This is a genomic window from Acetobacter malorum (genome assembly GCF_002153605.1).
Taxonomy (GTDB): Bacteria; Pseudomonadota; Alphaproteobacteria; order Acetobacterales; family Acetobacteraceae; genus Acetobacter; species Acetobacter malorum_A.
This window is the reverse complement of the sequence record NZ_JOPG01000010.1, coordinates 115,343-173,013: the sequence shown is the minus strand read 5'-3', so window position 1 is coordinate 173,013 and position 57,671 is coordinate 115,343. Positions and strand designations below refer to the sequence as shown.

Sequence of the window (57,671 nt, the reverse complement as noted above, 5' to 3'; positions counted from 1 at the left end):
CAGACCAGCAGACCTAAAGCCAGAACAACGCCTGCGCCTTTCAGGAAAAGTCCGGAAATAACTGCAAAGACCAGGCCGCACAGAATGGCACGTGCAAAAGGGATAAATGTTTCTGTGTAGGACTGCCCGACACGGTCGGTATCGGACACAAAGCGGGAGAGCAGGTCACCGCCTCGTTTGTCCGTCAGTCCGGCAGGAGCCTGTGGGGCGAGTTTTGTATAAACCCAAACCCGCAGGCGGCCTGTCAGGCGCAGGCTGGCATCATGCGTGACCAGCCGTTCCAGATACCGTGTGACAATGCGCAGCGTTGCAAAGAAACGCACCCCTGTTGCGGGCAGCATCATGTTGAACGCCTGCTGTGCAGCAAGCCCGGCTGCCCCGGCGCACGCCGCCCCAGCCAGCAGCCAGCCGGACAGAAACAGCAGCCCGAAGTTGGCAAGGGCTGCCACACAGGCCAATGCCAGACCGAGGACAACAGGCCAGCGCAGAGTGCGCGAGAAAAACCCTGAGACAGTAAGAGGAGTCATGCGCAGGCCCTCTGTGATGCGGAGAAGAGTTCTCCATGTCCGTCACTGATATGCAGGCACTGGTCAGCCAGCGCGACCATGTCAGCATGGTGTGTAGCGACAAGCACAATCCGGTTTGTGGCACAGCGCCGAATGGCGCGGGCAACACGCAGAGCACTGGCCGGGTCCAGATCTGACGTTGGCTCATCCAGACACAGGATATCCGGATTGCGGAGCAGGGCCCGGGCCAGCGCCAGCCGTTTAATCTGGCCACCGGAAAGGCATGCGCCTCTCTCCCCAACAGAAGTCGCAAAACCCTGCGGCAACGCCTCGATAAATTCCAGCGCATCGGCTTGCTGAGCGGCGGCATGCAGTTCTGCATCGGTTGCGTTGGATTTGGCCAGCCGCAGGGTCTCGGCAATGCTGCCCATCGTCATAACCGGGCGTTGCGGCACCCATGCCGTGCGGCTTTGCCAGACCTCAACAGAGGTGTTTGTGGTGTCGAATGCGGTGATATGGCCGGAAGACGGCTGTAAAAAGCCCAGTATCAGGCGCAGGAAAGTGGTTTTTCCAACGCCACTTTCTCCTGTGATAACGGTCAGTGTCCCGCGAGACAGCGTGCAGGAGAGGTCCTGCAAGGCTGGCACTTTTCCGGGATAGCCTGCGGTCAGGTCGGAACAGACAAGATGCGCCAGTGGGAGGGTGTGTGCGTGAGGCACTTGCACAGACGGGCCTTCCGGTTGCGTCATGTCTGGCAGGGCGAACAGGTCAGCAAGCCGGGCTGCCGCAGCCGTTGCATTCTGGCGGGCGTGATAGCTGGCGGAAAAAGCTCGCAGCGGCATGAAATATTCTGGTGCCAGCAGCAGGACCAGAAAAGCGGACCGGAAATCAACTGTGCCAGACAGCAGCCGTGCCCCAAAAACGACCGCCACCAGTGCAATGGACAGGCTGGAGAAAAATTCCAGAACAGCAGAGGTCAGGAAAGCCACTTTCATGACGGATAGTGTGCTTGCGCGATGTGCGTCCGTAGCAGCCGCCATGCGGGTGATGCTGGCCTCTGTCTGGCCCAGCAGGCGCAGCGTGCTGAGGCCACGCAGAGAGTCCAGAAAGCTGGAGCCCAGCACAACCAGCTGCATCCATTGCCGGTCCATAATGCTCTGGGCGCTATAGCCGACCAGCGCCATGAAAACCGGAATGAGCGGGCCGGTGCAGGCCAGAATGACAAAACTCCAGCCATCCAGATGAAACACCATGGCCAGAATGAGCAGCGGCAGCACGACCATCATGGCGGCACGCGGAATGTACTGGGCAAAATAGGGTTCCAGCGCATCCACACCTTCCGTCAGGGAGGTGAGAATGCGCCCTGACGGAAGGGTCGTGCTGCCAACAGGCCCGGCACGGAAGAGATGCCGCAGGGCATCGCGCCGCACACGGGCGGCAATGCGCAGCCCGGCTTCTGTGCCCGCCATATCGGCAAGCCATTGCAGACACAGGCTTCCACCGAGGCAGGCGAGCAGCAGTAGGATGGTGTGCTGTTCTGCGGCGAAGGGTTTCCCTTTGAACGTCAGATCATCAATCACGCCGGCCAGCAGAGTGAGGTGCAACACAAACAGCACAGCCGCCATGCCACCCAGCGTGACGCTGCCAGCCAGCCAGCCTCTGGCCCGCCGGGCCATGCCAGCAGTCTGCCAGTCGTTTTGTGGTTGCGTGGAGTGCATGAAGATTTGCCTGCCTGCGAAGATCAGTCACAAAGGAATATACTTTCATAATTAACGAAAGCAAGATTAAGATATGTATGAAAGTATATGCCGTCAAGGAGAGCGTGTCGTGCGTGGTACGCGGGGCGGATAAAAATTTCTTTGATAAGTTCGGGAGTTCTCAGCGCTGGTTGGCGCCGGGCATAAAAAAGGGGCCTGTAAAAGCCCCTGCGTACTCCTCGCTTAGAGGAGTATATTTAATCTATATCGTTAAGTGTCTGGGGTTATCGGCCGGACAGGCATTGCCAGATCATGTACGTCGCGACGCAGAAAATCACGCAGGCGAAAAAGATGGTCAGCGCGCCCTTGGACTGCGCCATGGAGCGGGCTACGCGGGTGCCCACCAGGCTACCAATGGCCCCGCCCAGAATGAACAACCCGGCCAGAGACCAGTCCACATAGCCTGAGGCCATATAGCTGGCGGCCGTGCTGAACCCAAAAGCCGAGACCGCGACCAGTGACGTGCCAACCGCATTCAGGATCGGCATGCCGGTGGAGGCAATCAGGCCCGGCACAATCAGAAAGCCGCCACCAATGCCAAAAAAGCCGGAAAGCAGGCCGGTACCCGCGCCATAGCTGGCGACTTTGACGGCATTGCCGCGGTTGCAGCTGGCACCTGGGCAGCCCTCGTTCTTGCGGCCACGGAGCATGAGAATACCGACGCCAATCATGAGAATGGCAAAGCAGAGCAGGAGCTTTTTGCCATCTACGGCCTTACCAAGGCTTGCGCCAAGAAAAGCCCCCAGCACGCCGCAGGAGGCAAAAATGGCGGCGCATCGCCATTTGACCGTGTGGGCGCGGGCATGCTGCGCGAGCCCCACCAGAGCGTTGATGGCTACGGCCAGTGCACTGGTGCCAATCGCGACATGCGGGTTGGAAACGCCGACCAGATAAACCATCAGCGGCACCGCCAGAATGGAGCCGCCCCCGCCAATAAGCCCGAGGGTAAAGCCGACCAGTGAGCCGGAAAAAATTTCCAGCCCGGTCTGTAAAAGAGGATCTGACATTTTACGCTTTGTGCCTCAGGTCAAAAAAAACGGGGTGCCACGGTCTGTGTGGGTGGAGTTAGAGCTTGTTGACGGGGATTTTGATGTAGCTGACGCCGTTTTCTTCCGGTTCCGGCATATGGCCGCCACGCATGTTGATCTGCACGGACGGCATAATGAGGTTGGGGAGAGATAACGTGGAGTCGCGCTTGGTGCGCATAGTCACAAAGTCCTCTTCCGCTACGCCGTCATGCACATGGACGTTATGGGCGCGCTCGGCTCCGACTGTTGTTTCCCATGCAAATTCCGTGCGGCCCGGTGCTTTGTAGTCATGGCACAGGAACAGACGCGTCTGCTCCGGCAGGGTCAGCAGGCGGCGGATGGAGTGGAACAGCATCCGGGCATCCCCACCGGGGAAGTCTGCGCGGGCGGTGCCGTAATCGGGCATGAACAGCGTATCGCCAATAAAAGCGGCATCGCCAATCACAAACGCCATGTCAGCCGGGGTGTGGCCGGGCACATGCAGGGCGGTGGCTTTCAGGTTGCCGATCTGAAACTGGTCACCATCATGGAACAGGTGGTCAAACTGGGAGCCATCTCGTGCGAAGCGCGTCCCGGCATTGAAGATTTTGCCAAAAACCTCCTGCACCCGGATAATATCAGCCCCAATGCCCAGTTTCCCGCCAATCTGTTCCTGCAGCCAGGGGGCGGCAGAAAGATGGTCGGCATGGGCATGGGTTTCCAGCTGCCATTCAACCTTCAGCCCCTCTGCGCGCACATAGTCCACAATTTTCTGTGCGGAGTCGTAGCGCGTACGGCCGGATGCTGCGTCATAATCCAGAACGCTGTCCACCACGGCAGCGGCCTTTGTTTCCGGGTCATGCACAACATGGCTGGCCGTAAAGGTCGCTTCATCAAAGAAGGTTTTAACAACTGGCTTCTGGGCCGGGCTGCGTTCAGCATTCAGGATCTGGGCTGTCGCTGCGGCAATAGGGGCATCCGTCATGAGGTGCGTCCTTGTTAGTTTATAAATTAATTTAAAAGTGTATCTTCATTTTCATTAAATACGAAACCATCTTGCGTCAAGGATAGTAACCCGCGTAAGTAACGCAGCATGAGCGATCCTACGTTTGAAGCATGTCCCCTCTTTCAGGCTCCGCCACCCCTCAAGATTGGCGATAGGGCCCCGGATTTCGTGGCGAGGACCACGCAGGGCGACCTGACTTTAAGCAATCTGCGCGGGCATTGGGTGATTCTGTTCTCCCACCCGGCGGACTTCACGCCTGTCTGCACAAGTGAGTTCATTGCCTTTGCCAAGGCTGAGCCGCAGTTTCGGGCCATGAATTGTGCGCTGGTGGGGCTATCTATTGATAGTCTGCCGTCTCATCTGGCGTGGGTGGATGCCATCCGGGCGCAGTTTGGCGTGGTGATCCCGTTTCCGGTGGTGGAAGATCCGTCCATGGCTATTGGCCGCGCCTACGGCATGCTGGATAGCACAGCTCAGAGTAGTGCCACGGTGCGGGCTGTTTATGTGATTGACCCGGAAGGCATTGTGCGGGCCATTACATGGTACCCCATGACAGTGGGACGCTCCGTGATGGAATTGATGCGCCTGCTGGCGGCTTTGCAGCGCGTGGCGGAAGGCGACGTGCTGACCCCTGAAGGCTGGATGCCGGGGGATGATGTGGTGAGCCCCGCCGCCCAGACGCAGGATGCCGTAGCCGAGGCCGGACCGGCCTGGTTTATGGCCTTGCAGCAGGACGCAAAGGCATGAGTTCCCTCTCGTTCGACATGGCCAGACAGCTGGTGGAACGATTGAAGCTGTTTGCCCAGCCCCAGCGTCTGATGCTTCTGGATGCCTTGCTTGATGGTGCTCTGGCGGTGAGTGAGCTGGAGAGCACAACCGGCATTGGTCAGCCCACCCTGAGCCAGCAGCTTGGCACATTGCGGCGTGCCGGGATTATTGTGCCGCGCCGGGAATCCCGCACCATTTACTACAGTCTTGCCAGTGATGAGGAAGTGTTGCGCGCACGGGCTTTGATCGGCCTGCTGCGGGAGGACCGCATGGCGCTGCCGCTCTTGCAGGAAGTTTCCGAGCGCCGGGCCGCGCCACCGGCACGGGCCAAAACGCAGGAAGAAGGCGGGGCGCAGTTTGCGTTCATCCGCCCCGGTGTGTCTGCCTCCTCATCCTGATGTTTTTGGGGCTGCCATTCGGAATAGTGGCCCGGTCAGAACTGTAGAAATCACCGCCAGCACCATCAGGGATGCAAAGGCGAATTCTGAAATCATCCCCTGCTCGTGCAGAATGGTAGCGGCCACAATTTCCATCAGGCCTTTACACTGCAAAAGCGCACCGATGCTCAGCCGTTGCCTGCCGTTAAGCCCCGCAGCGGGCGGGAACAGAGAGACGGCACCGATTTTGGTGACGACTGAAAGCACTACCAGCATCAGGGATGCGATGACGGACGGCCATGTCAGTGCATCGCCATTAATATGCAGCCCGCTATGGCCGAAGAACATGGGGGCGAGCCAGATCAGCGCGAACGTGCCGACTTCTTCCACCGGCAGGCGGCGTACCCAGCTGGGAGGCATGATCGCTCCGGCAAAATATGCGCCGATCAGCTCATGCAGACCAAGCTGCATGCTGGCCCAGGAACCCGCCGCCAGATAAACCGGCACGGCCAGCCAGATAACCCATAGCGGTGGATGCTTTAAATTACGGGTGGCCCAGCTTCCGGCCAGTGCCAGTCCAACCAGCAGCGCGATGGCGACGAGTTCCAGCCCGGTCCAGCCTTTCAGGCTGGCGGAGCCTCGGGCGGCAAATTGCAGGGCAGCGAGGCCCACCCACAAGGCGGCATCATCCACGACAGCCAGTTTAAGGGCCAGATGCCCGATGGGGCGGTGAGCGGGAGAAAGCTCGCGCACCACGCCAATCAGCACAGGCAGAGCGCTGACGGCCATGCACAGCCCGACTGACATTGCCCCGATGAGCGGGGTTGTGTGCGGTGGCGTCCAGCCGCGCAGGGGCAGAAAGAAATAATAAACCAGCACAGAGCCAATCAGGAAAGGCCCCGCCAGTGCCACCAGTGCCCCGGCCAGCAAGCGGCCCAGAGACGGGGAGGGCAAGGGGTCATTCAGATCCTTTTCGGGCGTCTGCCACATTTCCAGCCCGGCGGTGAAGGCGAGAATCAGCACCGCCACCCAGCCGATGGAATTCCCGTAAAAGGAAGGAATGCCCAGTTCCTGCACGGGAGCATGGGTAACCGCGAAAAGAATACCGACAAGAATGGGGATGACGGCAATAGGAATAGCTTTGTTAATCAGGCGCCAGAATCCCCATGGCACCAGAACAAATATAAGCACGTCAGCAACAAGCGCTAAGATTTTCGGCATGCGTTGATCCTGCCTTTCTTTTTAGTTATTCACTTTATTATATGAGAAGAGGCGGAAAGTGAAACAATATTGAAAAAAGTTAATAAATCCAGATGAAGTTCTATAATTTCTGATATTACAGACGCTTATTCTGGTTTGGTATTTTCGGATATCGTTCCGGTACGCGGTTGTGCTGTATTTTATGGTTTGTATGCACGGAGTGTATTAAAAAAGACGTTATAATTTTAAAAAATATCTGACAGATTTTGCCGGGCGCTTACGGTCAGCCACCGGTTTGAACCGTAGCCATTTGGCTGCTATCGTCAGTCTGACATCAGTATTACCGAACGGTTTTTCTGTTTTTTTGAGAAATGATGCGCAGGGTTGACCTATTGTGCCAGATAAAGATTCTGAAAAGACCAGTACAGCACCAGAGCTTCTTTTGACTTGTGACGCTCCTCTTTTGCTGGAAGAGGACAAGCCAACCAGATTAGGAAAACTGAAAACCCGCGTAAAAGCTGTTGGTCAGAAGGTCGGGGCTGTTCGCCAGACTGTGGTCAACAAATATAAGCCTAAGGCAGCCTCATCCAAAGCATTCCTGAAAAAATACAAACCTTATCTTGATAAAGCGGTGCTGATGGTTGCTGTGGCGGCGGCCAGTGAAGTCCTGAATGACCGCGAGAAAATGGAAGCCGTTTATCGCTGGGTGCTGAAACTGGTGCCATCCTCCATTCGGCTTTTTCTGCCAGAAAAACTGCTCTTTAATGCCATCTGGTTTGTCAAAGATGATCTGATTAAGAAATTCTACGACTATAGAGAAAGACTGGCATCTTCGGGCGAGAGTAAAGAAGAAATACAACGCCTGACGGATGAGGTCGATCACTCCATTAAAGAAATGGATCAGGCTGAGACTGATGACCTGCCATCAGGCGGGGTGTCGACGGAACACTGAGCATGGGGTGCGCTACGGTTCAGTAAATTTCGCAATTTCGGGAAACATACCCGGAAAACAGGCTGTTGGTGTCCGCGACGGGATTCGAACCCATGGCCCCAGGATTCATCCCACTTCGGTTTTCACCGCCCCCCGGCTTTGCTCCCTTTAAAAGGGGCCGGGTGTTCGTGGTCTGGACTGTCCCTTTGCCTTAAGCCGTTTCCGGCCCGTAGGCACCGCCCGTCCAGTCTCTACACCTTCCGGCTCTGTTGCCAGAGCGCGGCTTGGCTCGGGATCGGCACGGCAAAAGCTTGCCAGAGCGTTCCCCGAATTTGAGCGGATACACCATGGGGTTTCCCGTCATGGCGCCCAATTACCTTAGGAATCCTGTGCTCTATCCTGCTGAGCTACGCGGACACACTCTGCTGTCTATACTGAAAGCCCCCTGCCGGAGCAAGGGGAAGGGGCTTAGCGGCGGGATGCCATAACGGCCCGCGCCGCCAGTCCGGCCACATAGCGTTTGCAAAGCAAAGCATCTGGCGCGCCGGTCTGTTTGCAGGAGAGTTCAAGCGCCTGCGTTTCCTGCACGGCTTTGGTCAGGGCTGGCAGCGGCCAGAGTTCCACGGCCCGGTTAAAGCTGTTGGCACGCTTGAAGAAAACCGGCGGACGCAGGCCTTTAATGGCATCGCTGCGGCTGGCCCCATCCGCCATGGCGGCCCGCACACGCCGCAGGCGGTGCAGGTGGGAGAGAAAGGTGCGTGCAATGGCAATGGGGCTGATGCCTTCCGCCAGTGCGCGCTCAATGGCCAGATCCGCCTCGGTGCGGCGGCCTTCCGTTGCGGCAAAGGCGGCATCTTCTACGGAGACGCTACCCGCATCGCCAATGCAGGCATGCACATCGTCCAGCGAAAGCGTGCCGGTATCGCCCGCATACAGGGCCAGTTTTTCCACTTCGCTACGGGCCGCACCTCGGTCGGCCCCGAGCCGGCCCGTCAGCCAGTGCAGGGCGTCCTGATCGATCCGCACATTGTGGCTGGCCAGCATCTGGGTGATGGTGGCTTCCAGCGTGCGGCCTTCCTCTGGGTAGCAGCCAACGCTGGCGCAGTCCGGGCGTTTTTCCAGAAGAGCGCGAAGCTTGGAGCGAGAGGGCAGGCCCGGGGCTTCCAGCACCACCAGCGTATCGGTGTTCTGCTCCAGCACATGGGTCACGGCTTTGAGCAGCCCATCCCCGGCATCGCGCACGCGCACAGCACGGCGGCCACCCATCAGGGAAAAGGCTGTGGCTTCTTCTTCCAGCCTCTCGTGCGTTTCCTTGTCCAGCACAGCGACGCGGAACGGATCATCGACTGACCCGGCAACCTGTTTAACGGCATCCTGCGCCCGCTCACGGATCAGCCCGGTATCCTCGCCATGGAGCAGGATGACCCGCCATGCGCCGGGGTCCCGGGTGACGCGAGGCAGGCTGCGGGCATCAATCTTCATGGGGCTGTGTCCTGCCCGTGGCCGTTAGAGGCCGCCGGTCGGGCTGGGAGCGCCACGGCCTGTGGCCATATCCGGAATGGCGTCATCCCCTTCCTGCTCCATAGGCGCATCTTTTTCAGAATTCGGGATGGCGTTGGGCATGGGGTAGAACGCTTTGGGGCCCTGTATGCGCTTCTGTGCCGGCGTAGCCTGCGTACGGAACCACGTTGCCACTTGCTGGGTGACCTGATCCGCCAGCGTTTTTGCCACGCGGCCTGTCGCCGTCTCGTTGTTCAGAGTCTGAGCAAAATACTGTTCGTATGTCGCGGTATAGCCATCCAGCGCCGTGGCATCGCCCTGCGCCAGAACCTTGGGATACTGTTCCACAGTGTACAGCGTCCAGTGTGCATGGCCATTCATACGCACACGGCCCGAGGTGTTGTCCGAGTGAATATCAAGAGATTCGGAACTGATGGAGGGCTGGACGACCAGCGTGTAGCCGTCCGGATCTTCCGGCCCGTCACCTGCCATATTCTGTTGCAGGGCAAGACGCACCTGCTGGCCTACCCGTTCAGGGATATTGGCAACGTAGACGCGTTTGAGTTCCGCATTGATCTGCGGCGCGTCTTCACGCTCACCGTAAAGCGGCTGAAAGCCGCACCCGCCCAGCGCAAGAGGAGCCCCCAGCAGCAGAACTGCCAGAGAGCCATTCAGGAGAGTCTGCGTGAAGCGGGGTCTGGACATCAGCCTGCCGTTACAAAGTTGACGATACGGTTGGGCACGTGGATGCGTTTGACAATCCGCTTGCCTTCCAGCAGCCGCGCCACATTGGGCTCAGCCTCTGCGCGGGAAATGACTGTCGCACTGTCTTCATCCGGTGCGGCATCAATCTTGCCACGTAGTTTCCCCATAATCTGCACTGCCAGCGTAACCTGCGTTGCGGCCAGCAGGCTGGGGTCAGCTTCCGGCCAGGGCAGGTCTACTACCATGGTCTTGCCCGGCTCCAGCAGCGCGAACATTTCCTCCGCCAGATGCGGCATCATGGGGGCGCAAAGCTGGCAGAGGGCGCGGGCGGTTTCACGCCGGGCAAAGGCCATGCCGGGCAGGTCCGGCGTTTTTTCCGCATCGGCCAGAGCGGAGGTCAGCTCATGGATACGGGCCACAGCCACGTTGATGGTGAAGGTTTCCAGCGCTTCCGTCACCGCGGCAATGGTGCGGTGGGTGGCGCGGCGCAGCGCATCGGCCTGCGGGGCAATGTCTGCCGGACAAGCGTCCTGCGGGGGCACAGTCTCGGCCACTGTGCGCACAAGGCGGAACAGACGCTGCGCAAAGCGGGCCGCACCGGAAACACCGGCCTCTGTCCATTCCATGTCACGTTCCGGCGGGCTGTCAGACAGCACGAACCAGCGGGCCGTGTCGGAACCAAAGCGTTCGATAATGGCTTCGGGTGAGACCGTATTCCGCTTGGACTTGGACATTTTTTCCACGCGGCCAACAGTCACGGTTTCTCCGGTGTCACGCTTGACGGCGCCTTCCGGGCGGAGGTCCACTTCTTCCGGATACAGCCAGTTTCCGGCGGTGTCCTTGTAGCTTTCGTGGCTGACCATGCCCTGCGTGAACAGGCCGGCAAACGGTTCGCTCAGATCCAGATGGCCGGTCTTGCGCATGGCACGGGTAAAGAAGCGCGCATAGAGCAGGTGCAGAATGGCGTGCTCAATCCCGCCAATATACTGGTCGACGGCCAGCCAGCCATCAGCTGCCGCACGCACGGTCGGGGTGTCGGCATGCGGAGCCGTGAAGCGCGCAAAATACCAAGAGCTATCAACAAACGTATCAAACGTGTCGGTCTCACGCACCGCAGGCTTGCCGCATTTGGGGCAGTTCACGTGTTTCCATGTGGGGTGGTGGTCCAGCGGGTTGCCCGGTTTGTCGAACGTGACGTCTTCCGGCAGTTTAACCGGCAGTTGTGCGTCTGGCACAGCCACGGGGCCGCAATGGTCACAATGGATCACCGGGATAGGGCAGCCCCAGTAACGCTGGCGGGAAACACCCCAGTCCCGCAGACGCCAGTTGACGACGCCTTTGCCCACGCCCAGCTCTTCCAGACGGGTGATGGCTTCTTTACGGGCGTCCTCGGTGGTCAGACCATCCAGAAAACCGGAATTGATCATTGTGCCATCGCCGGTAAAGGCGTTTTTGGTGATGGCAAAGTCGGCCTGATCCTTGCCCTGCGGCAGGACAACCAGGGTGACCGGCAGGTTATATTTGTGCGCGAAGTCCAGATCGCGCTGGTCTCCGGAGGGGCAGCCGAACAGAGCGCCGGTGCCGTAATCCATCAGCACGAAATTGGCGATCCAGATTGGAAAGCTTTTATCCATGAACGGATGGTTGACGCGCAGGCCCGTATCAAAGCCGCGCTTTTCAGCCGTTTCCACAGCCTCGACCGAAGTGCCAAGGCGGCGGCATTCCGCGATGAAGTCAGCAGCCTCCTTGTTGCTCTGGGCAACATACGCGGCCAGCGGATGGTCCGGCGCGATTGCCAGAAAGGACATGCCGAACAGCGTATCCGGGCGCGTGGTAAAGACCTCGACCGCATTCAGATTGCTATCCAGACCCTGCGGCGGCTGATGCAGGGAGAAGGTGATGTGCGCCCCTTCTGAGCGGCCAATCCAGCGTTCCTGCATGACGCGCACGCGGTCCGGCCAGCGGTCCAGCGTTTTCAGGCCGTCCAGCAGGTCTTCCGCAAAATCGGTAATCTTGAGGAACCACTGGGAGAGCTTCTTTTTCTCGATCAGCGCACCGGAGCGCCAGCCGCGGCCGTCTACCACCTGCTCGTTGGCCAGAACAGTCTGGTCAATCGGGTCCCAGTTCACCCAGCTTTCCCGGCGTTCCACCAGCCCAGCCTGAAGGAAGTCCAGAAACAGTTTCTGCTGCTTGCCGTAATAGTCGGGCAGGCAGGTGGCGATTTCGCGGTCCCAGTTGAGGGAGAAACCAAGGCGCTGCAAGGTGGTGCGCATGGCGGCAATGTTTTTCAGCGTCCAGTCCTGCGGGTGCACGCCACGTTCCCGCGCTGCGTTTTCCGCCGGCAGGCCGAACGCATCCCACCCCATGGGGTGCAGGACAGCATAGCCACGGGCGCGTTTGTAACGCGCAACCACATCCCCCAGCGCATAGTTGCGCACATGGCCCATATGGAGCTGGCCGGACGGGTAGGGGAACATTTCCAGCACGTAGTATTTGGGCTTATCGGCCGGAGGAACATCCGGCACGGTGAACACACCGGCATCATCCCACGCCTTCTGCCACCGGGGCTCAACGCTCTGAAAATCGAAAGACGCCCCTGTGGAGGGCTGCGCCGGGGCGGTGGACGTGTTGGCAGGCTGTGTCATGGAACTCGCGCGCGTGAATTTTCAAATCAGGAAAAAACCGGCCCGCAAAGGGGCCGGAGACGGCAAAAAGCCGGGACGTCAGTCGTCCCGGTTGCCGTTATCGGCGCGCAGCTTACGTGCGCGGGAGAGAATGCGGGCCGCAATATCAGACGCCGTATTGGCGGCGGGCGGCGTGTCCACCCATTCCGTGCCCTGCTGGACCTGGCGGAAGACCGTCAGACGCAGCGCATCAGAGCGCAGGCGGCGGTCGAGGATGAACGCCGTCATTTTAAAGCGTTCACCGTGGGCTGCCGGCGGGGTGTACCAGTCTGTCAGGATAATGCCGCCTTCTGCATCCGCCGTGGCGACGGGCATGAAGGAGAGCGTATCCAGCGTGGCGCGCCAGAGATAGGCGTTTACGCCGCCTTTCAGCACATCTTCACCCCCGGATGCGCCCCGGTCTTCATGCAGAAGATGGTTGCGCGGGGCGGTCAGATCACTACTGGTGCGCGGGCCGCTGGAGCAGGCCGGCAGGACCAGAAGGCCGGAAAGGGCAACGCCAGCCAGCCAGAAAGCAGGCCGTGAGCCGCTGGAGGCAGAACCGGAAGCGGAAGGGCAGGGCATGGGACGACGTGGCATAATGTCGATACGGCTCCTTCGGCGGTGGGGCGCCGATGTTCCCCGGCCTGCCTGATGCGCAGGGTCAGGTCCGGTTCATGGTCGAATGGGTCTTGGTTCTCTTCATATCCTGTCGGGGCAATCCCGCCAAGCGTCTGCTTACGCTCTCTGCGGACAAGGGGCGGAGGGGGACTGCGTCGTCCTGCAGGAAGCCTCCCTTTTTTAAAGCGTCCGGCATACTCATTTGCCTGCTTATACTGCCCGGGAGCAGAGGCCGCTGCCAGCGCCGGGAGCAGAATGGCGGTGCGATTCGGGCTGAAAATCAGGAGAAATTATTGTTCTACAACCAGAATACAGGACAGTCCCTGCTGGCGAAGTTGCGAGCAGATGGGGCCTGTCTGTGTTGCTGAGAGGCCAGCCAGCCGTGTCCGCCAGATCTGGCGCCCATTCGTGGTGGGGATCAGTTCAATCCGGTTGACGGCACTCGCTAACCCGCCAGAAGAGTGTCTGGCCAGAGCGGCCGCCTGAAGAGCCCGTTCCTGCGTGGAAAATGCGCCAATCTGAATCATGGCATTTCCCCCCGTATCCTGTTGCCACACCGTAGTAGCCGCCGGGGCGGTATAGGATGCGGGTGTGACCACAGGGGTTGTTAAGGCCTGACCAGCGGCAGCAGTCCCGGTAGCGGAGGAGACAACAATATCTCCGTCTGATGTGTAGGGAGCTGGGGGAGCAAGGTCATCAGCAGGAAGCGGGGGAGCCGTTGCCGTTCCGACGGGGCTTACGGCTGGTGTGCTGGCAACCGCCACGGTGGCCGGAGCAGAGGCTGCAACGACGCGATAAGCTGGTGGGCTGGCCGGAACGGCGACCTGCTGAGGTATGGTCGCACTGGGGGCTGTGGCATACGCCATCTCGGTCGTGGTGGCGATGGCCGGAACCGGGTCATTCAGATGCGGGCTGACAGCGGCCAGATAGGTCCGCGCGTAGGAGGGCAGGCTTGTGCCGCGGCTCCGGTGGTTTTCCTCACACTGCGGGCCGCAGTTGTAAGCGGCCACAAAGCCCGGAGAGCCAAAACGGTCATATAGTTCGCGGATGTAGCCGCTGCCCGCCATGATGTTGTCATGCGGGTTGTACGGGTCCGATCCCAGATGGTAGCGTTTGGCCAGTTCTCTGTAGGTATCAGGCTTGATCTGCATCAGGCCGACCGCCCCGTGGATGGAGCGGATGGGCCGGCCATGCATATATTGGTGGCCGCCGGACTCCTGCTGCATGATGGCGCGAATCCATGACTGCGGGATGGAAAACCGTGTGGAGGCTTCCTGAATATAGGGCCCCCACGGGTTGAGCGCCGCACCGGGGGCGCGGTATGTTGAGCGTGTTGGCCCGGCACAGGCAGAGAGTGCTGCCAGCCCACCCAGAAACAGCGAGCAAAGCGTGCGTTTTCTCTTTTGTGCTGTTCCGGGGAGAAGAAAAGTCCGAACCATGCGCGCATGGTGCCTTTCCTGAAAGCCGGATGCAATCACAACCTGAGCAGATCGGGGCATTGCCGTGTGGAGAAGCACTCAGGGCTGAGTGCGTCAGGCAATCCGGCGCGTGGGTTGCCCATGGTTTTGGCCATCCGCGGACTGGCGGATGCCGGTCGTAATATCGTGCATCAGGTCCGGGTTGGTGCGCCGGATCTGGCCTGCCCGCAAGATGCTGGCAGCATCATTGCTGGGGGTGGTTGCCCATTCTTCCAGAAATTGGAGGTCTGAAAGGCTTTCGCGCCCATGGCGGCGCAGGGCGAGGCGGGCGGCGGTGGTACGAACTGTTGGAGCATGCTCCGTCTTCTTCAGCATAGTCTGGGTCCTGTTAGTCGTCTGAAACATGCGGCTGGCTGTTTTTCTCAGCGTGACCGCAAAGTTCGGACACAGCACCTTTTGCAGAAAGGGGACGTGCCGAAAGGGCCCTGATGGACCTGTTGTGGAGGCTCTAACGCACCAACACTATGTCATTTTAAAGGAAGCATCTGAAAATAAGATTAACAGGCGTGTCATAAGGTTTTGATTTTGGAAGACAGAGCAAAAAAAATCCCCACAAAAGTGGGGATTTTCCTAGGCTCTGGTTCGTGTGTTCGGGGCCGTTTATTTGGCCGCAACATCATCCGGCAGCGTGTAGGCAATAATATAGTCACCTACATCCGGAGAGTGGCTCATGCCACCGGCTGAGATCACTACATATTCCTTACCCGTTTTGGGGGAGCGGAAAATGAGGGGAGCGGCAACAGCGCCAACCGGCAGACGCTCACGCCAGACTTCCTTACCTGTGCCGGAATCCAGCGCACGCAGATAATAGTCCTGTGTGCCAGCAAAGAAGACCAGACCGGATGCTGTGGAAGTCGGGCCACCCAGAGTAGGCATACCCATAGGAACCGGCAGGTGGGTTTTGATTCCCATCGGGCCGAGATCCTGTGTTGTGCCCATGGGCACCTGCCACAGCAGTTTCTTGGTATGCAGATCAATGGCGCTCATGGTGCCGAAGGGCGGCGTGTTGCAGGGCACCTGCAGCGGAGACTGAAGAATATCAATGCGCACACCAGCATAAGAACCAGCTACCTGCGGGCGCATGGTGCCCATAAAGCCCGGTACTTCGTCCGTTGCGACCTTATACTTCTTGGCTTCTTCAAGGTTCACCAGGGACATACGCAGGGGCATGCGCATGTCATTTACAAACATGACGCCACGGGCTTCATCAATAGAGATGCCCCCCCAGTTCATGCCACCCAGCAGGCTGGGCCATTCGATATAGGGTTTTTCACCCGGCGGCGTGAACGGACCTTCATAAACCGAATCCTTGAACATGATGCGGCAATAAAGCTGGTCAAACGTGCTGACGCCCCACATGGAGCTTTCCGTCAGCGGGTCAGCCCCAATGGTGGGCATGCCAACAGAGAACGGCTGAGTGGGGGAGAGGTGTTCGCCCTGTGCTGCGGGCGAGGTGGCAACGCGGCGTTCCTGAACTTCCGTCACCGGCGTGCCGGTGCGGCGGTCAAGAACAAAGATATGTCCGGTCTTGGTTGTCTGGATCAGCGCCGGGACTTTTTCACCCTGAGCGTTGGTCACATCATACAGAACCGGCTGAGACGGCAGGTCATAATCCCAGACGTCGTGATGAACTGTCTGGAAGACCCACTTTGTTTTGCCGGTAGAGGCATCCACCGCCACAACAGCAGCGCCAAATTTTTCTTTGGCAACCGTCCGGTCTCCACCCCAGTAGTCAGGCGGTCCATTGCCGGTGGGCAGATAGACGAGATTCAGCTCTTTATCATAGGTCGGGACGGTCCAGACGTTGGGGGTTTCCAGCGTGTAGGTCTGATCTTCCGCAGGAGCGCCGGTGTTTTCCGGATCACCAACATTCCAGGCCCAGACCAGAGCCCCGGTCCTTACATCGTAAGCCCGGACAACGCCGGAGGGTTCACCGTGAACAATATCACGCACCCAGCCGCCAATAACCGCAACATGACCCATAACAACAGGGATGGAGGTGGGGTGATAGCGTTTGCCACCAGCAGCCGGCCCCATCTGTTTTTTCAGGTCTACAACACCGTTTTCACCAAACCCGGAGCACTCCGCACCCGTATGGGCATCCAGTGCAATAAAGCGGGCATCCACGGTGGAAACCAGAATACGCTGATGGCACATCGGCGCAGCCTCATCCGCGGCTTTGTCTTCAGCGGTCAGGCTCGCATCTTTTGTGGCATCGTAATAGCCAACGCCACGGCAGGTAACATGCTCAGCCGAATGCGCTTTGGGGTCGAATTTCCAGATTTCTTTCCCGGTATCCGCTTCCAGAGCCGTAATCAGGTTTTCCGGTGTGCAGGAATACAGGACATTGCCAATCTGCTGCGGCGTGTTTTCATCAACCCCGGCACCCGGACCATGGGTTCTTCTGCCCGTATGATAAACCCAGGCGACTTTCAGCTTGCTGACATTGTCTGGTGTGATCTGGGTGTATGGTGCGTAACGCGTACCCTGAGCATTGCGCCCAAAGAATTCCCAATCCTCCGGTGCGTCAGACTTACCAGCCAGAGCAACCTGCGGATTGGCTGACGCTGCATTTGGGTTGCTGATCTGCCCGTGGGGGAAGAAGGCTTCTACGAGTGTCACCAGCAAACAGCCGACAAGACCAAGGCCACCAAAAACACTGCCTCGCCGGAGGGATGAGGGCGTAGCCGGGAACGTCGCAACGGCCCACAGATTGAGGGCGAAGAGAATGGCTGGCACAACCAGACGCGGCAATAGGGCCCAGTAGCCAATTTCCGGTGTGTCACACAGTGCCCAGATAAAGGTGGCGGCGAAAACAACCGCAGACACGATCAGGGTAGAAGGGTGCTTCAGAAAAACCAGAATGGCCAGAGCACAATACGCGATCCCGGCCAGCAGGTAATACGCTGAGCCGCCGAGCATCAGAAGCTTTACGCCACCGTAAGCAAGCGCCAGCCCGGCAGCAAGGCTGATGACAGAAAAGATGGCACGATAAATGCCACCTAGCGGAGAATGGTGATCTACGGGTTGACCGTCACCCATGCTATCACTCCAGTATTGAAATCGTCCTGACAGCAGGGTGCCGGGCCGAGGTTACGACTAAATCCAGATACACTGGCTTCTGATAAGAGATTTTTCCCCGCAAGGTGTCTTTTGAGGGAAAGAGTCTGTCATCATTGCTTCCAGAGGAGCGGAAAATGCTCTGTGTCCAATATGTCTGGTTCTGTCAAGAAGGTGTTTGGATAAAATCTCTATAAAAACGGTGAATTTTCATAAAACTTACTAAGGTTGAGGGGCGTCGCTCTTCTAAAGAGAGCTTTGATACCAAAAGGCAGGTTCTGTTCCTGCGTCATACGACAGGCTGAGCCGGAGCGTTTCTGGCGTCTCTCCCCGTAATAAAGGCGCTCTTGTGCCCTTCATTCGAGGTAACGTTCCGGTGAGAGGTCACGCTTTTTAGCAGAATGGTCATCTGGAAACAGGTGCGGATCTTGTTTTGTAAAAAGAAATGCAACTCCTTGATAAGGTTAAATTTTTCTATGAAATATCAGCAAGCCAGAATGTTAATTCTTAAGGGTATCTATATAGAAAAAATATGGAAGATCCATCTTTCATATATTGGACATTGGGTGCTTTTCAGCGCCTTAAAGAGTTCATGCACAGCAACACTAAAACGCGATGGTTTCAAGGCGTCTTACTCTATCGTTCTTGATGCGTCTCTTTGGTTAGGTAAGGAAGAGTCTGGAGTAACAGTACGATATTCTTGTTTATAATATCTAACGTTTTCTGTTTTTCCTTTAGGATTTCTGGAGACTGGCCAGCCGCTTCTTGCTGTGTGTTCTACAGTAAAATCTCAAAAAACACCGTAAAAATTACAAAATTACTTTATATTTATTTTCTATGCTTATAACATGTAACGGTTTTGTGTTTTTTATACTGTTCTTTTTTTAAAGACCTCTGAACAAAACATGCTATCGCATTTTGTCCTTTTCCGGGTGGGAGAGGATATTCCTGGCGGAAGGCGGACCCTGATGTGTCAGAGTCCGTTTTAAAAATTGTTGGATTTTGAAATGCGTGATCTGAATTGGAGAGTTCTGTTGAAAAGCGTCTCTCTTGTTGGGTCAGAACTCCAGCTTTCCACGCTTTAACCGGGCACTTTCTGGCCAGAGTGCTGAAACTTATCCATGGTCAGATGATGTATCGCAAATTCTGCAACAGATTCCCTGTGTTCAAACCGTCTTTTGCTTTGAAGGGGGGTACGCTTGCAGGAAGCCTGTTGCTCACTCTCTCTTCCGGTGTCGCTCATGCCCAGGACGCCAATGTCTTATCGTCTCCGACCAAAAAAACCGTTTATGTCGATGTCCTTTCCGGAACACCGTCTCAGGATGACCCATCCCAACCGGATGCCCGTGTGCTTGTGCGACCAAAAAACTCTCCGCTCCCGGCAAGTGGTGTGCCCGTGGCACCCTGGCCCGGTCTGGCGACAATGGATGTTCCCAGTGTTGATGAATATCAAAGCGCCAGGACCTTCCATAAACTGGAGCTGGATGATCTGACGGGAAAAGAAGGACCGTCCTGGCTTCTTCCCTCAGAAGTGGATGCCCAGCGCCGCACGGATATGGATGACCCCTATTATGTTCCCACCGCCGGGAGCGGCCATCTTGTTCCTCTGATTATGCCATTTAGAGAAAGGCTACAGAAAAAAGGCTTTGTTTTCTCCTTTACGTATAAGGGAGAAGCCATGGCCAATATCCACGGCGGTATGCAGCGCGGCATGGATTATGTGCATGAGCTGACCTTGCAGATGAACTTTGATCTGGGAAAGCTGGCCGGCTGGAACGGGTGGTCTATCCATACTCTGCTTATGAACCGTGCCGGACGGGAGGTGTCTCATGATCGGGTTGGGGATTATTATGTAAACCTCATGGAAGTTTATGGACTTTCCGGGCATGTCGTGGCCCATCTGGTCGATTTCTATGCGGAGAAAAAGTTTCTTCAGAACCGCATGGATATCACGTTCGGCCGTATGTCTCTGACGCATGTTTTTGCAACATCGCCGCTTATTTGTTCTTTTATGGTAACCTGCTCGGCACCTGTGGCTTTGAAGGTTGATCCGGGATTTGCCGTTTACCCAAAAGCCACATGGGGTAGCCGTGTGCGCTTTCGCCCCACGCGGGATACCATGGTGCAACTGGGGGCGTATCAGGTCAGCCCGCTTGCTGATAACCCCAGCGGGTGGGCGTGGGGGAGTGAAAACACCACGGGCCTGATGTTGCCAATAGAGTTCACATGGCAACCCTTCCTGACGCGAAACCGCCTGCCAGGACATTATGTTTTTGGGTATGCGCATGATACGTCGCGCTATCCGGACGTTCTGGGAACGTCTCCGGCCAACAAGGTGGTGGCTGCGGGCCGCCTGCATAGTGCCCCAATGGATATGTTCTGGTTTGAAGGTGACCAGATGATTTACCGAAAAGGCGGCCGCAATCAGATGGCCGGCGGGTACCTCATGGCGGGGTATATTCATAACACGCCGCATGTCTCCTCTATCTCTGATGAAGCCTATGGAGGACTGTCCTTCAATGGTGTCATTCCGGGTCGTCTGACGGACAGGCTGGGAATTTTATATTCCTGGTACCACGTCAGTCACCGCAAGGAGCTTGGGCAAATATATGCGCGGGATGCCGGTCTTTCTCTGGGCGCTCAGGTTCTGGCACCGCAGACGGACTCTCACGTTATTGAAGCCTATTACGCAATCGATGCCGTTCCCGGTGTTCTGGTTCAACCCGAATTTCAATATATGATACGTCCGGGTGAAACCTCTCGCAGGCCAGATGCCGCGCTGGTAGGGTTAAAAGTGATTGCTAATCTGTGAGGCGCTTTTCTTAGCGCCCGCTTTTTTTCTGCACGATATGCGCGCCCAGAGATTCCAGCGCCTCCTTCAAGGGGCTGTCTTCCATATCCGGCAGATGGCATGGGCGGGTGGCGGCTTTAGGCGTGCGGCGAGCGGTAATGCGTTGTCCGGCTGCCGGGTCCTGCACAAAACGCAGACGCGCCACCAGAGCCTGTCCGCACCATGTATTGATGCGCGCAATCAGGGCATCGCTCAGATGCTGGAGCTCCATGGCGACCGGCCCGGCGCACGCAATACTCAGGGTGCCGGCAGACAATTTGCGGGGCGTGGTGACGGCGGCATGCGCCGGGCCGACAATATCAGCCCAGTCCGTAAAAAGCTGCACGCCTGCCGGGGAGCGTTTCTTGAAAGCCGGTGCTGTAACATTGGGCAGCAGGGCGGCCAGACTGCGGGCCGTCATCGCCCGGCGCGGCGGCGGGGGCGGCGTTTGCGCTTTTTGGGTCGTGGCAGTTTTGCGCCCTGTTGTCTTGCCGGAGGCACTCTCCTTCGTCATAACACTCTCCGTGAAAAAGCCATCCGCCCGATCCCTGCTCGACTGGTATGACAGACATCGCCGCACTCTGCCATGGCGTGCCGAGGTCGATCAGCATGCTGACCCATATCATGTCTGGCTGAGCGAGATCATGCTTCAGCAGACAACGGTCAAGGCTGTTGGTCCATATTATCATCGTTTTCTGGAAAAATTCCCCACCGTGCAGGCTTTGGCGGCGGCGGACCGCGATGATGTGCTCTCCGCATGGGCTGGGCTGGGCTATTACTCCCGCGCCAGAAACCTGCATGCCTGCGCGCAACAGGTTGTGGCACTGGGGGGCTTTCCACAGGATGTGGCTGGTCTGCGCGCTCTGCCGGGTGTGGGGGCGTATACAGCAGCGGCAGTGGCAGCCATTGCGTTTGGCGTGCCGGTGGTGCCGGTGGATGGCAATGTGGAGCGTATCACGTCCCGTCTGTTTGCGGTGGAAGAGCCGCTACCGGCGGCCCGCAAAACGCTGGCGAAGCTGGCTGAGGGGTTGAACGGGTGCCCGGAAGCACAGGCGCGTCCTTCCGATTTTGCGCAGGCGTTGTTTGATCTGGGCGCGTCCCTGTGTTCGCCGCGGTCTCCGGCCTGCGGTCTGTGCCCCTGGCGGGAGAACTGTGCCGCGCAAAAAGCCGGCATTGCTGCCACCCTGCCGCGCAAGGCCCCCAAGGTGGCGCGGCCTGTGCGTTATGGCGCGCATTTTCTGGCGGTGGATGCGGCGGAGCAGGTGCTGTTGCGGAAAAGGCCGGAAACCGGGCTACTGGCAGCCATGACGGAACTTCCCGGCACGGACTGGCGTTTGGAGCCCTGGTCAGAGGCCGGGGCGTTGGAGCAGGCTCCCTGCAAGGCCTCCTGGCAGGCCTGTGGTGTGGTGCGGCATGTGTTTACGCATTTCACGCTTGAGGTCACAGTTTACGCTGCACGGGTGCAGCATTTTTCCAATCAGGCTGTGCAGTCGGGTTTTCTGGCGCCAGTTGGCAGCGTGGCCGGGCTTTCCTTACCCTCCGTCATGCTCAAATGCATAAAACTGGGGCTTAAAGCTCTGTAAGAGGTTTCATGGTCTTCCACCACATTCCCCCCCGTAAACAGCCCAACGGTAAAGCGCGGCATGAAGGTCGTCCGGGTATTCTGCTGCTCAATCTGGGCACCCCGGATGATACGGGGTATCGGGCCGTGCGGCGGTATCTGTCCGAATTCCTTTCGGACAGACGGGTGATTGAAGGCTCCCCGGTGCTCTGGCAGCCCATCCTGCAAGGCGTGGTGCTGACGGTCCGCCCCGGCAAGAGCGGCAAAGCCTATGAGCGCATCTGGGACAAAGAGAAAAATGAAAGCCCCCTGCGTGGTTACACGCGCGGGCAGGCCGAGGGGCTGCACGCCCGGTTTGCGGCTGACAACGTGCCGGTCGCCTGGGCCATGCGCTATGGCTCGCCGTCCGTTGAGGCCGGGGTGCGTGAACTGCTGGAACATGGGTGTGACCGTATTCTGGCCGTGCCGCTCTATCCGCAATACAGCGCTACCACGACCGCGACCGCGAATGATCAGTTGTTCCGTTTTCTGATGACGCTCCGTAATCAGCCCGCTCTTCGCACGCTGCCGGCGTTCCCGGATGATCCGACTTATATTGAGGCTTTGGCAAGTTCCGTTCGTAAGACAATGGCCACACTGGATACGCCGCCGCAAATGCTGGTGGCCTCGTTCCACGGTCTGCCTCAGGAGTATGTGGACAAGGGGGATTCCTACCTTGCGGACTGTCAGCGGACCGTAAAAGCTCTGCGTGAGGCATTGGGGATGGATGAGGCTACGCTGCCGCTTACCTTCCAGTCCCGCTTTGGCCCCACCAAATGGCTAGAGCCTTACACGGCGCCGTTTATTGCAGGCCTGCCGGAAAAAGACGTGAAGCGCATTGCTGTTATCACGCCCGGCTTCATGACGGATTGTATTGAAACGCTGGATGAAATTGGCAACGAGGTCTGTGAAGACTTCATCAAGGCAGGTGGGGAGGAATTCACCCTCATCCCCTGCCTGAATGATAGTGTAGAAGCCATTGACGTGCTGGAACAGCTCACCCGGCAGGAACTGGCAGGCTGGCTGTAAGAGGCAGCGTTATCCTGCTGTCTGCCGTGGTGGCTTGATCACGGGTCGGTCTGTTTTAACAGGATACAGGCACGGATCACTGGCCGCACAACGCCAGCATTCGGGTTTGCGGGCTTTGCACACGTAGCGGCCCTGCAAGATCAGCCAGTGGTGGGAATCGCGGATCATCTCTTTGGGGATGCGCCGTTCAAGAGCGGCTTCCACCGCTTCCACTGTTTTGCCGCGCCCCAGTCCCGTGCGGTTGGCCAGCCGGAAGACATGGGTATCCACCGGCACCGTAGGCTGATGGAAGGCGACATTCAGCACCACATTGGCGGTCTTACGACCCACCCCGGCCAGTGCTTCCAGCTCTTCCCGCGTGCCGGGCACTTCGCCTTTGTGGCGTTCCAGAAGCTGGCGGGAAAGCTCCACCACATTTTTCGCCTTGTTACGCCACAGGCCGATGGTGCGGATCAGTTCCCCCACGCCGTCTTCTCCCAGCGCCACCATGGCCGCCGGATTGGGGGCTGCGGCAAACAGAGCCGGGGTTACACGGTTGACGGAGGCATCCGTTGCCTGTGCGGAGAGCACGACGGCAATCAGCAGCGTGAACGGTGTGCTGTAATGCAGTTCCGTTTCCGCATCCGGCCAGGCGCGCTCAAGGTCCGTAAGAAACTGCACAATTTCCGGCTTCGTCATGTCACGGGGAGCCGTCGTCTTGCTGTCTGCTGCGGTGGAGGGGGCAGGCTTTGCGGCCTTTGCCGTCTTGCGTCCGGCAGCGGAGGATTTTGGGGGCTGACCCTCTGCCTTGGCAGGGGTGCGTGTCTGTCTGGCCATGGCAAACTCTACCGCGTGCGGGGCGTTGGCGTCTATCTCCGGTTAGCCGGAATCGAGCCGCGGTAAGAGTCAGACTGTTTGCTAAAAATGAGGCCGCACGATACAGACACAGAACCAGACCTCAGCCGAGGTTCGCTGTTTTCTCCCTTTTTTCGGATTGTTCTGATGAGTACCTCCTCTTCCGATACGGGTCGTGCCGTACGGGGGCCAAACCTGTTTGTCGATGTTCTGAAGTTTGTCATGCGACGGTGGATGGAATTCCCCCGCCCGCTGACCGTCACAGTTGCCGGGGTGATGTTTGCCACCCTGCTGGATGTGCTGATGCCGGTTCTGGCAGGGCGTCTGGTGTCCGACGTGGCGCAGCCTGCCGCAGAATCCAGCCTGATCCGGGATGCCTTATGGATGCTCGCCGGTATGGCCGCCTGTGGCGTGGGCAATGTGCTGGGCAAGCGTGCGGCGTATCTGGGCATTACGCATCTGAGCACGCAGGTAATGCAGAAAATTGTCGGGCAGGCCTTTGCGCATGTGCAGCGGCTCTCCACGGACTGGCATGCCAATACCTTTGCGGGTTCCACCGTGCGGCGGCTGACGCGTGGCATGTGGGCCGTGGACATGCTGGATGACACACTGCTGCTGATGCTTATTCCAGAAGCCTGTCTGCTGGTGCTCACCACACTGGTGCTGGCATGGCACTGGCTGCTTATGGGTGTGCTGCTGGGTGTGCTTTCGGCGGTGTTTATCACCTGCTCCTGCCTGCTCACGCTGCGGTATGTGGCACCTTCGGCCCGTGAGGCTAACCAGTGGGATAGCAAGATGGGCGCGGCGTTAGCGGATGCCATCACCTGCAACGCCGTAGTGAAAGCCTTTGGCGCAGAAGAGCGGGAAGAAAGCCGGCTGATGCAGGTTGTGTCTGAATGGAAGAAGCAGACCTGCCACACCTGGACGCGTGGCACCAACAGCGCCAGCATTCAGAACCTGATGGTGACGGCCATGCGCGTCATCCTGTCCGGTGCTGCTGTCTGGCTGTGGCTGGACGGCAAGGCGGGGCCCGGGGATCTGGCCTATGTGCTGACCATGACGTTTCTGGTGCAGGGCTATCTGCGGGACATCGGCCAGCAGGTGTCCGTCGTGCAGCGCTCTGTGAATGAAATGGAAGAGCTGATTGAGCTGTGGCGGACTGAACCGGGTGTGAAAGATCTGCCCGTTGTGCAGCCGTTTACCATTCGGGACGGGGAAATCCGGTTCGAGCATGTGTCCTTCCAGTATCCCGGTCAGACACGGCCTATTTTTACAGACCTCAGTCTGACGATTGCGCCCGGCAGCCGCGTGGGGCTGGTGGGGCCGTCCGGGTCTGGTAAATCGACCTTCACCAAGCTGCTACAGCGGCTTTATCCGCTCAATGGTGGCCGGATTCTGATTGATGGCGTGGATATCGCCACGGTCAGCCAGTCTCGCCTGCGGTCGGAAATTGCCATTGTGCAGCAGGAGCCAACTCTGTTCCATCGCAGTCTGGCGGACAATATTGCCTACGGTCGCCCGGATGCCACACAGGCGGAAATTGAAGAAGCCGCCCGTCTGGCCAATGCGTCCGACTTTATTGCGCGCCTGCCTGATGGGTATCAGACGTTGGTGGGGGAACGGGGTGTTAAGCTCTCTGGCGGTGAGCGCCAGCGTGTGGCCATCGCCCGCGCCTTTTTGGCCGATAACCCCATTCTGGTGCTGGATGAAGCCACGGCCAGCCTTGATTCAGAATCTGAATCTCTGGTGCAGGACGCCATGCAACGCCTGATGGAAGGCCGCACGGTAATTGTCATTGCGCACCGTCTGGCTACGGTGGTCGATCTGGACCGTATTCTGGTGTTTGAGCGCGGGCAGGTGGTGGAAGACGCCCCCCATGCGGAACTGGTGCAGAAGCCGGATGGCCTGTATCGCAGGCTCTATAATCTTCAGTCCCTGTAACAGAAACTTTCCGGGGCAGGGCGCGTTGGCTCCTTGCTTTGGTTTGCCTTGCTGAAGAAGCAGGGAAGGTGCGGCCCAGAGGTGGCACTCTGTTGCAGGATGAGCACACATCGGGAATAATACGACGAAATACGCGCCTCCCCTAATTGCACATCAATAAGAGTGTTATACATAAACACGCAATATATGTGTTTATTAAACATGTGCTTGGGAGCGTTCTGCTGTGCGCAAAGGTTTTTCGTCAGAGACTATTATTCGGGTCCGTTCAGCACAGGGACACGCATCGGTCTGTGGCCGTGGGTTTTCCTCTGCTCTGCTGGCCGCCACCTTGCTGTCCGGCTTTGCCGGAGGGGAGGCGTTTGCGGCGGAGGGAGAGGCATCCGGAAAAACCGTAAAACATGCAGCCGCCCAGTCTGTGCCGCATAAAGCCACGGCGCAGGCCGCTCGCCCAGCTGCGGTGCATCCTGCCGCTGGCCCGGTGACTTCTGGCACAGCCACAACCGCTGCGCCCGCTACGCTGACGCCGCAGCAGGTGCGCACGCTGCGTGGAACCGTTGCGGCGCCCGGACCGGTTGCTGCAGAGGGCGAAGAGTCCGTGATTGTTACCGGCACGCGTGAGACAGGCGGCCGCAAGGCACGCGAGAGTCTTTCTCCCATTGATGTCGTCTCGGCCAAACAGTTGAACCAGACTGGCCAGCCCAACCTGCGGGAAGCACTCGCCCAGCTTCTGCCGTCGCTCACCATGCCGACCGGCGGGTTTGATAGTGGCGCGCTGACGGACTCCATCAGTCTGCGCGGCCTGAACCCGAATGAAACACTGGTGCTGGTGGACGGAAAACGTCGCCACACCACAGCCAATATCTATGCTGACCCCGGCCCGCAGCAGGGGTCTACGGCTGTGGATATCGACATGATTCCCATGGCCGCCATTGACCATGTGGAAGTGCTGCGTGACGGGGCGTCCGCCCAGTATGGGTCAGACGCCGTGGCGGGGGTGGTGAACATCATCCTCAAAAAGCAGGATCACGGGTTCCATGCGGAATCCATCTCCGGCATTACCGCGGCCAAGGATGGCTTCCAGCAGGGCGTGTATCTGGATGGGGGCGCGCAGCTCGGCAGCCGTGGTTTTGTGCATGTGAGCGGCGATTTTTATCATACCGACCACACCTTCCGCAGTGCGCCAGATGCCCGCACCGGCCAGAAAAACAATTACGTGCTGGGCCAGCCGGAACAAACGCGTGAAAGCGTTGCCATTAAAGCCGGGTATGATCTGACGGACAGCATCCAGCTTTACGGTACGGGCACATACGCGCACCGGCATGCGGAATCCTACCAGAATTATCGTCTGGCCAGTTCTCTGGCGAACTATCCCGGTTATGCGGCCATTTATCCGGGTGGCTACTCGCCTCTGGAAACGATCGAAGAAAATGATTTCGAGCTGACGGCCGGTGTCAAAGGAAAACTCGCTGGCTGGAACTGGGATCTTTCTACAGTTTACGGGCGCGATTTTGACAATATCGGTCTGACCAACTCCGCCAACCTGGCTCTTGAGAAAGACACAGGCCGCACGCCGACAAATTTTGACGTGCAGGGCTTTAACAACTCCCAGTGGAGCAACAATTTCGACCTCTCGCGCAAGTTCAGGTTCTCCGGCTGGCCGCATGAGATCAATGTCGCAGGCGGGGCATCCTACCGGTATGAAAGCTATTCCATAGGCACGGGGGATGCAGACTCTTTATATGGCAGCGGGTCCGATGCCATGGCGGGAACCAACCCCGGCAATGCAGGCAACTTCAGCCGTGATGTTGTGGCTGGATATATCGATGTTTCCACACATCTGACACGCCACTGGCAGGTGGATCTTGCTGGCCGCTACGAGCATTATACGGATGTGGGGGATACGGAAACCGGTAAGGTTTCCACCCGCTATGAGGTCTCTCCACGTCTGGCTTTCCGTGCGACCATCTCCAATGGCTTCCATGCGCCGACACTGGCACAGGAACATTATAGTGCGCTGGCCATTTCTCCCACGGCAGCACGTGGCCTGATTGCCGTGAATTCTCCGGGTGCACTGGCTAACGGGGCTTCCCCGCTCAAGCCGGAACGCTCCACGAACGTCAGCGGCGGGATTGTCATGGAGCCGTTCCGCAAACTGCATGTGACAGTCGATGTGTATCAGATCAACCTGCGCGACCAGATCATGCCCGGCGGGCAGGTTTACGGTCAGCAGGCCGCGACGGCGCTCACCATGAACGGCTTTAGCCTGCCAAGTGATGTGAACACATGGAGTGCGTCTTCTCTGTCCACGCATTGGTTTGCCAACGTGGCCAGTACCCGCACACAGGGACTGGACCTGACGGCGACCTACCCGACCCAGCTGGGCACTATTGGGCGTATTGACTGGGATGTGGCGATCAACCTTAACCGCACCCGTCTGTCCCATCAGGGGACAGATGCTCAGGGTAATCCGCTGATGAATGCGCAGAGTATTGCGTATCTCACCACAGCTTATCCGCGCAGCAAGATGATTTTTGGTGGCCGCTTTACCAGCGGAAAGTGGACAGTGGGTGTGCATGAAATCCGGTACGGCCAGACCACATCTCAGCTCACCTATTATGGGGGTGCCGGGAACACCAGCTCTCTGTCCAGCACAAACTTCCTACAGTTCCATAATACGCCGAAATTTATCACCAATCTGGAAGTGACTTACCGCGTGCATCCCAGACTGGCGCTCACGCTGGGCGGCAATAACCTGTTTGACGCTCGTCCCAGCCGCGTGCCGGATAACAACCGCTATCTGGGGGCACCGCAATATTACATGAGCACGTCCCAGCTTGGCATGAATGGCGGCTTTTATTACCTGCGGGGTGATATCAACTTCTGATCCCGTCAGGGGGATTTTTTGAGTGTGCTGCAAGTTTGTTCAGTCGGCTTGCAGCGGATGCTTTCAGCGCGTGAGGCATCCAGATTTCTTATAAAAAATGCCTGTGCATCATGGAGGAAACCCCATTGTGCACAGGCATTTTTTTATGCTGCTTATTGAAGGCTGAAAGTGGATCAGCTCATGCTGGCGAGAGCCTCAAACAGACGGGCGATGGCTTCTGCGCCGGGGTCGGGGATATTGGCCAGCTTGGCGTCCGGCACATAGGAGGCGCGGCCTGCGTTGGCGTGCGTCATGCGTTTGGTGGCATCAGCCCCTTCACGGGCGGCCTGTGCTGCGTCTTTCAGTGCGCCGCCAGCAGCCAGAACTGTAAAAGCCGGGTGCAGGGCATCAATCATGGTGCGGTCTCCCGGTTTGGCTCCGCCATGCTGCTGCATGGTGGTCAGGCCTTCCAGCAGGGCCCCGGCCCATGTGTCCGTGCTGCGACCGGCGGCGGAGAACATGATGGAGAGCAGCACACCACTGGACCCACCGGCATGGCGAGCCAGAATAGCGCCGAACGTGGCAAATAGTTCCTGAGGGTTTGCCAGTGGCAGGCGATCAACCGTTTTCAGAATTTCCTGAGCGCCTTCTGCAAAGGTAGAGCCGGCATCCCCATCGCCAATCTGGGCATCCAGAGCATTCAGGGCTTCCGCATTACTAATCAGTGTTTTGGCAGCGTGCCGGATGAGCGCTTCAATTTTGGGGGATGCAGAGGGCGGGAAACGAAATGTCTCCGGCAGGGCCGGGAGAGGGCGCACGGTGGGGGCTGCAAACGGGGTAGCCCCCGGCCAGGCCCACGGTTCCACCGGTGCGGTCAGGGCGGCAAGAATATCTGCGCTCAGCGGAACGGCTGTGAGCGAGAAGCCGTTCATGTCGAGTGCCGTCATCATGGGAGCCGGGCCGATAATCAGATCTGTATTTTTGGCCAGATCAGTTTTGGCAAAGGCGTTGAGCAGCAACGTCATTTCAATGGGTGGCACGCTGCCCAGCATGTTCAGAAGCAGAGCGTAGCGTTCGTGTTTGCCTGAGGCATTTTTGGCGGGCAGGGCTTTGGCAAGTGTGTCTGCGGCCAGCGCCATCAGCGTGTCCGCCTGTGCCAGCGTAATCTGCTGCGCGCCCGGTTCCCCGTGAATGCCCAAACCCAATTCGGCCTGCTCCGCTGTCAGGCGGGTGGTATGGGCCGGGTCATAGGCATTGCAGTCGGTCAGCGAGAGGCCAATGGAGGACATCTGGGCAGCGGCAGCGCGGGCCCGTTCGGCCACACGCGCCAGAGGTTCACCCTGACTGGCGGCATAGCCAGCAATTTTATGCGCCAGAACGGTGCCTGCCAGACCACGGGCAAAGCGGTTGTCGGGCAGGGCAATATCATCCCCCACCACAACGGTTTCGACCTGATACCCCATGCTGCGGGCCTGCTCAGCGGCCAGCGCAAAATTCAGGCGGTCCCCCGTATAGCTTTTGATAACCAGAAGGCAGCCAGCCTTGCCGGTTACGGCCAGAATACCCGCCAGAATGGCGTCCACGCTGGGGGAGGCGAAGAGCGAGCCGCACACGGCCGCATCCAGCATGCCAGCGCCAACAAACCCGGCATGGGTTGGCTCATGCCCGGCCCCGCCGCCGGAAATAACCGCGACGTGCTCCGGGTTACGCTCTTTTCTCAGCACAACGCGAATATCGGGATACCCATCCAGCCGGCACAGATGTTGCCCCATGGAAGAGCGCAGCAGGCCATCCAGAGAGTCTGTTACGAGAGTTTCGCGTGTGTTGAAAAAACGCTTCATAGAAAACCGGTCCTGCCGTTGTGCCAAAAAACAAGGACTAAAATTCTAATCCTTTGAAAATTTTTTGAAAGGCAAGTGCTGGTGATTTCTCAGGGTTTATGAATTTTTCAAGGCGTGGCGCAAAGTATAGGAGGGAATGCGCCTTTTTAGTGGGCAATATTTTCAGGAATTCTGCATTGGCGCAGGGGGATTTGAACCGAATATGGTCCTGGAGAAGATCAGAACTTCAGGGGGTGATAATGAATTCTATTCATTACTGTCGGGCCTCCCCCTCTGCGTAGGGTGCAAAAGGGGAGGGAAAAGAACAGCTTTATTCCGCAGGCACGTACACGTTGCCGCCTGCTTTGCGGAACTCTTCGTTCTTCTGCTCAATGCCGGCCATCCGGGCGGCATCTTCCTTCAGATCCTGACTGATCCGCATGGAACAGAATTTCGGACCGCACATGGAGCAGAAATGCGCGGCTTTATGAGCTTCCTTCGGCATGGTTTCATCATGATACGCGCAGGCCGTATCCGGATCGAGTGACAGATTGAACTGGTCCTGCCAGCGGAAGGAGAAGCGGGCGCGGCTGAGCGCATCATCCCGCAGCTTTGCTCCGGGGTGGCCTTTTGCAAGGTCTGCCGCATGGGCGGCAATGCGGTAGGTAATCACACCGGTTTTCACATCATTCCGGTCTGGCAGACCCAGATGCTCTTTGGGGGTGACGTAGCAGAGCATGGCGGTGCCAAACCAGCCGATCATGGCGGCCCCAATGGCTGAGGTAATGTGGTCGTAACCCGGTGCGATATCGGTCGTCAGCGGGCCAAGCGTGTAGAACGGGGCTTCGCCACAGTCGCGCAGCTGCTTGTCCATGTTCTCCTTGATCTTGTGCATGGGCACATGGCCCGGCCCTTCGATCATCACCTGACAGCCTTTGGCCCAGGCAATCTGGGTCAGCTCGCCCAGCGTTTCCAGTTCAGCAAACTGTGCGGCGTCATTCGCATCGGCAATGCTGCCGGGGCGCAGGCCATCTCCCAGAGAGAAGGAGACATCATACGTGCGCATGATGTCGCAAATCTCTTCAAAATGCTCATACAGAAAGCTCTCGCGGTGGCCGTTCAGACACCAGCTGGCCATGATGGAGCCGCCGCGGGAGACAATGCCGGTCACGCGGTTTGCGGTCAGCGGCACATGCTGGAGGCGCACACCGGCATGGATGGTGAAGTAATCCACCCCCTGTTCCGCCTGCTCAATCAGCGTATCCCGGAAGACTTCCCAGCTCAGCTTGCTGACTTCACCGCCCACTTTCTCAAGAGCCTGATAAAGCGGCACGGTGCCAATGGGAGTGGGAGCGTTCCGCAGAATCCAGTCACGAATGTTGTGAATGTTACGGCCCGTGGAAAGGTCCATCACCGTGTCCGCACCCCAGCGGATGGACCAGACCAGTTTTTCCACCTCTTCCGCTGCGGAGGACGTGACGGCAGAGTTGCCGATATTGGCATTCACTTTCACAAGGAAGTTGCGGCCAATAATAACCGGTTCCAGTTCCGGGTGATTGATGTTTGCGGGAATAATGGCGCGGCCACGGGCAATTTCGTCCCGCACAAATTCCGGTGTCACAAAGGTCGGCATGGCGGCATCAAAAGAGTTACCGTCCGCGAGTTGCGCTGCGGCATCCTCGGCAGCTTTCAGGCGGCCCAGATTTTCACGGTGTGCCACATAAATCATCTCTTCCGTGATGATCCCGGCTTTTGCGAATTCATACTGCGTGACTGGCTTGCCAGCCTGCCCCTGCAACACGGTATGCGGGGCAGGACAGGGGGCGACAAGCTGCTCACCCTGTGCGTTGCCATTATCTTCCGGTTTGACCGCACGCGGGGTGGCCTGCACCAGATTACGGTTGGCAAGCCATGCGGCGCGCGGTTTGGGCAGGCCGGCGCGAACATCAATCTCCGCTCCGTCATCCGTGTAGGGGCCGGACGTGTCATACACGCGCAATGGCGGCTCGTTGGCGGATGGGTCCAGCATGATCTCACGGAACGGTACGCGGATATCCGGGCGCGCTTCCGGGCTGGAATAGATTTTTCTGGAGCCGCGAATGGGGCCGGTTGTCACCTGCCCGGGGGCTGGTGCAGCGGTATTTGCGGGTTTCGGGTTGCCCGTGACGGTCTGTGTGGCCGTCTTGATGGTGTCAGTTTGGGTCACAGCGTTCTCCTCTGCCCAGAGGAGGACAGAGGCCGGAAGCGGACTGCTACAGGGAGAACCGGTGTACGGTCCTGCAGCGGTGAGCATCTTCTGGCACCAGTCCCTCCGCCGGTATGATCCGGATCAGGTTCCCCACCAGAAGCAGCATGCCTCTGGTGGCAGGGTCACCACGCGTCCTTGCGGACAAAGTGGACTCTCAGTTCCTTGCCGGAACCCCCCTTGGTCTATGGTCTGGAGCAGATAGTGTTCCGTGTGTTTCTGTCAAGAAAAAACCGCTTGGGCTGAGGCACTTTTCGGGGAACGTCTGGTAGCATATGGCGTTTGACGGCTGTCTCTTTACCCCTTGAAAACCCGCGGTTTGCAAGGGGTGTAAAAAGACCTGATGGGCCGTAAAATAATAAAAAATGTCATTTCCCATGCAATCGTTGCAAAAGTGTGGTATTAAGAAGGCATGCAAGCAGAAAGAAACAAAGCTCAGGAAGCAATCGCGAACGTCGAAATCTCCCCTCATGCTCACCGTGTCTTATGGATAGCTGCAATTGTTGCTGCCATATGCGGTGGTCTTTATGGATATGATACGGGTATTATTTCCGGCGCTCTTCTTCTTATTACAAAAGATTTCCACCTGACTTCCGGTCAGGAAGAAATGGTGACCTCCGCCATTCTTGTCGGGGCCGTGGTCGGCGCACTCTGTGTGTCGTGGCTGTCCGAAAAATTTGGGCGGCGTAATTCCGTGATGGTGGTCACAGGCGTGTTTGTGCTCGGCGCAGTCGCCTGCTCCCGCGCACCGGATGTGACCTCTCTGATTATTGCCCGTGTTTTTCTGGGGCTTGCCGTAGGCGGGGCCACGCAGGTGGTGCCAACCTATATCTCGGAACTGGCACCTGCCAGTAAGCGCGGCAATCTTGTCACCATGTTTAACGTCGCCATTGGCGTTGGCATTTTTCTTGCCAACCTCGTCGGTTTTACCATGCGGGATGCATGGGGCTGGCGGCCGATGATTTCCGTTGCGGCTCTGCCTGCAGCGTTTGTGTTTGTGTGCATGTTCTTCCTGCCCAAAAGCCCCCGCTGGGCCGCGGAGAATGAAGGACTGGCGTCCGCTGTTGAGCATCTCAGCCGCGTGCGGAATTCCCGCAAGGCCATCCGTCGGGAAATCCGGGAAATTCATGAAAACGCCTCAGGTATTGATGAGGATGAACGCGGCTGGAAAGGCCTGATGCTGCCGTGGGCACGTCCGGCTGTTATCGCTGCGCTGGGGATTGCCTTCTTCACGCAGGCCGGTGGTCTGGAGATGATGATCTACTACGCGCCGACCTTCCTGTCGGATGCCGGGTTTGGTAGCTCTGCCGCTCTGATGGCCAGCCTGGGCATTTCCATTGTCTATCTGGTCATGACCCTGCTGGGCTGCATTTTTGTGGATCGGATTGGTCGCCGTCGTCTGGTGCTCATCATGGGGCCGGGGTCTGTCATCAGTCTGCTGGGTCTGGGCATCATGTTTGCGATCCACCCGGACAAAGGCAGCGTGGGGAGCTGGGCGATTATCGCGTTCCTGCTGCTGTTCATGATGTTTAATGCCGGTGGCATTCAGGTTGTGGGCTGGCTGCTGGGTGCTGAGCTGTTCCCGCTGCCCATGCGTGCCGCAGCGACCAGTGTGCATGCCGCCATGCTGTGGGGGGCTGATCTGCTGGTCACCTCTACGGCGCTGACGCTGGTGCAGATTGTCACGCTGGGTGGCACCATGTGGATCTATGCCGGGGTCAATCTGGCGTCCGTGCTGTTTGTCTACTTCTTTGTGCCGGAAACCGCCGGGGCAACGCTGGAAGATATCGAGATTGCTCTGCGCCGTGGCGAGTTTAAGCCGCGTGTGGGGCAGGACCCGCGTATCCGCTCCTATGATGAGGAAGAAGAGGAAGAAACCACACAAGCTCCCTCAGCGGCCTAACAGGCCCCCTCTTTTACGAATGATGGAAGAAAGGCTCCTTCGGGGGCCTTTCTTTTTGTCTGGATGGTCGCTTGTCTGGCTGGCTGTGCCTCAGCGGAAAACCAGCCCGCCATCAATCATCACGGACTGGCCCGTCATGTAGTCTGCATCTGCGCTGGCCAGATAGGAGACAAAGCCTGCCACATCATCCGGTGTTTCCACCCGGCCAAGGGCGATGCCTTCCACATATTTTTTATAGGTTGCGCCAATTTCAGCCCCGGTAGTCTCGGCCATACGGCGGTCGATTTCAGTCCACATGTCCGTGCCCACAACGCCGGGGCAATAGGCGTTGACGGTAATCCCAGCGGAAGCCAGCTCCTTGGCGGCTGCCTGCGTGAGCGCACGCACGGCAAATTTGGTGGCGGAATAGATGCCCAGAAACGCGTAGCCTTCGTGCCCGGCAATGGAGCAGGCATTGATAATTTTGCCCTTGCTCTTCTGAGCCTTGAAGGCTTGTGCGGCGGCCTGGATACCCCAGAGTGTCCCCTGCACATTGATGCGGAAAATGGTCTCAACATCCTCGGGCGTGGCATCCAGCAGCGAGCCAACATGCGCGATCCCGGCATTGTTGACCATGATATCCACATGCCCGAACGCCTTACCGGCTTCCTGCACTGCGGCAAAAACCTGATCGCGCTGGCTGATATCGGCTGTCTGTACGAGGGCTTTCCCGCCTAAGGCTTTAATTTCCGCAGCGACGGCAGCCAGCTTGTCTTTCTTGAGGTCCGTCAGCACTACGGCCGCGCCATCTCGGGCCAGACGCAGGGCAATGCCACGCCCGATTCCCTGAGCTGCCCCAGTGACGATAGCGGTTTTTCCGGCAAGTTTTTCTGAAAGAGACATCGCGTGATCTTCCTCTTGAAGCGCATTTTGCGCAGGGCCCCACGCTGGAAAAACCAGCGATAGTAAACAAGGGCAGAGAGAAAGATGTCACGGAATTGTGTCCCCGGCCAGCGGCTCCGGTAAGGGAGGCGCCGGCCCGGGGTAGCGCACCGTTTTAGTGCGGGCGCGCGGTAAACTGTTCCAGCCAGTGGATGGTGTAATCCCCTTTCTGGAACTCAGGGTCAGCCAGAATGCGGCGGTGCAGCGGAATAACGGTCTTGATGCCTTCCACCACAAACTCATCCAGCGCACGGTGCATACGGGCAATGGCCTCGGCCCGTGTGGGGGCGTGGACAATCACCTTGGCAATCATGCTGTCGTAATACGGCGGCACCTTGTAGCCCGTGTAGAGCGCGCTATCGATGCGCACACCCAGACCGCCCGGTGCGTGATACACCGCCACCGTGCCGGGGCAGGGGGCGAAGGTATCCGGGTCTTCCGCGTTGATACGGCATTCAATGGCATGGCCGGAGAACGTCACATCAGACTGCGTGTAGCCCAGCTTCTCACCAGCGGCGAGGCGGATCTGCTCACGCACCAGATCGACATCGCACACCATTTCCGTCACCGGATGTTCCACCTGCAGACGGGTGTTCATCTCGATGAAGCAGAACTGGCCATCCTGATACAGGAATTCCAGCGTGCCTGCGTTCCGGTAGCCCATTTTGGAGAGGGCGTCCGTCACCGTCTTGCCAATGGCATTCCGCTGGTCCGGCGTGATGGCCGGAGAACCAGCTTCTTCCAGCAGCTTCTGGTGGCGGCGCTGCAGGGAGCAGTCACGTTCCCCAAAATGCACCACGTTGCCGTAGTTATCGCCCAGAATCTGGAGTTCGATATGCCGGGGCTTATCGAGGTATTTTTCCAGATAGACCGCATCATTGCCAAAGGCTGTGCGGGCCTCCGTGCGGGCTACGCTCCAGGCTTCCTCAATCTCGCTGGCGTCATGTGCGACTTTCATGCCGCGCCCGCCACCACCTGCGGTTGCCTTGATCAGCACCGGATAGCCAACCTGTGCAGCCACGGCCCGGGCTTCGTCCAGGCTCTTCAGCTCGCCATCGGAACCGGGGACTAGCGGCACACCCAGCGCTTCCATGGTGGTTTTGGCGGTAATTTTATCGCCCATCATGCGGATATGCTCCGCCGTCGGGCCGATAAAGGTCAGACCATGGGCTTCCACCGTTTCCGCAAAATCTGCGTTTTCTGACAGAAAGCCATAGCCGGGGTGGATGGCTTCCGCCCCCGTGATGGTGGCGGCAGACAGAATGGCGGCCACGTTCAGGTAGGAATCCCGCGCGGCAGGCGGCCCGATGCACACGGCTTCATCCGCCAGACGCACATGCATGGCGTCTTCATCCGCTGTGGAATGAACCGCTACGGTCTTGATGCCCAGTTCCCGGCAGGCGCGCAGGACACGAAGGGCAATCTCGCCGCGATTGGCGATGAGGATTTTGGAAAACATCACTCGATAATGGCGAGCGGCTGGCCAAATTCCACCGGGTCACCAGAGGCGACGAGCAGGGTTTTCACCGTGCCGGCTTTGGGGGCTTTGATCTGGTTGAAGGTCTTCATCGCTTCAATCAGCAGCAGGGTCTGGCCAGCGCTGACAATCTGCCCTTCGCTGACAAACGGCGGAGAGGACGGGTCCGGCGTGAGATACGCCACACCCACCATCGGGCTGTTAACAGCACCCGGGTGGCGGGAGAGGTCAGCCGGTGCCGCCGGGACAGGGGCAGGTGCTGCGACCGGGGCCGGAGCAGGCGCTGCTGCAACGGCAGCCGGCGCTACAGCCTGCACCGTTGCGGGGGCACGGGCCACCCGGATGCGGCTGTCTTTCTCCGAGACCTCGATTTCAGTCAGTCCGGTGTCGGTCAGAATTTCGGCCAATGCCCGAATGGCATCTGCGTCCACGAGCAATCCGCTCATTGGTCATCCTCATCTAGAATAAGATCTGTCATTGCCTGCAATGCCAGAGAATCCCCCGCCACGCCTAGCCCACAGATTACGCCAACAGCGGCGCGCGAGACATAAGAGACGTGACGGAACGGCTCACGACGGTGAATGTTGGAGATATGCACCTCGATCACGGGCAGGTCCGTGGCCAGCAGCGCATCCAGCAAAGCCACAGAGGTGTGGCTGTATCCCGCCGGGTTGATGATGATGCCGCGCGCACGCTTGCGGCATTCCTGCACCCAGGAAATCAGCTCCCCTTCAATGTTCGTCTGACGGAAGTCGATGGCCAGATCCAGCTTGTCGGCTGTCTGAATGCAGATCTGCTCCACATCATCCAGCGTGGCGCGGCCATAAATTTCAGGCTGGCGCTGGCCAAGCATGTTGAGGTTCGGGCCGTTAAACACAGCGATGAGGGGTCTTTCCATAGTGTTCCGGGCCGTAGCACGATGCCGGACAGCATCCAAGAGAAGAGATGCCCTGCACCCCTAAATCCTGATGAAAAACCTCTCGGTCCGGCGTCTCTCACCGGCCAAAGTGAAATGTAAAGGGCATGCCGGTGCCATGTTTTTGCCATTCCGGCAGGGCATGCACGGGGAGAACCAAAAGGTCTGCCGGGCAGAAAGCGGTTGCTTTTTACCCTGTGCACCGGCTTTATTGGCCGGGTTAAACGGAAAACGGAGTAAACAAGCGGATGTCAGCCCTGCGCCGGGCACTTCTGGGAAGTGTGTTTGTTATGGCCTCCATGGCCTCTGTCTCCGCTGCCAAAGCAGCCGATGAAGGACAGGGGACGACCGCATGGGCCGACTCCGTTCAGCGCGCTCTGGCCGCGCGGGAGGAGCAGGACCCGACGTTCAGCACTCCGGAAACCGGGCAGACTGCGCATGCGCGCCGCTTCCAGAAAGGCATGGCCAGCTGGTATGGTGGTCGTTTCCATAACCGCCGCACCTCCTCAGGCGCTTTGTTCAACAAGGCCAGCCTGACCGCAGCGCACCCCACAGCCCCCCTCGGCAGCAAATTGCTGGTCACGTCTGAAGAGACAGGGCGCTCGGTTGTGGTGACGGTGAATGACCGCGGACCTTACAGCCACAACCGGATTATTGACCTTTCACAGGCCGCGGCAGCCCGCATTGGCATGCTGGGCGCTGGTGTTGCTCATGTGAAGATTGAGGCGGCTCCGATTGAAGTTGCGTCTGCCCCGCAGGATGGTAGCGAATCCCTGGAGTCCAATACGCTGGAGATGGCGGCTGCCCAGCCGCAGCATGCGGTGCGCGTCCTGCATCGTTCCCGCGTGAAAGCTGCACACCACTAAGATCTCACGTTTTTAAAGCGTATAAAAAAGGCCGGTCAGGTGATCCTGACCGGCCTTTTTTGTGTGCGCCCAGAGTGAGCGCGTATCGAGGGAGGGTCAGAACGACAGCGGTTTGCGGCGTTCGCCCCGTGCGTAGATTTCCATTTCAGCATTCAGTTCCGCCCCCATCAGCACGACCCATGCGCTGACGAAGAACCACATCATGATGGCAATGACGGCCCCCAGAGGTCCGTACGTGGCGTTGTAGCTGGCAATATGCGCCACGTAATAGGAGAAGCCGAAGGCCACGATAATCCATGTGCAGGTGGCAAACAGTGCCCCGGGCATTACCCAGCGCCACTGGCCCGGCGCCTTACGGTCCGGCCCAAAGCGGTAAAGCGCGGACATGGCCAGAATCTGGAAGGTGAACATGATAACCGGCCCGCTCCACTGCGCCAGAAACTCAATAGAGCCGGGCGGAGTAGGGATGTGCAGCCATGCGGGCAGATTAAGCAGCAGCGGCAGGGCGACCATCAGCGCCAGTGTCAGGGCAGCGCCCAGCACGGCGGAGAGCGTCATGGCCAGTGCCGTGAGCTGGAACACAAAGAAATTCCGGTTTTCCTGCGTATTGTAGGCAATATTGAGTGCCGACAGAATGGATTTGGTCGCTGCCGAGGCAGACCAGAGCGCCACACTCAGTGAAATGACAAGGTTGACCGTCAGAGAGCTGTGTGGCTCGGCCACCAGTGTCTGAATACGGTCATAAATCAGCGCGTAAGCCCCCGGCGGCAGCAGATTCCGCAGCACTTCCAGCTGGGGGGTAACGGTCTGCACATCAAACGCCAGCCCGTAGATGGAAATCAGCGAGCTGATGGCCGGGAACAGAGAGAGCGTGGTATAAAAGGCGCAGCCGGCAGCCACCAGCGTGGTGGGGCCGGAAATCAGACTTTTGAACGTCAGCGTGAAAATGGTTTTCCAGTCCTGCCACCGCAGGGCAGAGGGGCGGGAAAATTTGGGGCCATGGTCTGGGGCGTCCGTCGTCGATCCTTCAGCTGAGGTCAGATCGTGCTGATGCGGAGCGGCGGGATCACAGAGAACCTGCATCGTGTGTGAAGCATCCTTTTTTGGCGTGTGGCATCGCGCCTGAGGGGGCCGAACCGTGGAATACCGGGCGTTGAGCCGGGCTTGCTGTAACGGGCGGTTCCCTTCACGGAAGAAAAAGGCGTTCTGCAATGCTCAAGACGCTGTGCAGACGTGAAGAAACCGAATGAAGCCGGTTTTATAGTCCTTGAGGTCCGTTTTCCACGTTTTTTTAAAACAGGCCTTTTTTTGACTTGCGCTTGTGGCGTTCAGGCCTCATATGCACCCCCCTACGCAGCAACGCACGTGCCACTGGCCCTCTGAGGTTACGCAACGACGTCAAGCGTTCTGGCAATCGGGGTTTCCGCTGTTTGGGGGCCCTTCTCTGGTCGCTGGTCCGTTAGACCGTTTCGCAACTCCTCCTCGCGTATTTACCAAAAGCGATGGAGCCTTATTTTGGGGGAATGGGTGGGATGAATCCCAAAATTGCCCGTTTTTTCGCTGAGCAAAAGCCAGCAACGCCTTGCCTCGTCGTCGATGTCGACCAGGTTGAGGCTCGTTATCATGCCCTGACAAGCGCTCTGCCGCATGCGCGGGTGTATTATGCCGTCAAGGCCAACCCGGCCATGCCGATTCTCAACCGGTTGGTGGGGCTTGGGTCCAGCTTCGATGCGGCCTCCTGGGAGGAAGTGTCTCTGTGTCTGGAAGCAGGTGCTGCCCCGGATGCGATTTCCTTTGGCAATACGGTCAAAAAAGTCTCCGCTATTCGTGCAGCCTATGAGGCTGGCGTGCGGATGTACGTGTTTGACTGCCGGGAAGAGCTGGAAAAGCTGGCGGCTCATGCCCCCGGTTCCCGCGTGTATTGCCGCCTTCTGGTGGATAATGACGGCGCGGAATGGCCGCTCTCCCGCAAGTTTGGCACCACGCTCGACTCCGCGCGGGAGCTGATGCTTCTGGCGCGGGAGCTGGGGCTGGACCCGTATGGTCTGTCCTTCCATGTTGGCAGCCAGCAGCTCTCGTCCGATGCGTATGAGGTGGCGATTGCCCGTGTGGCGGCGCTGTTTACAGACCTTAGCGCTGCCGGGCTGGACCTGCGGATGGTCAATCTGGGTGGCGGATTCCCGGTGCGTTACCGGGCCGATGTGCCGGAAATTGACCATTTCGCACAGGCGATCAGTCACGCCATGACGACCCATTTCGGCAACGCTCTGCCGGAAATGCTGGTTGAGCCAGGCCGCTTTCTTGTGGGTGAGGCCGGGGTGGTACGCTCAGAAGTGGTGCTGGTCAGCCGCCGTGGGCGGGAAGACGGGCCGCGTTGGGTCTATCTGGATATTGGCCGCTTTGGCGGTCTGGCGGAAACGGAAGGCGAGGCCATCCGCTACGCCATTCGCACCCCGCGGGATGGCTCGCCCACCGGCCCGGTCGCTATTGCTGGCCCGACCTGTGATGGCGCGGACATCATGTATGAAAAGACAGCCTATGAGCTGCCTCTGGGGCTGGAAGCGGGCGAGCAGGTGGAACTGGATGCCACCGGCGCGTACGTGTCCACCTATTGCTCCACCCGGTTCAATGGTTTTCTGCCGCTAACGGAACATTATATCTGATATGTTCCAAGGGGGTGGCTGGTCTCTTACAGGCCTGTCACCCCTTGTTTTATGCCTCTCCGGCTCTGCCCAGACAGGACGGCAGCCCAGCCTTGTGCGGGGCTGCCTTTGCAGATGTGTTCATCTGGCTCAACACTCCTGCGACCTTTGATGATGAGTCTGGAGAGATCTCATGAAAAAAACAGGACTGCTGCTGGCGGCCCTTCTGGCCTCTGCAACCTCTGTGGTTCCGGGTTTTGCTCAGACCACCAGCACAGCAACGCCTGCCACGTCCGCAGCGCCTGCGGTTGCAGATACGGCAGCGCAGGATTTTGGGCGGCTTTCCGTGGACGGTGGCACGGCCTCGGAAGATATCGGGCTGGCACGTCAGGCCATTTTTGATGGGGATCTGGATGCCGCAGGCCGCCTGATTGCCGATGCCAATATGGCGCTGGAACGGGCCCGTGTAGACAACACAGCTTTCCAGAAAGCGGAAACCGAGCTTCAGCCCGCCAAGACAAAAGCAGCCACGCCCGCGCATGCTGCCTCTGCCAGCACCACGCCGGTGGCCTGGCTGCCGATTGATGGCGAGCTGGTGCTGGACGAGGCGATTGAGCCCACCCCGGAAAAAAATGCAGCTGTTGCGGCGGCCAACCGCCATCTGCGGGCCGGGAATACCGCCCGCGCCGGAGATGTGCTGAAGGTCTCGGGTATTGATGCGGATTATATTATTGCCGCAGTGCCTCTGGAGCAGACCCGCAAAGATGTGGCCAGAGCGGCCAAATTTATTAAAAGCAATCCGTACAAAGCGAGTGAAGCTCTGCGCGATGCGGAAAATGCTGTGCGTTATGCGTCCGTCAATGTTCAGGCTGTGCCGCAGCAGGCTCCGGCCGCTGCCGCGCCGCAGGCAAAATAAGATGCAGCCAGCAGAGTGTTGCGCTCTGCTGGTTTGAGAGCAGGCCCCGGTTACAGGTGTGTAACCGGGGCTTTTTCTTATGCGTTTTCTAAAGGTGCTGCTGCTTTGGGGATACCCCCTTCAATCGGCAGTTCCGGGTTGCGGGACCATTCGTTCCAGGACCCCATATAAATCCGCAGATTTTTGAAACCGGCCTGCGAGAGCGCAACATAAGTGTTGGCAGCCCGAGCACCCTTGAAACAGTAGACGATGATATCATCGTCTGGTGCCAGACCACGGGATGCGGCGAGTTCAAGAATATCCTCTTTGGACCGAAAAGAGGCCTGTCCATCAGAGACTTTCATGAAGTCATACCATTCGATCCACACAGCACCGGGAATGCGGCCTTTGCGCGGGGCGAAGTCGACACCGTAAGGGGAGGAGCTTTCTGCCAGCCATTCCACTTTGTCCCGGTTATCCAGCAGTTTAACGCTCGGGTTCGTCAGCGCATGCAGAACATCCTGATACGTTGCCATCAGTCTGGGCTGAATGCTGATCGGAAAAACTGTCCGTTCCGGCTTGGTGGTTTCCGTTGTGAGAGTGCCACCAGCCTGTTTCCACGCCATCAGGCCGCCATCAAGAATGCCCACTTTCGGGTAGCCGAGATACTTCAAAATCCAGTAGCCACGGCATGACCCGCCATAGCGCGTATGCAGGGCATCTTCGTAAATAATGGCTGTTTTCTTGCCATCCAGACCGTAGTCGGAGAACAGGTCAACAAATTTGTCCTGAAGGGTTTTGAGGCCGTCCTCAGTCGTTTCTGCAAGATAGGTGAAAATATCCGGCATATTGACAGCACCGGGCAGGTGGCCTGCGTCAAAATCCTTGCGGTCACGCACGTCAATAAAAACGGCGTTGCCCGTGGAGATAAGCTCCTGAACCTGTTTAGGGGAAAAAAGGACAGAGTCCAGCATTCGGTTTCTCCACAACTGTTTGAGACCACAGACCCTAACAGCCGGGGTACGGCACCTGTAGGCCCGCACATGCGGTGCCGTTATGAGGCAGGCAGGAGGCTATCGGGTTTGTGAAGCTCTGTGCGGGTTTCAGCGTTCTTTCTGACAACCGGCTAAATATTTTTTCAGAATTCAGACACTTTCAGAGTGGCTCTGGCGGAAGTGTGCGGCTGTTCTGTTCTGGGTATGCGCTGGGAAGATTACCCTTTTCGGGTTAGAATTTTTGTCAAACACTCCGAAGGGGATATGTCATGCAGTATCGTGAACTTGGCCGTACGGGCATTCTGGTCAGTGAACTCTGTCTGGGCACCATGACGTTTGGCCAGCAGAATACGGAAGCTGAAGGGCATGCCCAGCTCGATCTGGCGCTGGAGCATGGCGTCAACTTTATTGATACTGCCGAGCTGTATTCCATTCCGCCGCGCGCGGAGACCTATGGGGCAACAGAAACCATTGTCGGTAGCTGGCTGAAAGCGCGTGGCAGCCGCGACAAGATTGTTCTGGCCAGCAAGGTTGTGGGGCGGAGTTCCTCTCCGTGGTTCCGGCCCGATGGGGAGGAAGCCCGTCTGACGCCGCGCCAGATTCGCTATGCGCTGGAAAACTCTTTGCGCCGGTTGGGTACAGATTATCTGGACCTGTATCAGCTGCACTGGCCGGACCGGAAAATCGGTTTGTTTGGCGAAGGTGGCACAACTTTTACAACCGTTTCCGACGCTGATGAAGTGCCGCTGGAAGAAACGCTGGGTGTGCTGGGGGACCTCGTGGCAGAAGGCAAGATCCGTCATGTCGGCCTGTCGAATGAAACGGCATGGGGTGTGGCGAAGTCTCTGGCCTGCGCCAGAGAGGGCGCACCGCGCGTGGCATCGATTCAGAATGCCTATAATCTGATCAACCGAACTTTTGAAATTGGTCTGGCGGAAATGGCCCTGCGGGAGAAGGTCAGCCTGCTGGCGTATTCTCCGCTGGCGCAAGGCTATCTGACCGGCAAATATCTCAACGGCGCGCGGCCTGCGGGGGCGCGTACCACGCTGTTTAATCGTGGGCAGCGTTATGAAAAACCGGGTGTGGATGTGGCGGTGGAAGCCTACCTGAACCTTGCAAAGGCCGAGGGGATTGACCCTGTGCAGTTCGCGCTGGCGTTTGTAACGTCCCGCCCGTTTGTGACGTCTAATATCATCGGTGCCACCAGCGTGGAGCAGCTCATGACGGCTCTGACCTCAGTAAAGGTGCAGATCACGCCGGAGCTGGAAGAGAAAATCAACGCCATCCATCAGGTGCATTCCAACCCGGCTCCGTAAAAGGTAGGGCCGCGGTTATTCCACCGCGGCCCGTAACCCTGCCCCGGCTGCCAGGGGGCAGAGGGGAATGGCGGCGGCCAGAAAAGCGCCCAGCAATTCCAGATCCGGAGCCCAGGGCAGGCCGGTCCGGGCGGCATCAATGGCGGCCGCGCCAAAAATCAGCGCAGGCGTAATCAGAGGCAGCACCAGCAAGGGCAGCAGCACACCGCCGCGTCGGGCACCCAGCACAATGGAGGCCCCCATCCCACCAATAAGAGACAGCACCATGGATCCCAGCAGCAAACCCGCCAGCAAAATTGGCAGGGTAGAGGTGGGCAGGCCAAGCATGATGGCCAGCGGCACGGCGGCCAGCAGCAGCGGAACGCCGGTAGTCAGCCAATGCGCAGTGATTTTGGCGAGTGCTACCAGTGACGGTGGCAGGCCCAATAGCAGGAGCTGATCAAGCGATCCATCTTCCAGCTCCGCGCCAAATAAACGGTCCAGCGGCAGCAGGGCAGCCAGCAGAGCGCAGACCCAGATAATACCGGGGGCCATATGGCGCAGCAGGTCCGGGGAGGGACCGAGGGCTAACGGGAACAGCGTGCCCGTCAGAATAAAGAAGAGAACTGCGCCCAGCGTGTCGGCCCCGTGCCGCAGAGCCAGCCGCAGGTCCCGGGCGACCAGAGCGCAAAACAGGCCCATCATGCGGCGTCTCCTGTCAGGTCAGTTTCGTCAGAACCCCACCAGCCACGACTCTGATCCGGCATGCCCGGTAGCGCCAGATGGCTGACTTCTCCTAAAGGCAGAGGCACGTGCGTTGTGGCAACCACAAGGCCGCCCTGCGCACGGTGGGTGGCGATGGCCTGTCCCAGCAACTCTACAGCGGCGGCGTCCAGCCCGAGGCTTGGTTCATCCAGCAACCAGAGCGGTGCCTGCGCCAGTAGTACGCGCGCGAGGGCGGTGCGGCGCTTCTGGCCCGCAGACAGCAGGCGGGCGGGCAGGCTGGCAAGGTGCAGGAGATCCACGGCATTCAGGGCGGCATCCATGTCTCCACCGCCAGCGCGCGCAAACAGCGCCAGATTTTCCCGCACGGTCAGGCTGGGCTTTAACGCGTCCTGATGCCCCAGATACGCCACGCGGGCCGCATGAGCCGTGCGGTCCTGCGTTACGGGCTCACCATCCCACAGCAGAGCGCCGCCATCCGGGCGGCGTAATCCGGCCAGAACCCGCAGTAAAGTGGACTTGCCAGCGCCATTGGGGCCTGTCAGCAGCAGCGCGCCACCGCGCTCCAGCGTCAGGCTGACATCATCCAGCACCAGCCGATCCCCCCGGAAAACCGAGAGAGACTCTGCCACCAGACGGGGTGAGGCATCAGAAGAAAGCTCGGAGATGGGACTTCTCCTTATTGTTACCGGTTAAACACCGCCAAAGCGGGCCTGCTCGCGTTCTCGTGGTCGCCAGCCCGCTTGTGCCGCGCCAGACTGCCGGTATGTTCTAACGTCATCGGGATATCAAGCCGGCCGCCCGGAAGACCGGGTGAGCGCAAAACGCCGCACCTGGCGGCGTGCCGGCTCCGGAACGTATCACCAGCCATCGGCTGTGATCGGGGAGAAGGGTAACTATGAAGACGGTTGGGCACGATTCACTCAAGACAGGTCGCACGCTCTCGGTTGATGGCAAGACCTATCATTATTTTTCCATTCCGGAAGCGGCAAAGACCATTGGCGACGTCAGCCGTCTGCCTGTTTCGCTGAAAGTGCTGCTGGAAAATGTGCTGCGCTTTGAAGACGGCCATTCCTACAGTGTGGATGACGCCAAGGCGATTGCCGGCTGGCTGCCGGAAGGCCACAGCAGCAAAGAGGTGCCGTTCAAGCCCTCTCGCATTCTGATGCAGGACTTTACCGGCGTGCCGGCAGTGGTTGACCTTGCTGCCATGCGCGACGGGATTGTGAAGCTGAACGGCAACCCCCAGAAGGTGAACCCTCTGGTGCCGGTCAATCTGGTGATTGACCATTCCGTGATGGTGGATGTCTACGGCTCGCAGGACGCGCTGCAGAAAAACATCACGCTGGAATTTGAGCGTAATGGTGAGCGCTATGCGTTCCTGCGCTGGGGTCAGGAAGCGTTCGAGAACTTCTCTGTTGTGCCGCCGGATACGGGCATCTGCCATCAGGTGAACCTGGAATATATTGCGCAGGTTGCCTGGACCGCGAATGTGGACGGCAAAGAGTATGTCTATCCGGACTCACTGTATGGCACGGATAGCCACACCACCATGATCAACGGCCTTGGCGTGCTGGGCTGGGGTGTTGGTGGCATTGAGGCTGAAGCCGCCATGCTCGGCCAGCCGATTGCCATGCTGGTGCCGGACGTGATCGGCTTCCGCCTGACGGGCAAGATGCCTGAGGGTGCGACGGCGACCGATCTGGTGCTGACAGTCACCCAGATGCTCCGCAAAAAGGGCGTGGTTGGCAAATTTGTTGAGTTCTTTGGCCCGGCTCTGGACCACCTGCCGGTGGCTGACCGTGCGACCATTGCCAACATGGCCCCGGAATATGGCGCAACCTGCGGCTTCTTCCCGGTTGATACACTGACGCTGGACTTCCTGCGTGAAACTGGCCGTGACGAACACCGCATCAAGCTGACGGAAGAATATCTGCGTGCGCAGGACATGTTCCGCACCGCAGAAACGCCGGAGCCGGTGTTTACCGATATTCTGGAACTCGACCTGTCCACGGTTGTCCCGTCCATCTCCGGCCCCAAACGTCCGCAGGACCGCGTGGTGCTGAAGGAAGCGAAGACGGCGTTTGAAAAAGAACTGACCTCTTCTCTGGGCGTACCGGCAAACGATGCGAACAAGAAAGTGCCGGTGGCCGGGACCAATTATGAAATTGGTCAGGGCGATATCGTCATTGCCGCTATTACCTCCTGCACCAACACCTCCAACCCGGCGGTGCTGATTGCCGCAGGTCTGGTGGCCCGCAAGGCGCGCGCTCTTGGGCTTAAGCCGAAACCGTGGGTGAAGACCTCTCTGGCTCCCGGCTCTCAGGTGGTGACGGACTATCTGGACCGTTCCAAACTGTCTGAAGATCTGGATGCTCTGGGCTTCAACACGGTGGGGTATGGCTGCACCACCTGTATCGGGAACTCCGGTCCGCTGCCGTCTCACATTGTGGACGCCATTGAGAACAACAACCTCGTTGCGGTGTCTGTTCTGTCTGGTAACCGTAACTTTGAGGGCCGTATTTCCCCCAACGTACGCGCCAACTATCTGGCCAGCCCGCCGCTGGTGGTTGCCTATTCTCTGCTGGGCACCATGCGGAAAGATATCACCACGGAGCCGCTGGGCACCTCCAAGGATGGCAAGCCCGTCTATCTGAAAGACATCTGGCCTTCCAATAAGGAAATCGCGGATCTGATTGGCTCGTCCATCAACCGTGAAGAGTTCATCCAGCGCTACAAGAACGTGTCCAAGGGCACGAAGGAGTGGCAGGATCTCAAGGTGGCCACCGGGTCTGAAACCTACAAGTGGGATGCCAAATCCACCTACGTGCAGGACCCGCCGTATTTCAAGGACATCACGCACGAGCCGACTGCGCCCGGCAACATTGAGAATGCCCGTATTCTGGCGCTGCTGGGTGACAACATCACGACCGACCATATCTCTCCTGCCGGTGCCATTAAGAAAGACTCCCCGGCTGGCCGGTATCTGATGGAACACGGTGTGGAACCGCGGGACTTCAACTCCTACGGTTCACGCCGCGGGAATGACCGCGTGATGGTCCGTGGCACCTTTGCCAATATCCGCATCAAGAACGAGATGCTGCCCGGCACAGAAGGGGGGCTGTCCAAGCACTTCCCGGATGGCAAAGAAGGCGCGATCTATGATGTCGCCATGGAATACAAGAAAGAGGGCACCCCTCTGGTTGTGTTCGGTGGCAAGGAATACGGCATGGGGTCCTCGCGTGACTGGGCGGCCAAAGGCACCCTGCTGCTGGGCATCAAGGCTGTAATTGCAGAAAGCTTTGAGCGTATCCATCGGTCCAACCTTGTGGGCATGGGCGTGCTGCCCCTGCTGTTCAAGGACGGTGTGACGCGCCAGACCCTGAACCTGAAGGGTGATGAGACCATCACCATCAAAGGTCTGGAAAAAATTACCCCGCGCATGGACGTCACCATGACCATTACGCGGGCTGATGGATCCACGCAGGATGTCGAGCTTCTGTGCCGCGTCGATACACTGGACGAAGTTGAGTATTACCGGCATGGTGGCATCCTTCAGTATGTGTTGCGTGGGATGACCAAAGCTGCCTGACGATTTTCTTGTTCCATCGGAACATCAGAATGCCGGCCCGGATAACTCCGGGCCGGCTTTTTGCCTTGAAAATGAACCTGTTGTGCTCGACGCACAGGATATTCACAAAAGCTTTGGAGACGGTGCCATTCTGGGGGGCGTCTCCCTCCAGGTGCGCAAGGGGGAGCTGGTGTCCATCATCGGCCCCTCAGGGTGCGGGAAATCAACTTTTCTGCGCTGTCTGAATTTTCTGGAAATCCCCGACCGTGGCACCATTAACGCCATGGGGGTGACCATTGCGCGTGACGGCGGCCCGTGGCGGCGTGCGGATGAGCACGTGGCCCACCGGCTCCGCACCCATGTCGGCATGGTTTTTCAAAACTTTAATCTTTTTCCGCATCTGAGCGTGCTTGATAACGTCCTGCTTGCCCCGCGTGTTGTAAAGCGCGAGACGGGGCCTGCCGAGCGGGATGAAGCGATGGCTCTGCTGGAAAAAGTCGGGCTGGGCCGCGTGGCGCAGCGTTACCCGGTTTCACTCTCCGGCGGGCAGCAGCAGCGGGCGGCCATTGCGCGCGCGCTGGCCATGCGGCCGGAGATTATGTTGTATGACGAACCGACTTCCGCACTGGACCCCATTGTGGCGGAGGAAGTGCTGGGGGTGATGCGTAAGCTGGATGATGAAGGCATGACGCAGATTATTGTGACGCATGACATGCGTTTTGCGCAGGTAGCCTCGGATACAATCGTTTATATGGATGGCGGCCACATTATTGAATCTGGCCCACCGGAAACTTTGTGTGTGAATCCGGCAGATGATCGGACACGGCGTTTTTTGAGGACTGTTTTGTGAAACACGGCATGCGGCGCCATCTGGCCCGTTTTCTAACCGTTCCGCGCTGGATGGTGTGCGCAATGGTTCTGGTGCTGCTGGCCGGGGCAGGCGGAATGGTGCCTCAGGCCGCCCGTGCGGAACAGCCTTTGCGGTGGGGGGCGGATGCCTCGGCAGATGTGCCGTATACTTTTCATGACCCCAATGACCAGTCTCGCCTGACCGGGTTTGAATATGACCTGATGCAGTCTCTGAGCGAGCATATCAGCAGGCCTCTGCACTTTGTGCAGAATGACTGGGACGGTCTGATTCCAGGCCTCCAGCGTGGCCTGTATGAAATGGTCATCTGCGGGATTGAGATTACGCCTGAGCATGCCGAAGGGATTGACTTCAGCGTTCCCTATTATGTGACGTCCGAACGCATTGTAGTGCGGCGCACCGGACCGGTTCTCTCCACGCTGGAAGCGCTGAACGGCCACGTTATCGGCACGATGAAGGCCACGCAGGCTGAGCGGATTCTGGCTAACCATCCTCAGGTGCAGGTCCGCACCTATGATGAAGAGACCAATGTTTTTATGGATCTGGTCAATGGGCGCACGGATGCTGTGCTGATTGACGGACCGATTGCCCAGTATTACGGCGGCACCAACCCGGACCTTCAGGTGATAGGGGAGCCGATTGGCACGGTGTCCTACGGTATTGCCTTTGCCAAAGGGCAGAATGCTGCCCTGCGGGAACAGGTGAACACCGCTCTGGCAGCCATGAAAAAGGATGGCAGCCTGCACCGTATTCTGGCGCGGTGGAATTTGTGGACCCCCCAAACGGCCGCCTGGGCTGAAGATGCGTCCACTCCGGCGATCGAGCCGACAAGCTGGAATGACTACGTTGCCGCGTTGCACGGCTCGTCCGGCTGGCATGCCAAGGTGGCGCGTTATGTAAGCTTCCTGCCGCTGCTGGCCAAAGGGGCCGTGCTCACCCTTCTGGTCTCTCTGTGTGCCATGGTGCTGGCTGTCGGGCTGGGGCTGACGCTTGCTTTGCTGCGGCTGTATGGCCCGGCTCCACTGGCCACGCTTTCCTCGCTCTATGTGGAGATTGTGCGCGGCACGCCGCTGCTGATCCAGATTTTACTGATCTTCTACGGCCTGCCGCAATGCGGCCTGAACCTGACGCCGTTTGTGGCTGGTGTGCTGGCTCTTGGGCTGAATTACGCTGCGTATGAAGCGGAAAACTACCGGGCCGGATTGCAGTCTGTCGCGCGCGGGCAGATGGAAGCAGCACTCGCGCTGAACATGACGCACGTGCAGGCGCTCCGCTATGTGGTCGTGCCACAGGCCTTCCGGCTGGTGATGCCGGTCATGACGAATGACTTCATTTCCCTGCTGAAGGATTCCTCGCTGGTCAGCGTGATTACCTTGACCGAGCTGACCCAGACCTACATCCGGCTTTCTTCAACCTATTTTGATTATTTTGGTACGGGTCTGATGGTCGGAGGGGCGTATCTTCTGCTGGGTCTGCCGTTTGTCCGGCTGGCTCGGATGGCCGAGAAAAAACTCTCTCAACCCCATATCAGGCGGCGTTAAACCCGCCTGCCAATGCGCTTAGGGCATGGCGGGGCAGAGAACACACTATATTGTCTCTCACCGGAGCATACGTCACAAATGATACAAATAACCTGATAGGTTTGGGTTATCATCTGTTTCTGTCTGAGGGTGTGGGGCGCGGGCAATGCCCGGGCTGTCCGGGTCCGGCATATCCTGAGGGCGGCGGCGGATTATGGCGGAATCTCTGCAAAAAAGTCCGGGATTGAATGGATCTTCTTTCAGCATTGCATAGCTTTGTCCGCGTAGCGGCCACAGGCTCCTTTTCCGCTGTTTCGCGAGAGACAGGGGTTAGTCAACCAACCATTTCCCGCCATATTGCGTTGCTGGAAGCGCATTACGGCACAACGCTGTTTGCGCGTACCACCCGCAGCCTGATGATGACGGAAGACGGGCGCAGCCTCCTCCCGCATGCCTATGAAGTGCTGGAAATTCTGGAAACGGCAGAAACCGTTCTGGGTCGCCGCAGGGCGTCGGTCTCCGGTCTGGTCCGGTTGGGGATGACAACCGCTTTCGGGCTCTATTTCACCAGCCGTCTGGGCGAGTTGCTGGAACGCCACCCGGATCTTTCCGTCGAAGTCGTGATCCGTGATGGATTTGGCGATCTGGTGGAAGAAGGGCTGGATCTGGCCGTGCGGGTGGGGGACATTGCCGAAGGCTCCCTGATTGCCCGCAAGCTGGGTGTGGTCCGCAAATGGCTGGTGGCCTCCCCGGCCTGTCTGGCCCGCTGTGGCACGCCGCAGCACCCCCGAGATCTCCCTGAATATCCCGCCATTGTCTATAATTACGGCGGCGGCCGGCATGACTGGCATTTGTTCCGGGACGAGGAAGAAAGCGTCATTGCGCCGTCCACCGTATTCCGCGCCAATAGTAGCGAGGCTGTTCTGTCTGCCGTTCTGGCGGATATCGGGATTGGCCTGCTGCCGGAATTTCAGGTGCGTGAGGGCGTAGAGGAGGGCAAGCTGGTCCGGCTTTTCCCGGACTGGCGTATTCCCAACCTGCCTTTCTATGCCGTGCATACCGGCCCGCGCACACTGCCGCTCCGCACCCGTACGGTACTGGATTTTCTGGTGGAAGTGTCTTCAGAAGTTCTGCGGGACGATCTTTCAGGCTGACAGAAACGACGGGCGGCTCAGGGCCGCCCATCCGGTTTTAACTGTGAAAGCCGGGGTCTGCGGCAACTGCGGGTGGCAGAGGAACGCTGCTATCCATCTCCCCTTTATAGCTTTTGCGCAGATAAGGCAGCCAGCCTTTCAGCCAGTTATCGGTGCGACCGACAAAGTCAGCCACCACAGGGGCATCCGCCATGCCACCGCGAGACCAGTTCTCCGGGGAGCCCGGCACGGCGGCTTTCGGCCCCGGAATTGCGGGGCTGATCAGCGTGTGAATGGTCGCAAAATCCACCCCTTTCCCGGACTGGCTTTTTTCAATCCGCGTCCAGGCAGCATCCACCAGAACGGGTGGGAGCTGAAAGCCCATCATACCCAGCCGTTGCAGAGCCGGCGGGATGAAGAGCGGGCTGCTCAGCAAACCCTGAAGGGCCTGATTAGAGGTCAGAAACAGATTGTTGACCACCTTGATGGGAGAGGTCATCCAGCATTCCGTCCGGTTCCCGTCCTGCGGCAGATCCCCCACGCTAAAATTGAAGGTGCTGTGGCACTGGGCAGCCAGCTGTTCCGTCGCGGAGGCGGGCAGGGACTGCGTTGTGGCCTGAGCAATCATGAAGCCCGTGACCGCACCCTGTTCTGAGCGCACAAAAATGGATGTCAGAACTTCGCCGTGCTCCACGTCATCCTGATAGTTCAGCACTGGATGCCATTTCCCCGCCGGGAGCGGGAGCTGCCGCCCGGCAAAGGGAATCACGCCTTCAAATTGCGCATCCATTGGCGGCTGCGAGACCATGCGCCGCCCTTCATCCGGGTTGGGCTGTGCCTCCGTGCCGGTGGCAGAGCGGCCCATCATATGGCCGACTTTGGAGGTCAGGGTTCCATAATAAGGCAGCCGGTTGACCAGCCAGGGGGCCGGGAACAGCACGGAAAACACCCCGCACACACCGGTGGTAATCAGGGCGGTGCGCCACAGGGGCGCCCGTTGCCAGAGGCGGGTAAAAGCGGACATGCCGGGTTGCTCAGTTCACAGAGTTCAAAGGCGGAAGGTGAGGCCAGTCGGAGGGACTGGCCTTACGGCGTCAGGCGGGCATGAATGGCATCGCCGTTATCGGGCGTGCCATCCGCAATCTTAGCGGTAATCGTGCCGTCATCTTCCCGCACGATGCGCACCATCTCAGCGCCCTGCTGGCGGGCCACAATCAGAGATTCACTGATCATGTCTTCAATAGAGCGCACCAGATCTCGCGCGGAGGCCGAATCGCCCATGCGGCTCTGGCGGCGCATCACATCCATCAGCAGGCCGGCATCAATGCCCCCGGTTTCCACTTTCAGGCCGTAGCTTTCAATCATGCCTTCAATTTCCAGCGCGGAAACGCGGGCAATATCCAGCCCTTTCAGGGCGCGGAACACAAAGATACGGTCCAGACGGTTGAGCACTTCCGGCGCGAACCCTGCCTGACGCAGCGCCTCGACCGACTCGGCGCGCATGCGGTCCGGGTCATTCTGCAGGCGGTCGGCAATTTCCGTCAGCGCATCGGTGGCGATGTTGGAGGTCAGCACAAAAATGCAGCGGACGGTGGAAATCTGCTGCCCGGTGGAGGCTTCCGTCACATGCCCGTCGTTCCAGGCAGTCAGGAACTTTTTGAACACATCCGGGTGGGCTTTTTCAATTTCGTCCAGCAGCACTACGGCGTCCGGCTTTTCCTTCAGGCCGCCGGTCAGCTTGCCGTAGGTGTCGGACCCCACATAGCCTTTGGGGGAGCCAAAGAGCTGGGTGGCGGCGTGGGGGCTGCTCATCTGCGTCATATCAAAATGCAGCAGAGGGCGTTCAAGCTGGCGGGCCAGCTGTTTGGCCAGATAGGTTTTGCCGGTGCCGGGCGGGCCAGCCAGCAGGAAAATGCCTACCGGTTTGCCGCGCACCTGCAGGGCCAGACGGCGGCGCAGCTGTGTGGCGATATCCTCACACACCTGATCCTGCCCGATCACGCGGGCGCGCAGGTTGGCGGCCAGTTCCTCGGCATCAATTGTTGTTTCCCGCTGTTCCCGCGCCAGCATTTCTTCCAGCGCGTTGCGGTTGGTCAGTCTGGCGAGAACGTCCATCATCCACCCCCGTCGGCGTAAAAGGCCCTTGCGTGCAAGCCCTTCAGCACGTGTTTCAAATAACAGCCCCCCGATTGTCAGCAATCCGCCTACGGCAGCCAGCACAGGCCAGGCAGGCGCGCACCACTCCATGAAGTGGGTCAGAGAGGCCAGCGAGAGGTGCAGGCTGATGGCCATCTGGACACTGGCAAGAACCAGAAAGATGACCATCATCAGCGGCATCAGCCGGTTAAGAGCCGGGAGCAGGCCTTTCATTGCGCAATCACCGTCAGGCCAAGTGTGTCACCCTGATGCATGACAGGCAGGGCCTGCGGACCAAACATGGTCACCACACCGCTGCCTATCCCGACATTACCGGGGTCAGACGACGGAATGATATCAACATTTCCGGCGACTGTAATGGGAAGAATCAGAACGGTCGGCTTGGGCTGGAGCAGCACGGTCTGGCGTGTGGTTCCACAAATCACGGTGACAGTCCCTCCTGCGCCGGTTGCATCAAAAATCGGCATGGCCACCAGGCGCAGTTCCCGCCGTTTTACGGCCGCCAGAATGTCGGCCTGTTCTTTTTCAGAAAAGCTGGACATGGCCAATGCATCCGCCGCCTTGTCCGGTGCAATCAGGGAAAACTGCACACCGGGGCGTGGCTGCGCGGTTCCGCCCGTCTGGTCTGTAGCACCGCCGGCTACAGGAGCGTTACTGCTCCCGTTGCTGGAGCCTGCGTAATGATAACCGGCCCCGGCTACCAGAGCGCAGGTGGCCAGCGCCACCATGAGGAGGCGGAAATGGGAAGGTTTTTCCTCTTTTTCCGTCTGTGCCTTGTATGCGGGGTCAGGCAAATGAGTCATAACGCAATCAGACATACCCAGGCAGGAAAGTGCAAGTTCTGAGCTCCTAACAAAGCCCGGAAAAGAATGCATGCCCATTAATTTCTTTTTCACGAATTAGCCGTCCGGCGCGGCTCGACTCTGTTTCCGCCCTTGCAGCCTGGCAGTGTATCCCCTACATGAAGGATCATCCTTTCATTGAATCAGAATTTTGGGGGGTGGCCTTGACGGGCCGCCTTTTTTGCATTGGACGCTGATCTGCCTGCTCATTCCGGTCTTGAAGCCCGGCTTGTCGCCCTTGTGGCGCCAACGCTGGAAGATCTGGGATATGAAATTGTCCGCGTTGCGGTGCTGGGGCGTGAAAGCCCGACCGTGCAGATCATGGCAGACCGTGCCGATGGTTCGCTGATCAGCGTGGAAGATTGTGAACGTATCAGCCATGCAGTAGGCGCTGTGCTGGACGTGGAAGACCCCATTCCGGGGGCGTGGACTCTCGAAGTCTCGTCTGCGGGAATCGACAGGCCGCTGACCCGCGCCAAGGACTGGAACCGGTTTGCCGGGCATCAGGCCAAGGCCGAAGTGCTGGTGCCGATTGATGGCCGCCGCCGGTTTTCCGGTGTTGTGCTTGGGGCGGAAGATGGTATTGCCCGGCTGCGGCTGGATGATGGGACCGAGGCCGCCCTGCCGCTGGAAGAAATCCGGCGGGCAAGACTGGTCCTGACAGATGCCCTGATCGAGGCGAGCGCGCAGATGGCGCGCCCGACCGAGACGGGTGAAGAAGAAAAGAGCAAGGCCGGGGAAGAAGATCCGGCCGGGCGCAAGTTACACTGATCAAGCCGCCTGCTTTGGAGAGCTGAGAGTATGGATACCTCTGTTTCCCGTCCTGAACTGCTGCTGGTTGCAGATGCTGTCTCGCGCGAGAAGGGAATCGAGCGCGAGGAAGTTCTGGAGGCCATGGAGCAGGCCATCCAGAAGGCCGGTCGTGCCAAATACGGGCACGAAAAAGATATTCGCGCGACAATTGACCGCCGGACGGGGGAAGTTCGTCTTTCTCGCTGGACGGAAGTTGTCAACACGGTAGAGAACGAAGAAACTCAGATTCCGCTGGCGATTGCCTGCAAATTCCAGCCTGAAATCAAGGCTGGTGAGTATCTGGTTGATCCGCTGCCGCCGATTGATTTCGGCCGTATTGCCGCCCAGACCGCCAAGCAGGTGATTGTTCAGCGCGTGCGTGAATATGAGCGCAAGCGCCAGTACAATGAGTTCAAGGATCGCGTAGGCGAGATCATCAACGGCACCGTCAAGCGGACCGAGTATGGCAACCTCATGGTTGAAATCGGCTCTGCTGAAGCGCTTCTGCGCCGTGATGAGCTGATCCCGCGTGAAACCTTCCGCAACTCGGACCGCGTGCGTGCGTATATCTATGATGTGCGTGACGAGCCGCGTGGCCCGCAGATCTTCCTGTCCCGCACACATCCGGCCTTCCTGGCCAAGCTGTTTGCGCAGGAAGTGCCGGAAATCTATGACGGCATCATCGAAATCAAGGCTGTGGCGCGTGACCCCGGGTCCCGTGCGAAAATGGCTGTGATCTCTCGTGATGCCTCCATTGATCCGGTCGGGGCCTGCGTTGGTATGCGTGGTTCCCGCGTGCAGGCCGTTGTGGCCGAATTGCAGGGCGAAAAGATCGACATCATCCCCTGGAGCCCGCAGGCAGCCACCTTCGTGGTGAACGCCCTTGCTCCGGCTGAAGTCAGCAAGGTGGTGATGGATGAGGAAGCAGGCCGCGTTGAAGTCGTGGTGCCGGATGAACAGCTCTCGCTGGCTATCGGGCGTCGTGGTCAGAACGTGCGTCTGGCCAGCCAGCTGACGCGCTGGGATATTGATATCCTGACCGAGGCTGAAGAATCCGAGCGTCGTCAGGAAGAATTCCGTCGTCGGACCAATCTGTTTGTGGAAGCACTGGACGTTGATGACGTCATTGCAGGGCTGCTGGTCACAGAAGGGTTCCACACGATTGAAGAACTGGCCTATGCTGACCCGGACGAGCTGATTGGCATCGAAGGGTTTGACGAGTCGGTCGTCAGTGAGCTGGTTCAGCGCGCTGAAGGCTATCTGGTGCGTCAGGAAGAAAACCTTGATGCCAAGCGCCGTGAGCTTGGTGTGACGGACGATATTGCCAATCTCGGGGTCTTCACGAACCAGATGCTTGTGACGTTGGGCGAAAAAGGTGTAAAAACCCTTGACGACCTCGCGGACCTGGCTGGTG

General features: G+C 58.6%; 46 protein-coding genes (2 of these 46 running past the window's edge). 19 read left to right on the top strand and 27 right to left on the bottom strand.

Annotated elements, in window-relative coordinates; translation table 11 throughout:
• The 4 genes from cydC to HK23_RS05795 all read right to left on the bottom strand — a co-directional run.
• Positions 1 to 527, bottom strand: partial view of a thiol reductant ABC exporter subunit CydC gene (gene cydC / locus HK23_RS05810; protein ID WP_179193810.1) — the start only. 1,165 nt of this gene lie to the left of the window's left edge; 527 of the gene's 1,692 nt are visible here — the first part of the coding sequence; the start codon lies at positions 525 to 527; the stop codon falls past the left edge of the window.
• A complete protein-coding gene (gene cydD / locus HK23_RS05805) occupies positions 524 to 2,224 on the bottom strand; it encodes a thiol reductant ABC exporter subunit CydD (protein WP_086653227.1) in 1,701 nt (566 codons plus the stop codon). The genes cydC and cydD overlap by 4 nt, the downstream gene beginning before the upstream one ends.
• 263 nt (positions 2,225 to 2,487) lie before the next feature.
• Positions 2,488 to 3,270, bottom strand: coding sequence for a sulfite exporter TauE/SafE family protein (locus tag HK23_RS05800; RefSeq protein ID WP_063906813.1), 783 nt, complete (start codon positions 3,268 to 3,270; stop codon positions 2,488 to 2,490).
• A gap of 58 nt (positions 3,271 to 3,328) precedes the next feature.
• On the bottom strand, positions 3,329 to 4,255 hold the full coding sequence (locus HK23_RS05795) for an MBL fold metallo-hydrolase (RefSeq protein ID WP_086653226.1): 927 nt from the start codon (positions 4,253 to 4,255) through the stop codon (positions 3,329 to 3,331).
• Positions 4,256 to 4,363: 108 nt separating this feature from the next.
• Here HK23_RS05795 and HK23_RS05790 point away from each other — a divergent pair, with 108 nt between their 5' ends.
• Together HK23_RS05790 and HK23_RS05785 are read left to right on the top strand one after the other, a co-directional pair.
• Positions 4,364 to 5,023 (top strand): peroxiredoxin, encoded by a 660-nt coding sequence (locus HK23_RS05790; RefSeq protein WP_086653225.1) that lies wholly within the window; start codon positions 4,364 to 4,366, stop codon positions 5,021 to 5,023.
• Positions 5,020 to 5,442, top strand: a complete 423-nt coding sequence (locus tag HK23_RS05785; RefSeq protein WP_086653224.1) for an ArsR/SmtB family transcription factor — start codon at positions 5,020 to 5,022, stop codon at positions 5,440 to 5,442. Before HK23_RS05790 ends, HK23_RS05785 begins: the two co-directional genes overlap by 4 nt.
• Here the strand turns inward: HK23_RS05785 and HK23_RS05780 are convergent.
• Positions 5,434 to 6,642 (bottom strand): cation:proton antiporter, encoded by a 1,209-nt coding sequence (locus tag HK23_RS05780; protein ID WP_086653223.1) that lies wholly within the window; start codon positions 6,640 to 6,642, stop codon positions 5,434 to 5,436. The genes HK23_RS05785 and HK23_RS05780 overlap by 9 nt on opposite strands.
• A gap of 421 nt (positions 6,643 to 7,063) precedes the next feature.
• Between HK23_RS05780 and HK23_RS05775 the strand changes: the two genes are divergently transcribed.
• Positions 7,064 to 7,573, top strand: a complete 510-nt coding sequence (locus tag HK23_RS05775; RefSeq protein WP_179193809.1) for a hypothetical protein — start codon at positions 7,064 to 7,066, stop codon at positions 7,571 to 7,573.
• A 447-nt stretch (positions 7,574 to 8,020) separates the two neighbouring features.
• On the opposite strand, the gene holA is transcribed toward HK23_RS05775, so the two are convergent.
• The 7 genes from holA to HK23_RS05740 form a co-directional block, all read right to left on the bottom strand.
• Positions 8,021 to 9,034 (bottom strand): DNA polymerase III subunit delta, encoded by a 1,014-nt coding sequence (gene holA, locus HK23_RS05770; protein ID WP_086653221.1) that lies wholly within the window; start codon positions 9,032 to 9,034, stop codon positions 8,021 to 8,023.
• Between the two features lie 24 nt (positions 9,035 to 9,058).
• Positions 9,059 to 9,757 carry an LPS assembly lipoprotein LptE gene (gene lptE / locus HK23_RS05765; protein ID WP_063906936.1) on the bottom strand — a complete coding sequence of 233 codons (699 nt, stop codon included), beginning with the start codon at positions 9,755 to 9,757 and terminating at the stop codon, positions 9,059 to 9,061.
• Complete coding sequence (gene leuS / locus HK23_RS05760) at positions 9,757 to 12,402, bottom strand: leucine--tRNA ligase (protein WP_086653220.1); 2,646 nt, start codon at positions 12,400 to 12,402, stop codon at positions 9,757 to 9,759. The genes lptE and leuS overlap by 1 nt, the downstream gene beginning before the upstream one ends.
• Positions 12,403 to 12,480: 78 nt before the next feature.
• Positions 12,481 to 13,020 carry a DUF3576 domain-containing protein gene (locus HK23_RS05755; RefSeq protein WP_086653219.1) on the bottom strand — a complete coding sequence of 180 codons (540 nt, stop codon included), beginning with the start codon at positions 13,018 to 13,020 and terminating at the stop codon, positions 12,481 to 12,483.
• Between the two features lie 311 nt (positions 13,021 to 13,331).
• Entirely contained in the window at positions 13,332 to 14,480 is a 1,149-nt protein-coding gene (locus HK23_RS05750; protein ID WP_086653218.1) for a lytic transglycosylase domain-containing protein, read from the bottom strand.
• Positions 14,481 to 14,573: 93 nt separating this feature from the next.
• Entirely contained in the window at positions 14,574 to 14,834 is a 261-nt protein-coding gene (locus HK23_RS05745) for a hypothetical protein (RefSeq protein WP_086653217.1), read from the bottom strand.
• A 285-nt stretch (positions 14,835 to 15,119) separates the two neighbouring features.
• Positions 15,120 to 17,561 (bottom strand): membrane-bound PQQ-dependent dehydrogenase, glucose/quinate/shikimate family, encoded by a 2,442-nt coding sequence (locus tag HK23_RS05740; RefSeq protein WP_086653216.1) that lies wholly within the window; start codon positions 17,559 to 17,561, stop codon positions 15,120 to 15,122.
• Positions 17,562 to 18,792: 1,231 nt separating this feature from the next.
• Here HK23_RS05740 and HK23_RS05735 point away from each other — a divergent pair.
• Positions 18,793 to 20,391, top strand: coding sequence for a carbohydrate porin (locus HK23_RS05735; protein ID WP_256940085.1), 1,599 nt, complete (start codon positions 18,793 to 18,795; stop codon positions 20,389 to 20,391).
• Positions 20,392 to 20,401: 10 nt separating this feature from the next.
• Here HK23_RS05735 and HK23_RS05730 read toward each other — a convergent pair whose 3' ends face one another.
• Positions 20,402 to 20,923 (bottom strand): DUF721 domain-containing protein, encoded by a 522-nt coding sequence (locus HK23_RS05730; protein WP_086653215.1) that lies wholly within the window; start codon positions 20,921 to 20,923, stop codon positions 20,402 to 20,404.
• 10 nt (positions 20,924 to 20,933) lie between these two features.
• Between HK23_RS05730 and mutY the strand changes: the two genes are divergently transcribed.
• On the top strand, positions 20,934 to 21,992 hold the full coding sequence (gene mutY, locus HK23_RS05725; protein WP_086653214.1) for an A/G-specific adenine glycosylase: 1,059 nt from the start codon (positions 20,934 to 20,936) through the stop codon (positions 21,990 to 21,992).
• A gap of 8 nt (positions 21,993 to 22,000) precedes the next feature.
• The gene (hemH, locus tag HK23_RS05720) at positions 22,001 to 23,038 is read left to right on the top strand and encodes a ferrochelatase (protein ID WP_086653213.1); all 1,038 of its coding nucleotides are present in this window, start codon (positions 22,001 to 22,003) and stop codon (positions 23,036 to 23,038) included.
• A 9-nt stretch (positions 23,039 to 23,047) separates the two neighbouring features.
• On the opposite strand, the gene nth is transcribed toward hemH, so the two are convergent.
• Complete coding sequence (gene nth / locus HK23_RS05715) at positions 23,048 to 23,854, bottom strand: endonuclease III (protein ID WP_086653212.1); 807 nt, start codon at positions 23,852 to 23,854, stop codon at positions 23,048 to 23,050.
• Positions 23,855 to 24,019: 165 nt separating this feature from the next.
• Between nth and HK23_RS05710 the strand changes: the two genes are divergently transcribed.
• Both HK23_RS05710 and HK23_RS05705 read left to right on the top strand, forming a co-directional pair.
• Positions 24,020 to 25,813 (top strand): ABC transporter ATP-binding protein, encoded by a 1,794-nt coding sequence (locus HK23_RS05710; RefSeq protein WP_086653246.1) that lies wholly within the window; start codon positions 24,020 to 24,022, stop codon positions 25,811 to 25,813.
• Positions 25,814 to 26,228: 415 nt separating this feature from the next.
• Positions 26,229 to 28,697 (top strand): TonB-dependent receptor plug domain-containing protein, encoded by a 2,469-nt coding sequence (locus tag HK23_RS05705; protein ID WP_179193814.1) that lies wholly within the window; start codon positions 26,229 to 26,231, stop codon positions 28,695 to 28,697.
• Positions 28,698 to 28,870: 173 nt separating this feature from the next.
• Here the strand turns inward: HK23_RS05705 and HK23_RS05700 are convergent, their stop codons facing one another.
• Positions 28,871 to 30,517 carry a dihydroxyacetone kinase subunit DhaK gene (locus HK23_RS05700; protein WP_086653211.1) on the bottom strand — a complete coding sequence of 549 codons (1,647 nt, stop codon included), beginning with the start codon at positions 30,515 to 30,517 and terminating at the stop codon, positions 28,871 to 28,873.
• Between the two features lie 310 nt (positions 30,518 to 30,827).
• The gene (gene thiC, locus HK23_RS05695) at positions 30,828 to 32,684 is read right to left on the bottom strand and encodes a phosphomethylpyrimidine synthase ThiC (RefSeq protein ID WP_306300680.1); all 1,857 of its coding nucleotides are present in this window, start codon (positions 32,682 to 32,684) and stop codon (positions 30,828 to 30,830) included.
• A 469-nt stretch (positions 32,685 to 33,153) separates the two neighbouring features.
• On the opposite strand from thiC, the gene HK23_RS05690 reads away from it, so the two are divergent.
• A complete protein-coding gene (locus tag HK23_RS05690; protein WP_086653209.1) occupies positions 33,154 to 34,644 on the top strand; it encodes a sugar porter family MFS transporter in 1,491 nt (496 codons plus the stop codon).
• 90 nt (positions 34,645 to 34,734) lie between these two features.
• Here the strand turns inward: HK23_RS05690 and HK23_RS05685 are convergent, their stop codons facing one another.
• From HK23_RS05685 to aroQ, 4 genes are all read right to left on the bottom strand, one after another.
• A complete protein-coding gene (locus HK23_RS05685; RefSeq protein WP_086653208.1) occupies positions 34,735 to 35,526 on the bottom strand; it encodes an acetoin reductase in 792 nt (263 codons plus the stop codon).
• A 154-nt stretch (positions 35,527 to 35,680) separates the two neighbouring features.
• Complete coding sequence (gene accC / locus HK23_RS05680; RefSeq protein WP_063906927.1) at positions 35,681 to 37,024, bottom strand: acetyl-CoA carboxylase biotin carboxylase subunit; 1,344 nt, start codon at positions 37,022 to 37,024, stop codon at positions 35,681 to 35,683.
• On the bottom strand, positions 37,024 to 37,488 hold the full coding sequence (accB, locus tag HK23_RS05675; RefSeq protein WP_063906926.1) for an acetyl-CoA carboxylase biotin carboxyl carrier protein: 465 nt from the start codon (positions 37,486 to 37,488) through the stop codon (positions 37,024 to 37,026). Before accB ends, accC begins: the two co-directional genes overlap by 1 nt.
• Positions 37,485 to 37,940: a type II 3-dehydroquinate dehydratase gene (aroQ, locus tag HK23_RS05670; RefSeq protein ID WP_086653244.1), complete on the bottom strand. Its 456-nt coding sequence runs from the start codon at positions 37,938 to 37,940 to the stop codon at positions 37,485 to 37,487. Before aroQ ends, accB begins: the two co-directional genes overlap by 4 nt.
• A gap of 266 nt (positions 37,941 to 38,206) precedes the next feature.
• Between aroQ and HK23_RS05665 the strand changes: the two genes are divergently transcribed.
• On the top strand, positions 38,207 to 38,824 hold the full coding sequence (locus tag HK23_RS05665) for a septal ring lytic transglycosylase RlpA family protein (RefSeq protein ID WP_063906925.1): 618 nt from the start codon (positions 38,207 to 38,209) through the stop codon (positions 38,822 to 38,824).
• Between the two features lie 96 nt (positions 38,825 to 38,920).
• Here the strand turns inward: HK23_RS05665 and HK23_RS05660 are convergent, their stop codons facing one another.
• The gene (locus HK23_RS05660; RefSeq protein WP_086653207.1) at positions 38,921 to 39,907 is read right to left on the bottom strand and encodes a YihY/virulence factor BrkB family protein; all 987 of its coding nucleotides are present in this window, start codon (positions 39,905 to 39,907) and stop codon (positions 38,921 to 38,923) included.
• A gap of 449 nt (positions 39,908 to 40,356) precedes the next feature.
• On the opposite strand from HK23_RS05660, the gene HK23_RS05655 reads away from it, so the two are divergent.
• The gene (locus tag HK23_RS05655; protein WP_063906951.1) at positions 40,357 to 41,487 is read left to right on the top strand and encodes a type III PLP-dependent enzyme; all 1,131 of its coding nucleotides are present in this window, start codon (positions 40,357 to 40,359) and stop codon (positions 41,485 to 41,487) included.
• A gap of 172 nt (positions 41,488 to 41,659) precedes the next feature.
• Positions 41,660 to 42,382: a YfdX family protein gene (locus HK23_RS05650; protein WP_063906924.1), complete on the top strand. Its 723-nt coding sequence runs from the start codon at positions 41,660 to 41,662 to the stop codon at positions 42,380 to 42,382.
• Between the two features lie 77 nt (positions 42,383 to 42,459).
• On the opposite strand, the gene HK23_RS05645 is transcribed toward HK23_RS05650, so the two are convergent.
• Entirely contained in the window at positions 42,460 to 43,332 is an 873-nt protein-coding gene (locus tag HK23_RS05645) for a sulfurtransferase (protein ID WP_256940088.1), read from the bottom strand.
• Between the two features lie 293 nt (positions 43,333 to 43,625).
• On the opposite strand from HK23_RS05645, the gene HK23_RS05640 reads away from it, so the two are divergent.
• The gene (locus HK23_RS05640) at positions 43,626 to 44,672 is read left to right on the top strand and encodes an aldo/keto reductase (RefSeq protein ID WP_086653205.1); all 1,047 of its coding nucleotides are present in this window, start codon (positions 43,626 to 43,628) and stop codon (positions 44,670 to 44,672) included.
• A gap of 15 nt (positions 44,673 to 44,687) precedes the next feature.
• Here the strand turns inward: HK23_RS05640 and ccmB are convergent, their stop codons facing one another.
• The gene (gene ccmB / locus HK23_RS05635; protein ID WP_082779376.1) at positions 44,688 to 45,356 is read right to left on the bottom strand and encodes a heme exporter protein CcmB; all 669 of its coding nucleotides are present in this window, start codon (positions 45,354 to 45,356) and stop codon (positions 44,688 to 44,690) included.
• Positions 45,353 to 46,009 carry a heme ABC exporter ATP-binding protein CcmA gene (gene ccmA, locus HK23_RS05630; protein WP_373270311.1) on the bottom strand — a complete coding sequence of 219 codons (657 nt, stop codon included), beginning with the start codon at positions 46,007 to 46,009 and terminating at the stop codon, positions 45,353 to 45,355. The genes ccmB and ccmA overlap by 4 nt, the downstream gene beginning before the upstream one ends.
• Before the next feature lie 263 nt (positions 46,010 to 46,272).
• Here ccmA and acnA point away from each other — a divergent pair, with 263 nt between their 5' ends.
• The 4 genes from acnA to HK23_RS05610 all read left to right on the top strand — a co-directional run bounded on the left by acnA (position 46,273) and on the right by HK23_RS05610 (position 52,487).
• Positions 46,273 to 48,966 (top strand): aconitate hydratase AcnA, encoded by a 2,694-nt coding sequence (gene acnA, locus HK23_RS05625; RefSeq protein WP_086653203.1) that lies wholly within the window; start codon positions 46,273 to 46,275, stop codon positions 48,964 to 48,966.
• 82 nt (positions 48,967 to 49,048) lie between these two features.
• Positions 49,049 to 49,795 (top strand): amino acid ABC transporter ATP-binding protein, encoded by a 747-nt coding sequence (locus HK23_RS05620; protein ID WP_063906919.1) that lies wholly within the window; start codon positions 49,049 to 49,051, stop codon positions 49,793 to 49,795.
• A 50-nt stretch (positions 49,796 to 49,845) separates the two neighbouring features.
• Positions 49,846 to 51,354: an ABC transporter substrate-binding protein/permease gene (locus HK23_RS05615; RefSeq protein WP_086653243.1), complete on the top strand. Its 1,509-nt coding sequence runs from the start codon at positions 49,846 to 49,848 to the stop codon at positions 51,352 to 51,354.
• A 227-nt stretch (positions 51,355 to 51,581) separates the two neighbouring features.
• Entirely contained in the window at positions 51,582 to 52,487 is a 906-nt protein-coding gene (locus HK23_RS05610) for a LysR family transcriptional regulator (RefSeq protein ID WP_063906918.1), read from the top strand.
• Between the two features lie 37 nt (positions 52,488 to 52,524).
• Here the strand turns inward: HK23_RS05610 and HK23_RS05605 are convergent, their stop codons facing one another.
• From HK23_RS05605 to HK23_RS05595, 3 genes are all read right to left on the bottom strand, one after another.
• Positions 52,525 to 53,490: a hypothetical protein gene (locus HK23_RS05605; protein WP_086653202.1), complete on the bottom strand. Its 966-nt coding sequence runs from the start codon at positions 53,488 to 53,490 to the stop codon at positions 52,525 to 52,527.
• 62 nt (positions 53,491 to 53,552) lie between these two features.
• Positions 53,553 to 54,836 (bottom strand): AAA family ATPase, encoded by a 1,284-nt coding sequence (locus tag HK23_RS05600; RefSeq protein ID WP_063906917.1) that lies wholly within the window; start codon positions 54,834 to 54,836, stop codon positions 53,553 to 53,555.
• A complete protein-coding gene (locus HK23_RS05595) occupies positions 54,833 to 55,426 on the bottom strand; it encodes a hypothetical protein (protein ID WP_063906950.1) in 594 nt (197 codons plus the stop codon). Before HK23_RS05595 ends, HK23_RS05600 begins: the two co-directional genes overlap by 4 nt.
• A 225-nt stretch (positions 55,427 to 55,651) precedes the next feature.
• Between HK23_RS05595 and rimP the strand changes: the two genes are divergently transcribed.
• Both rimP and nusA read left to right on the top strand, forming a co-directional pair.
• Positions 55,652 to 56,236 carry a ribosome maturation factor RimP gene (rimP, locus tag HK23_RS05590; RefSeq protein ID WP_062140989.1) on the top strand — a complete coding sequence of 195 codons (585 nt, stop codon included), beginning with the start codon at positions 55,652 to 55,654 and terminating at the stop codon, positions 56,234 to 56,236.
• Positions 56,237 to 56,266: 30 nt separating this feature from the next.
• Positions 56,267 to 57,671: the 5' portion of a transcription termination factor NusA gene (gene nusA, locus HK23_RS05585; RefSeq protein WP_063906916.1), read on the top strand. 128 nt of this gene lie beyond the right edge of the window; only the first 1,405 of its 1,533 coding nucleotides appear in the window; it begins with the start codon at positions 56,267 to 56,269; the stop codon falls past the right edge of the window.

Coding starts and splice junctions, on each gene's coding strand:
- HK23_RS05690 (WP_086653209.1), top strand. CDS start 33,154: ATGCAAGCAGAAAGAAACAAAGCTCAGGAAGCAATCGCGAACGTCGAA.
- HK23_RS05595 (WP_063906950.1), bottom strand. CDS start 55,426: ATGACTCATTTGCCTGACCCCGCATACAAGGCACAGACGGAAAAAGAG.
- HK23_RS05700 (WP_086653211.1), bottom strand. CDS start 30,517: ATGAAGCGTTTTTTCAACACACGCGAAACTCTCGTAACAGACTCTCTG.
- nth (WP_086653212.1), bottom strand. CDS start 23,854: ATGGCCAGACAGACACGCACCCCTGCCAAGGCAGAGGGTCAGCCCCCA.
- HK23_RS05650 (WP_063906924.1), top strand. CDS start 41,660: ATGAAAAAAACAGGACTGCTGCTGGCGGCCCTTCTGGCCTCTGCAACC.
- cydD (WP_086653227.1), bottom strand. CDS start 2,224: ATGCACTCCACGCAACCACAAAACGACTGGCAGACTGCTGGCATGGCC.
- HK23_RS05610 (WP_063906918.1), top strand. CDS start 51,582: ATGGATCTTCTTTCAGCATTGCATAGCTTTGTCCGCGTAGCGGCCACA.
- HK23_RS05605 (WP_086653202.1), bottom strand. CDS start 53,490: ATGTCCGCTTTTACCCGCCTCTGGCAACGGGCGCCCCTGTGGCGCACC.
- HK23_RS05655 (WP_063906951.1), top strand. CDS start 40,357: ATGAATCCCAAAATTGCCCGTTTTTTCGCTGAGCAAAAGCCAGCAACG.
- HK23_RS05800 (WP_063906813.1), bottom strand. CDS start 3,270: ATGTCAGATCCTCTTTTACAGACCGGGCTGGAAATTTTTTCCGGCTCA.
- hemH (WP_086653213.1), top strand. CDS start 22,001: ATGGTCTTCCACCACATTCCCCCCCGTAAACAGCCCAACGGTAAAGCG.
- HK23_RS05740 (WP_086653216.1), bottom strand. CDS start 17,561: ATGGGTGACGGTCAACCCGTAGATCACCATTCTCCGCTAGGTGGCATT.
- HK23_RS05640 (WP_086653205.1), top strand. CDS start 43,626: ATGCAGTATCGTGAACTTGGCCGTACGGGCATTCTGGTCAGTGAACTC.
- accB (WP_063906926.1), bottom strand. CDS start 37,488: ATGAGCGGATTGCTCGTGGACGCAGATGCCATTCGGGCATTGGCCGAA.
- HK23_RS05665 (WP_063906925.1), top strand. CDS start 38,207: ATGTCAGCCCTGCGCCGGGCACTTCTGGGAAGTGTGTTTGTTATGGCC.
- HK23_RS05755 (WP_086653219.1), bottom strand. CDS start 13,020: ATGCCACGTCGTCCCATGCCCTGCCCTTCCGCTTCCGGTTCTGCCTCC.
- HK23_RS05785 (WP_086653224.1), top strand. CDS start 5,020: ATGAGTTCCCTCTCGTTCGACATGGCCAGACAGCTGGTGGAACGATTG.
- holA (WP_086653221.1), bottom strand. CDS start 9,034: ATGAAGATTGATGCCCGCAGCCTGCCTCGCGTCACCCGGGACCCCGGC.
- aroQ (WP_086653244.1), bottom strand. CDS start 37,940: ATGGAAAGACCCCTCATCGCTGTGTTTAACGGCCCGAACCTCAACATG.
- HK23_RS05615 (WP_086653243.1), top strand. CDS start 49,846: ATGGTGTGCGCAATGGTTCTGGTGCTGCTGGCCGGGGCAGGCGGAATG.
- leuS (WP_086653220.1), bottom strand. CDS start 12,402: ATGACACAGCCTGCCAACACGTCCACCGCCCCGGCGCAGCCCTCCACA.
- lptE (WP_063906936.1), bottom strand. CDS start 9,757: ATGTCCAGACCCCGCTTCACGCAGACTCTCCTGAATGGCTCTCTGGCA.
- HK23_RS05795 (WP_086653226.1), bottom strand. CDS start 4,255: ATGACGGATGCCCCTATTGCCGCAGCGACAGCCCAGATCCTGAATGCT.
- HK23_RS05660 (WP_086653207.1), bottom strand. CDS start 39,907: ATGCAGGTTCTCTGTGATCCCGCCGCTCCGCATCAGCACGATCTGACC.
- ccmB (WP_082779376.1), bottom strand. CDS start 45,356: ATGATGGGCCTGTTTTGCGCTCTGGTCGCCCGGGACCTGCGGCTGGCT.
- accC (WP_063906927.1), bottom strand. CDS start 37,024: ATGTTTTCCAAAATCCTCATCGCCAATCGCGGCGAGATTGCCCTTCGT.
- HK23_RS05730 (WP_086653215.1), bottom strand. CDS start 20,923: ATGACGAAGGAGAGTGCCTCCGGCAAGACAACAGGGCGCAAAACTGCC.
- HK23_RS05750 (WP_086653218.1), bottom strand. CDS start 14,480: ATGGTTCGGACTTTTCTTCTCCCCGGAACAGCACAAAAGAGAAAACGC.
- HK23_RS05780 (WP_086653223.1), bottom strand. CDS start 6,642: ATGCCGAAAATCTTAGCGCTTGTTGCTGACGTGCTTATATTTGTTCTG.
- HK23_RS05790 (WP_086653225.1), top strand. CDS start 4,364: ATGAGCGATCCTACGTTTGAAGCATGTCCCCTCTTTCAGGCTCCGCCA.
- HK23_RS05745 (WP_086653217.1), bottom strand. CDS start 14,834: ATGCTGAAGAAGACGGAGCATGCTCCAACAGTTCGTACCACCGCCGCC.
- HK23_RS05685 (WP_086653208.1), bottom strand. CDS start 35,526: ATGTCTCTTTCAGAAAAACTTGCCGGAAAAACCGCTATCGTCACTGGG.
- acnA (WP_086653203.1), top strand. CDS start 46,273: ATGAAGACGGTTGGGCACGATTCACTCAAGACAGGTCGCACGCTCTCG.
- HK23_RS05710 (WP_086653246.1), top strand. CDS start 24,020: ATGAGTACCTCCTCTTCCGATACGGGTCGTGCCGTACGGGGGCCAAAC.
- HK23_RS05600 (WP_063906917.1), bottom strand. CDS start 54,836: ATGAAAGGCCTGCTCCCGGCTCTTAACCGGCTGATGCCGCTGATGATG.